Here is a 57,671-nt window from a genome sequence, read left to right as displayed (position 1 = left end):
GCATTACCCCAGCCCTGAACTTTTACCCACTTGCCTTTTTCCAGGTCTTTGTAGTTCTCGAAGAAATGCTTGATCTGTTCACGCAGCAATTCAGGTACATCGTTGATATCCTGAACGTCGTTATACAGCTGAGTCAGTTTCTCATGTGGTACTGCAACCAGCTTCGCATCTTCACCTGCTTCGTCTTCCATGTTCAGCACGCCAACAGGGCGGGCACGGATTACAGAACCTGGCTGCACTGGGTATGGAGTTACAACCAGCACATCTAATGGATCGCCATCGTCAGCCAGAGTGTCATTAATGTAGCCGTAGTTCGCTGGGTAGAACATTGGAGTGGCCATAAAACGGTCAACCATCAGGCAGTCCATGTCTTTGTCGATCTCGTATTTGATCGGAGAGTGGTTTGCAGGGATCTCAATAACAACATAAACGTCGTTAGGCAGATCTTTACCAGCTGAAATCGCGTTGTAGCTCATAATAAATTCCGGTTAATGATTCGGTTAATGAATGGAATGGCCGGATTATAGCGGCTAGACGCTTGCTCTTACAGCCTGCCAACAGTATAAATATCAGCCGATAGTTGTAGGTGAGGGTATTCCTTTTACTAAAGTGCCGTATATGCCTAGACTCAATGGAGCCCCCGCGCCCAGACAATTTTTTATGACTTGTAAAATGATCTGTAAAAGCAAGCTGACTAGCAAACTTATGACACGGCATGGACTTGCATTACCATTGCTGCTGTTAACTGCGATAAAAGCCAATGCAATCGAAGAGTTCGAGCTGGATTCACCCTTTATTCTCGAAGACGATATTCCCGTTGTATTAACCGCCGCGCGTCTGAAACAACCGCGCGCGGAAGTGCCTGCCAGTGTCACCGTGATCACCGCTGAGCAGATTCAGGCTTGGGGTGTGCGCACCATTCCGGAATTGATGCGTTTTGTGCCGGGCATGTTTATTGGTCATGGCGATGACGAAAACAATGCATCCGTTATCTACCACGCCTCGACGCCTAATATCATGCGCCGATTACAGGTTTTAATTGATGGACGATCGGTATTCAAAGCGGCAATCGCTTCAGTCGTCTGGGATGATATTCCCCTTGCACTTGAAGATATTGCGCGGATTGAAGTAACTCGTGGACCCAATGCGGCCACTTACGGTGCCAATTCGTTTTTGGGCGTTATAAACATCATCAGTAAACATCCGGCAGACACGCTCGGAACTCGAGTGCGCTACCGTAACGGTAACCAGGGGTACGATGATTCATTTGTAAGCTACTCCGGAGCCGAGGATCAATTAAGTTACCGGGTTAGTGCCCAGATTAATGCCGATGACGGTTTTGATGGCAGTGGTGCGACCAATAAAGACGAGTATCGCAACAGCCGGCGGCATGGTTTTGTTTCCGCCTATGTCAGTCGACAACTTGATGCCTATTCACACTTGGATGTTCAGGGCTCTTATAAAAAAGGACACACTGATATTCGTAAGGAAGAAGCTTACGATACAACGTTCCCCGATCAGAAAACTGAGCAGGGGCATTTATGGGTGAAATGGAATAACGAGTTCAGCAGTCGTCATTTTTCTCATTTGCAGGCTTACTGGCAAATCGATAGCCGCACGCAAAAGGCTGACGCTTGCGTGCCTACTGCGGGGATAGATCCGGATTTGTTTAAGCTTTATCAAATCAACCCCGGGTTGGCGAATGCCTTGTTTCGCAATGGATTTCCTGCTGAGTTAATCGCGACCGCTAATGAAGACGAGTTAGCGTTGATTACCAAAACAGCTGGTCGGGCTCTAGTGCCAGGGGTAAACCCTTACCAGGAAGTTTGCGGATATACTGACCGCAGCGTTCAGGAGCAGCGATTTGACATTGAATGGCAGGATACCGTGCAATGGAGCCCGCAGTTCCGCACAGTTTCAGGTGTGAGTTTGCGTCGCGATGACGTGAGTTCGAAAACGTTATTCGATGGTAATGCTCACAACGATACCTATCGCTTGTTTGCGAATGCTGAGTGGCGAGTCACCGACTGGCTGATCTTTAACGGTGGTGGTATGTACGAAATCGAAGATCAGAATGACGATGCTTTCTCGCCGCGTTTTGCCGTGAATTTTTTGCTGGCGCCACAACATAGCATCCGTGCTGTTTTCTCTCAGGCTGTGCGTTCGCCCGATCTGGTTGAACAATCGCCCGATTACAGTATCCGCATTAATGACTTGAGTGACAATTACCTGAATCTGGATTCTGGCAGCATTTTTGTTAACCAAGCCGATATAAAACGTGACCTGGACCACGAAAAAATCACCAGTGTTGAACTGGGATATTATGGCAAAACCGGTGATTTTGAGTGGGACCTCAAACTTTATCGGGATGAGCTAACCCAGTTAATCTCAAATCCCATTGCCTTAAAAACCACGGTTATTAGCTCTGATAATGAAATGACAATTGACGGTGCAGAGCTGCAATTTACCTGGAATGTTACTAAACGAGACTGGCTGCGTATTGCTACCGCATACGTTAATACCAACTTTGAACTGGGCAGCACTGCCGGCCTTGATGACCAGGAAATTAAAAACCTGAATCGCGTAGAAACCCGCGCCACCGCAAAAGACAGCATAGTAGCCAGCTGGCATCATGCGGGCAATGGCTGGAATGCAACGGCTTCACATTTCTGGTATGACGCATATGAGAACAACCCGTCACGCCGTTATCGTCGATACGAGGTTAATGTCAGAAAAGAATGGCAAATAAATGGTTACACACCATGGATCGGAGTGTTCTGGCATCATATCATTGACGACAACCCTCTTGTCTACGGTAATCAGGACTATGCCACTGATGACTTGTATTACTTGCAGGTTGGTCTGAACTTCTAATCATGGGCTTCGCAGGCAAGGATGCAATGCACACGATAATCAAACTTCTGCTGCTTCTGACTGTAATCAGTCGGGCAGAAGCTGCTGATATTGCTGTTTTAAGTCACAAAAAAATGGGATCGGTGACACAGCTGGCGCAGTTGCTCTCTGAGCAGCTGCAGCAAGATGTCGATGTTGGTCTGATTACCGATGACTTTCCTGTTGATTCTTATAAAGCCGTTGTTCTTGCTGGCCCCCAGGCTGTGTCTGGCTGGCGGGGCAAGCAGCTGGCTGTTGCTGTGTTTACCAGTCGGAAAGTAGTGCAGCAGTATAAAAGTAAGCTCGCTTCAGCGATTTTTATTGAACCCCCTCTGACACGCCAGATCCGCCTGGCAACAACGATTCTGGGTGATGATAAACCCTTTGGTATTTTAGTCGCTGACCTTACGCCCTGGCATCAAACAGTAAAGGCCGTAAAGGAGATCGCCAATGTGCGTTGGTATGCAGTCTCTGAGTATCAGAATCTTAATCGGGCTTTGGTGGAATTACTGCGTAACAATGAAGCCTTAATCGGTGTTTATGATCCCAAGCTATATAGCTCAGCGAATATTAAGAACATTCTGATTACGGCGTATCGCCAGAATAAACCTTTGATTGGCCCTTCCAGCGCTTATATTAAAGCCGGTGCATTAGCGACGACCTACAGCGATATTCCGGATGTGGCTAAGCGTTTATCAGAAATACTACAACAGGGGCTTGAAACAGGGTCTTGGCCAGAGCCGGACTTTAATCATTATTTTAACGTCCGCTACAACGAGCAAGTAGGGCGTTCACTTAACTTGCTGCTCCCGCCGGAACATAAACTGCAAGAAGCCATTTCTCAGCAGGAGGCGAAATAAATGAAGTTTCGCCAGTGGTCGTTGCGTCGTCGGATCTTATTGGTTGCTGCATTTCCGACCTGTGCTGCCGTCCTGATCCTGACGGCATTCCATATGCTACAGCGTTGGGACGATGTGCGTGCAGAACAGAACAGTATCGCTTTGCTGATTCTTGAAGATCTTGCGGCAGCGGTAGAGTACCCGCTTATTTCTGGTAACTACGATCTGATTGATCCCTTGGTAAAGCCTGCGTTGCAGCAGCCAGGGGTCGTCGCGATTGAGTTTCAGGATCCTGCTGGCGCGCAATTATTAAACTTCAAGCATGAACAGTACGATTCCGTTGCAGTCGAAGATATCCATATCCTGAGCTTTCAGGTGAACATGAAGCTGGAACCGCTGGATGAGTTCTCTGAATACGATGAGGTCGAAGCGGGTTCTCCGCAGTTTCAGTTGTTGGCGACGATCAACCTCAGTATGACCGACGCCTTCACGCGTGAGCGCGAAATTACCATTATGTGGCAGTCGGCAATCGCCGGACTGATTGTGGTACTCATTGCTGCATTCGTCAGCCATCTGACGTCTTACGATATTATTGCTTCCCTCGAGAAGCTGTCGGAGTTTTTCTCACGATTGGCGAGAGGGGAAAACAGCGCGCGAATATCAGTGGAAAACGGGGCTGAAGTTGGCCGACTTCAGGTAAGCGCCAATCAGCTTGCTTATTCGCTTCAACAGGCGGAAGAAGATCAAAAAGTGTACACCGAGCGGTTGATGGAGGAGCAGGTCAAAACTCAGCAAGCCAGCCGTGCGAAAAGTGAATTTCTGGCGATGATGAGCCACGAATTCCGTACCCCGCTTAACGGTGCCATTGGTATGCTGCAACTGATGGAGCAAGGGCAGTCAGCGGCGGAATTTGATGATTATAAGGCCATGGCTGAGCAATCATTGACCCATCTGACACAGCTGTTGGAGGATGTTCTGGTTGTTGTTGATACTGAGAAAAATAAACTTCAGGTTTTGTTTTCGGATCATAAAGTTGAGGAGATTCTGGCCAACTTAATGGATGCGTTTACCGCATCTGCCATGAATAAAGGCATTTCCTTAGTGGTTGACTACGACCGTTGCCTGAAAAACAAAGCCATCCGTACGGATCCTTCGCTGGTCAGGCAAATCGTCCGCCACCTTCTTGATAATGCGCTGAAATTTACCGAAGAGGGGATGGTGATTGTTGAATTGGGCATTCATGAGCGCGGTGGTCAGAGCTACCTTTGGATTCAGGTGTCCGACAGTGGTATTGGTATCCCTGATCAGAAAAAACGTGAGGTTCTGGAAGCATTCAAGCAAGCCAGCTCATCCTTCAGCCGGCGCTACGACGGTGTTGGATTGGGTCTGACAATTACCAATCACATCAGTCAGATTCTGGGCGGTCATCTGGTTCTGCGTGACAATGCCAGTGGCGGTACTCAGGTTGAGGTTCAGTTTCCGGTCGAGGTTGTTGCGCGTCGCGATGGTTTTGGGAATGTCCAGGCTGATAGTCAACGCCAGGTTCTGATCGTTGAGGATAATCTGGTTAATATGAAGGTTGCTGAAAAGATGTTACTTAAGAGTTTCAGTAACATGAATGTCGATACTGTGGAATCCGGTGAACGCTGTTTAGACGTGGTAATAAACAATCGCTACGACCTGATTCTTATGGACTGCCAGATGCCCGGCCTGGATGGTTTTGAAACCAGCAGGCAACTGCGTGAATTTGGTTTTCATCAACCGATTGTTGCCTGCACTGCTAATACGACAGATCAGATTTATGAACGCTGTATCGATTCCGGTATGAATGATTACATTGCTAAACCACTGAAGGTCGAGACCATTCGCAAGGCACTTGAGCGCTGGTTATAAATCATGCCAGCACTCTCAGTGGCTATGATCAGGCAACTCAGCTAAAGAAAGTGCTTACAGAGTTGCTGTAGGTTTGCTGCAATACTTGCTCGACCGATATTGCTTTCACATCGGCGATTTTTTCGGCAATGAACGGCAAATACTTCGGTGCGTTTTCATTGCCACGATAAGGCACTGGCGTTAGATACGGCGCATCCGTTTCCAGTAGCAGGTTTTCCAATGGCGTTTGTGCTACCACTTCGCGAACATTGTCGGCTTTATTGAAGGTAACAATGCCATTAATTCCAAGGCAAAAGCCTAAGTCCACTGCAATTTTTGCCAGCTCCAGCCCTGAAGTAAAGCTGTGTACTACGCCCTTTTTTGGCATCTGGGGGGCGTATTCCTGCAGAATTTCGATGGTGTCTTCGTCTGCTTCGCGGGTGTGAATGACGACGGGGAGTTCACAATCAATGGCCAGTTGTAACTGCCGTTTAAACACTTTTCTTTGTACATCCCGGTCACAGTGATCGTAGAAATAATCGAGGCCGATTTCCCCAACAGCAACAATTTTTGGGTTCGTTGCATGTGTCTGAATGTAGTTGTCCGCAGCCTCATCAAATGAAGCGGCCTCATGGGGATGAACCCCTAATGTTGCATAAACATCTTCATGACGTTCAGCCAAACCAAGTGCTGTAGGCATATTGTCGGGTTGCACGGCAATCGTCATAAAGCGTTCCACCCCAATGGCACGACCGGCAGCCAGGATTTCTTCTGGTTCTCCTTCTTTCAGGTAATCCAGATGGAAGTGGGTTTCGATAATAGGTAACTGATAATGCGGAATATCGCGGCGCTTTTTCTTGCTCATGACGACAATAAAACTGTGTGGTAACTCGGTCGGGCAGTTTAACACAGACCAGAATGCATCGTTGGCCTGTGTCGGTAATGACTGCTATCAGTTGGCGTGATATTGGTCTTCTTTTCTGCCGCTGATCGCAGCGTAAATGCCTTTAATTTCTTCCATGTCGGTTTCGATATCTCCGGTAGTGGTATAGGTACCTTTAATGCCACCGCGCTTATTTTTGTAATCCAGAAACCCCATCAGGATAGGAACATCCGCACCGTGTGCAATGTGGTAGAAACCTGTTTTCCAGTACGTTACTTTCGAACGAGTACCCTCTGGTGGCACTATCAAAAACAGTTGATCATTTTCATTGATCGCGTCAATGGATGCCTGAACCATATTGTTGGCTTTGGAGCGATCAACAGGAACGCCACCCATCCACATCATCAGGCTTTTAAAAGGAGGCTTGAATATTTGCTCTTTACCCATCCAGTAAATTTTCGCTCGGAGTTTAAACGCGATAAACAGCATAAAAGGCAGATCCCAGTTGCTGGTGTGCGGCGCCGCAATCATGACGCACTTTTTCAGATCCTTTGGAATTTCCCCTTCGGCTTTCCAGCCAGCCAGTTTCAACGCAAGGATGGATATCCAGCGCAGAAGGGTCTTCAGGATCGGGGTGTCAAACATGGTGGTATGCATACGTTGTCTCTGATCGTATCGTAAAGGCGCGCGGATCATACTCTGCTTATCCCGTTAGCTGAATAGGCAAATTGATCGCGCAGGCTGTCATATTAGGCCAATTCTCAATTTAATTCCGTGTCAGAGTGCATTGATTACTCAAAACTACCGGTCAGGCGTAATAATCAGGGTAAGCTATCGAATCTTGCCTCGTAGCAAGGGTCATTCAGTTGTAATTGGAGTAACAAATGCCGGTATTGCATGCTCGCACCCCAGGAAAAATAACTCAGCGAGAAGGACCTGTTTGCCTGGTTGTCGCGTCCCCGTTGGGTGATATCGTGATCCGAGGAGAGAGGGATGTGATCCGTAGTATTCGTTTTCAGCCGGGGCAGGCGAATCAGAATACCGATATTGCTGACTGGGTTGATCGCTGTCGTCAGCAAGTCACTGCGTATTGTTGCGGCGAACTGCAGACGTTTGATCTGCCGGTCAAGCCATTAGGTACTGATTTCCAGCAACAAGTCTGGTTGGCGCTGCAGCAAATTCCTTATGGAGAGTTACGCAGTTATCAGCAGTTAGCTGAAGCGATCAACAACCCGGGTTCCGTCCGAGCGGTGGCCAGTGCTAATGCCAGAAATCCCGTCAGTCTGGTCGTCCCCTGTCACCGTGTTATTGGCTCTGATAACGCGTTACGTGGCTACGCTGGCGGCATTGAGACCAAGGCAAAGCTGTTGGAGTTGGAAGGCCATCAGATTCAAACGGGCGAAATTACCCTCACTTCTAAGGTGTTGGATCACCGTCAAACGGAGTTTGAATTGCGTTGAACATGGCAGGAAAAAGGTAAAAGCCATCAATGACAGTTAAAAAGCAGGTTGCAATCTGATTCAGGATCATTAGTATCAAGCTCATGAATATTTCGAATACACGTAGCGCAAACATCATCGCTGAGCATCAATCAGCGAATTCAGTACAGGCTAAGAATGGTCTGGTCGCTGCTGCTCCTGTGTATTTTTGGTGGTATGGCTTTGGCTATTTTAGTCAGAAGTCGGGTATCGCCAGCTAAAATGTAAAGTTGGCAGTCCCGGCGAAACGCCAGACTGCCTCCAGGGAACAAGAAAACCCCGATTGGTAGTCAGCCAGTCGGGGTTTTTTATTGGTCGTCGTTTTTCACAAAAGCAAAAAGCGACACACTGAAGAGAGCAATGAGATGGAAACACTCTGCATTCAGAAGATTTTAATTTCTCAACCTGTTGACGCCGGAGGCGTGAGGGCAGCAGGTCGATTTAGCTTTGCTGGCTATTTTAGCCCGGGCTTAATGCGTCGTTGGTGATATTCGCCAACAGCCGTTAAGTCCGGGCTCGATAGAAAAAGATATGAACGTGTACAACATAAAACAGCAACATCCAGCAGATACAACAGCTAAATTAAGTGAGAAAAAGATGACAACTTCAGTGACAACCTTAGATCAAACAAACAATCTGCCAGCCGATGATCAGCAGTCTGAAAAACTGGCAGCGAATGATCCGGCAGTACGCAAGGTACGTACGCCACGCGATTTAAAGCAACAGCTGGCGTTAACCGATGAACTGGTTTTACAAATTGACCAGCAGCGCCAGCAAATTCGCGATGTACTCAATGGTGACGACGAGCGTTTATTAATTGTTACCGGCCCATGTTCTCTTCACGATGAAGCAGCAGCGTTGGATTATGGTAAGCGCCTGGCGGCATTAAATGAGCAGCTCAGCGATAAACTATTGATTGTGATGCGCGCTTACGTGGAAAAGCCACGTACTCATATTGGTTGGAAGGGTTTAGCATACGATCCGGAACGTGATGGTCGTGGCAATATGGAGCAGGGTGTCACCCGTTCCCGACAGTTAATGATTCAATTGGCAGAGCTTGGTCTGCCGTTGGCGACCGAGGCGCTGAATCCATTAACCATGCTGTACCTGGATGATCTGGTGAGCTGGACAGCTATTGGCGCCCGCACGGCTGAATCACAAACTCACCGTGAAATGGTGAGTCATTTGCCGATGCCGGTTGGCATTAAAAATGGTACTGATGGCTCGGCAACCACCGCAGTCAATGCCATGATTTCAGCGCGGCATAGTCACCATACGCTGGGTCTGGATGTCGATGGGCAGATTGCCATGTTAGACACTCCAGGAAACCCGGATACACATCTGGTATTGCGTGGTGGTAAGAATATTCAGGGTCAAACCATCACGAATTATGATGCCGATAGTATTGCCGCTTCATTAACTACGCTGGCGGCGGGCGGGGTAAACGCCAAGGTGATGGTCGATTGCAGTCACGACAACGCTGAGAAACAACACTTGCGTCAGATTGATATCGCTAAAGCAGTGGTTTCTCAGCGAGCTGGTCTCGAAAACAAACAACGTAATAAAGCAATTATTGGCTTAATGCTGGAGAGCTTCCTGGAAGAAGGTAAGCAAGGCATGAATGGCGAAAGTGGCGATGGCCAGCTAACTTACGGTAAGTCGATTACCGATCCTTGTATTAGCTGGGGGCAGACAGCAGAGCTGCTAGCTGATCTGTATAATTTGCTTTGAAGTAATATAGACAGGTGCTGTTTTTTGCACCTGTTTTGAAAACGAACTGGAAAAGTATGGAAATAGAGGAAGACACTTTATTAGTCAGGCAGTTGGTTGATTTTAATGAAATTATTCTGCCACTGGAGAGCACAAATCGTTATGAAATCAGGAATAAAGCCGGCGATGGGTCCTACTTTGCTTTTGAGATAGGAGGACGCCGCTGGTTCTCTCTATTGGTGAGATCCGTGCTTTCAGGGCATAGGCCATTCACTCTCAGAATAGTGAATGATGATAACAGAGATGTATTAACCGCTTATCGCCCATTTCGTTTTTATTTTCACCGATTGGATGTATTTGAGGATGGCCAATGGATTGGAGCGGTTCAAAGGAAGTTCAGTCCAGTGAATAAGCTGTTCGAAGTTCTCGATTGCGATGGAAACTTACTTTGTGAAATTAAGGGACCATTATGGAAACCGTGGACATTTGATATTGTCCAAAATCAGAAAGTGTATGGAATTATTCGAAAATCATGGCGAGGGTGGGCCGAGGAGTTTCTCACGGATGCTGATACCTTTGGTATTCAATTTCCAGACGGAGCAACTTCGAAGGAAAAGAAAGTTCTGTTAGCCGCCGTTTTTCTCATCGACTTTATTTATTTTGAGGGTAATGAAGGTCAAAATTACATATCAAATTACAAAATCTGAGTGTTCAGCAGTGATCATTAAATTGAAATAGACAACGGCAATTCAAAAACCACTATGCTGATACTGTTTAAAATCCTCCCGCTGTGGAGGATTTTTTTCGACCTCAAGAATCGCCTGATCTAACTTATCAAAAAACACCGCTTTATCCCGCTCACGTTTTACCTGCTGGAATACCGCAGAAATCTCCGGCGATTGCATGGTGAAATAATGCAGCCATTGCTTTAAGCGATCGGTGAGCTGTTTGTCGTTGAGATGCTGCAGGTCGTCTGCCAGCTTGCGGAACAGTTGCAAGTGCTGTTGCCAGCCCTGTGGCTGATAATCTGAGCCCGAATGTTGCGCCTTGATACGTAAGCCAAGATCCGGCGTTGCTACTAAACCGCGACCAATCATCAGAATATCCGAACCACTTTCCTGGATACATTGTTGCGCGTTATCCGGAGTCCAGATCTCGCCATTGGCCAGAACCGGTATTGAAAGTCGATCCTTTATTCGTGAAATCCATTCCCAGTATGCCGGTGGTTTATACCCCTCGATTTTCGTGCGGGCATGTACGGTCAACCATTGGATACCCGCCGATGCCAACGCCTCGGCATTTTCCAGCGCCAGAGTTTTGTCTTTAAAACCCAGGCGCATCTTGGCAGACACAGGGATATCGTCCGGAACGGCCTTGCGCACGGCGGCAGCAATTTCGTGAATCAATCCTGGCCATTGTAATAACACAGCCCCGCCTTGGCTTTTATTCACGGTTTTTGCCGGGCAACCAAAATTGAGGTCGATGGCGGGGGCGCCCATGCGAGCTACTTTGGCTGCGTTTTCCGCCATCAGTTGCGGGTCGCTTCCCAGCAGCTGAACGTGAACCGGTGTTCCGGCTCGGGTTTTTCCGCGGTGTTCACCGGAGTAGGCCAGTTCCGGGCTAAACCGTTTGAACACTCGTTCCGGATAAACCTGCTGAGTAATTCGCACAAACTCGGTAACGCAGTGATCAATACCGCCAACGGCGGTTAACAATTCGCGGAAATGGCCATCCATTAACCCTTCCATTGGCGCCAGGGCAATATAAGGAGATTGGCAATCAGAGAAGGGGAGAGAACCGGTAAACATAAGATGACAGCTGAGAAACGCACAATGGGAACCGATTATACGCTGGAGTGATTGAGCACTCTAGTGGTATAAGTTTTGTGAATGACGAATAACACTGGTCATTATATCCTACGATTCACCTTACTACTGGCGCATTTTACGTGACAGCTGGTTATTAATTAACCTAATGGCAACCAGTTTAAGTTGCGCCAGTCAGACCTTTTAAGTACTCTACGGCGGCTTACTATCCCCATAACTGTGCGTTTCGTAAGGGTAATTCCTCAAGAAAGTTGAGTGAAAGGGGTGGGAGCTTCGACACAAAAAACAGAGGACGCCTGACATGACTGAGCCAAGTCTCGTCTCTCAAGGTTTAGACCTGATGGTATTCGGTATGGGAGTCGTATTTGTATTCCTGACCATGTTGGTATTCGTAACCAGCGCCATGTCTAAACTGGTGAACAAAATCGCGCCGGAAGAAGAAGTAGTTGCTACACCAGCACCTGCCGCTCCGACCCAGGGCGTGGACCCACTGCTGCTAAAAGTATTGTCTGCGGCAGTTAAAGAGCATCGCGCGCGCCAAAAATAACGAAACAACGTTATTAATAGCTACCAAAAGTAGTAGCCCGCGAATTTGGATTACCCAAACGTTTACAACGTTAACGGATTGAAAAGGCCATCACCCATGACCGATTCTAAAAAACCTTTAGGTATCACCGACGTCGTTCTGCGCGACGCACACCAGTCCATCCTGGCGACTCGTATGCGCATTGACGACATGCTTCCCATTGCTGAAAAGCTGGATCAAGTAGGCTACTGGTCTCTTGAATCCTGGGGCGGCGCAACATTTGATTCTTGCATCCGCTTCCTGGGCGAAGACCCATGGGATCGCATTCGCGAATTCAAGAAAGCCATGCCAAAAACCCCGCATCAAATGCTGTTGCGCGGTCAGAACCTGCTTGGCTACCGTCATTATGCTGACGACGTAGTTGATAAATTCGTAGAGCGCGCTGCTACCAACGGTGTAGACGTTTTCCGTGTATTCGACGCGATGAACGACCCGCGTAACCTGGAAACTGCATTAAAAGCAGTTAAGAAACAGGGTAAACACGCACAGGGAACACTGTCGTTTACAACTTCTCCAGTTCACACCATGGATGCATGGGTTGATCTGGCGAAACAGATTGAAGATATGGGCGCAGACTCTATCGCCATTAAAGACATGGCCGGTATTCTGACCCCGTATGACGCGTTTGATCTGGTTACTAAGCTGAAAGCGCAGACTGACCTGGAAGTGCAACTGCATGCACACGCAACCGCTGGCATGTCCGACATGACCATCCTGAAAGCGGTAGAAGCAGGCATTGATCGCGTTGATACAGCCATCTCCTCTATGTCCATGACCTATGGTCACACCGCAACCGAATCTGTGGTTGCGGCGCTGGCAGGTACCGAACGCGATACTGGCATCGACCTGTTATTGCTGGAAGAAATTGCAGCTTATTTCCGCGATGTTCGTAAGAAATACGCGAAGTATGAAGGCGCTCTGCGTGGTACCGATTCCCGTATTCTGGTTGCTCAGGTTCCGGGTGGCATGTTGACCAACATGGAAAACCAGCTGCGAGAGCAGGGTGCTTCTGACAAATTCGATGAAGTATTAAAAGAAATCCCACGCGTTCGTGAAGATCTGGGTCATATCCCTCTGGTAACTCCGACTTCTCAGATCGTTGGTACTCAGGCGGTACTGAATGTACTGACTGGCGAGCGTTACAAGTCTATTTCGAAAGAAACCCAGGGCATTCTGAAAGGCGAATACGGTGCTGCACCGGCACCTATGAATGCTGAGCTGCAAGCGCGCGTTCTGGATGGTGCTGAAGCAATTACTTGTCGTCCGGCTGACTTGCTGGAAAACGAGATGGACAAGATCATCGCAGACGTTGACGCACTGGCTGCCGATAAAGGTATCAAGCTGGCCACTGACAAAATCGACGACGCTCTGACTTATGCTCTGTTCCCACAGATTGCTCCTAAGTTCCTGGAAAACCGTGGTAACCCGGATGCCTTCGAACCAGCTCCTAAAGGCGCTGATGAAGACACTTTCACCGTAAATGTTGATGGCAACGAATACGTAGTGAAAGTGGATGAAGGCGGCGACGTTAAAGAACTGGCTCCTGTAAACGGTGCTCCAATCAGCTTGGGCGGCGCAGCGCCAGCGGCTGGTGCTGCTCCTGCTGCAGCCGTAGGTGGTGGTGATCCAATCGCTGCGCCTTTGGCTGGTAACGTGTGGAAAGTTCTGGTTCAGCCGGGTCAGCAAGTTGCTGAAGGCGACGTGGTTCTGATCCTGGAAGCCATGAAGATGGAAACCGAAGTTCGTGCACCGCGCGCTGGCACCATCGGCAGCATTGCTGCGGCTGAAGGTTCTGCAGTTAAGGTTGGCGACACTCTGTACACGCTGGCTTAATGGGGGCTGACTGATGGATAGCTTACTCCGTCTCTGGAATGACACTGGTATCGCCCACATTGAGGGTGGTCAGGCGTTCATGATGTTGGTGGCCTTCGGTATGTTGTACCTGGCCATCAAAAAAGGCTTTGAGCCACTGCTGCTGTTACCAATCGCTGTTGGTACTCTGATGGTTAACATCCCGAGTGCTGGCATGGGCTGGTCTGCAGCTGAAGCTGCGATTCGTTCTGCGGACCCAAAAGTACTGACTGAATTTGCCGAACTATTTGGCATCGCAGCTAACTCGACGATGGATCAGGTGTTTGCCGCTTACAAAGAAGCGTACGAAACTCAGGGTCTGATGTACAAGAAAGCCGTTGCACTGGGTTCTACACTGGGCTTCGATAATGGCATGTTGTACGTGTTCTACAGCATGACAATCGCCAGTGGTGTTGCACCGCTGCTGATTTTCATGGGTGTTGGCGCGATGACTGACTTCGGTCCACTGCTGGCTAACCCGAAAACTCTGTTGTTAGGTGCGGCGGCTCAGTTCGGTATCTTTGGTACTGTTGCTGGTGCGGTTCTGTTGACTGACGCAGGCCTGATGGACTTCACCGTTCAGCAAGCCGCTGCGATTGGTATCATTGGCGGTGCTGATGGCCCGACTTCGATCTTTATTGCATCGAAACTGGCGCCTGAACTGCTGGGTGCAATTGCGGTAGCAGCCTACTCATACATGGCTCTGGTTCCTCTGATCCAGCCACCGATTATGAAAGCACTGACTTCAGAATCTGAGCGCCAGATTGCGATGAGTCAGCTGCGCACTGTAACCAAGGGCGAGAAGATCGTATTCCCGATTGCGGTATTGGTGCTGGTTGCGATTCTGCTGCCATCGGCTGCTCCGCTGCTGGGTATGTTCTGCTTCGGTAACCTGATGAAAGAATCCGGTGTGGTTGAGCGTCTGAGCGACACTGCACAAAATGCTCTGATCAACGTTGTGACCATCTTCCTGGGTCTGTCTGTTGGTTATAAGATGAGCTCGGATGCTTTCCTGAATGGCAGTACTCTGGCCATTATTATCCTGGGTCTGGTTGCCTTTATGGTAGGTACTGCTGCTGGTGTCATCATGGCTAAGATCATGAACAAGCTGAGCAAAGACCCTATCAACCCGCTGATCGGTTCTGCAGGTGTATCTGCTGTGCCTATGGCGGCTCGTGTATCCAACAAAGTAGGTCTGGAAGCCAACAGCCAGAATTTCCTGTTGATGCATGCGATGGGTCCAAACGTTGCGGGTGTAATCGGTTCTGCGGTAGCAGCCGGTGTGATGATTTCCTTCTTTGGTTAATCGTTAAGCATTTCGTAAGACGTAAAAAGCCGCTCTGGAGACAGAGCGGCTTTTTTATTTTTGGAGCTTCCGTAATTAGCTGCTTTGGGATCGAATCTGATGATCTACGGAATAATAAACCCAAACGCAATAAAGCCGACCCAGCTGACTACCAGTAACACCCAGGGAAGAAAGGTCTGTGGCATAGCCTGCGTTTCTTCGCACTGCTCCATTTCGGTCTCTTTCAGTTTTGCTTTCAGTTCCTGTTTCCGCTGTTTATCACGCTCGCGGGATTTCTGCTTCTCGCGCTTTTTATACTCGGCGATGCCTTTTTCGATCCCCTGGGCGATCAGCTTGGTCTGCTCTTTGGTCTGGCCCGGTTTTTGAGTGCCTTTGGCAATTTTCATTGCCTCAGTTTTGGTTGTGTCGGAAATCTCTGCCTTGGAATGCTTCTTTGCCATAGTGTGTATCGATTGTGTGGGAGACGGTTGGCGAGTGTGCCATTAGCCCGCGAATGTCGCTACAATGGTCGACTGTTTTTTAGTTGAAGTAGCCTCTAATGTCCCAGAATTTCGTCCATCTTCGTGTTCACTCAGAGTTCTCGCTGTACGACAGTACTGTGCGGGTGAAGAAGCTGATTGGTGCGGTTTCTGAAATGGGCATGCCGGCTGTTGCTTTGACCGACCAGGCCAATATGTACGCGCTGGTTAAGTTCTATAAAGGCGCTCTTGGGGCAGGTATTAAGCCCATTCTTGGTGCTGATCTGTGGTTGGAGAATGACGAAGATATTCATGCCCCGTTTCGTGTAACGGCCTTATGTCAGACCCCAGGAGGCTACCTCAGTTTGCGGGAACTGATTTCCCAGGGCTTTGTTGATAATCAGCATTTCGATCGCGCTATGATCAAAAAGCAATGGTTATTTGAGCATCAGCAGGGGTTAATTGTGCTGTCAGGTGCGCGCGATGGAGATATCGGTCAGCGCGTGGTGAAGGGGGACTTAGAGGGTGCAGAGATACTTGCCAGGGAATACCAACACGTTCTTGGTGACCGTTTTTATTATGAAGTTCAGCGTACTGGCCGCGAAGGTGACGAAGTCGTAGTTAAGGCGGGTATCGCATTGGGCGGCAAGTTAGGAATCCCGTTGGTGGCGACCAACGATGTACGCTTCCTGAAGGCTCAAGACTTTGAAGCCCACGAAACCCGGGTTTCGATTGGTCAGGGATATGCCCTTGAAGATAAGCGCCGTCCGCGCGAATACAGCGAGCAGCAGTATTTCCGTTCGGCGGAAGAAATGGCTGAGCTGTTCAAAGATATTCCATCTGCGATTGAAAATACCGTCGAAATTGCTAAGCGTTGCTCGGTCGAAGTGTTATTGGGTAAGTACTTTCTGCCCGATTACCCGATCCCGGAGGGTCTGAGTGAGGACGACTTCTTCCGTAAAATTTCCGAAGTGGGTTTGCAGGAGCGTCTGGAGTTTATTTATTCCGACCTCGATCCAAATTCCGCTGAGTTCCAGGACAAACGTAAGCCCTATGATGAGCGTTTAAAGTTCGAGCTGGATATTATTATCCAAATGGGGTTCCCGGGCTATTTCCTGATCGTAATGGACTTTATCCAGTGGGCTAAAGACCACAACATTCCTGTTGGCCCGGGGCGGGGTTCCGGTGCTGGCTCCCTTGTTGCTTATGCGCAAAAAATTACTGACCTGGATCCACTTGAATACGACTTGCTGTTCGAACGATTCCTGAACCCGGAACGGGTATCCATGCCCGACTTTGATATCGACTTCTGCATGGAAGATCGGGAAAAAGTGATTTCCTATGTGGCGGACAACTATGGTCGTCAGGCGGTATCCCAGATTGTGACCTTCGGCACCATGGCGGCAAAAGCTGTGGTCCGTGACGTGGCCCGTGCTCAGGGCAAGTCATTTGGTTTAGCGGATAAGTTATCGAAATTAATTCCCGGTGATCCGGGTATGACGCTGGAAAAAGCGTTAAATACCGAACCGGCTCTGGGCGAATTTTTAAATGACGATGACGAGGCCCAGGAAATCTGGGATATGGCGTTACGGTTGGAAGGTATTGCCCGTCAGACCGGTAAACATGCCGGTGGTGTTGTTATTGCTCCAACAAAATTAACCGACTTTTCCGCGACGGCTTGTGAGCCGGGCGGTGCTGGTCTGGTAACCCAGTTTGATAAAAATGATGTGGAGGAAGCCGGACTGGTTAAGTTCGACTTCCTGGGTCTGCGCACCCTGACCATCATTGATTGGGCATTAAAAACGATAAACCGCTTCCGTGAGCGCGAGGGTAAAGAACCAATTCGGGTGGAAGAAATTCCGCTGGATGATAAGCCGTCGATTGAATACCTGAAAACCGCCCAGACTACCGCGGTTTTCCAGCTCGAATCCCGGGGGATGAAAGACCTGGTTCGCCGTCTGCAGCCGGATAATCTGGAAGATATGATTGCACTGGTGGCACTGTTCCGTCCGGGGCCATTGGAGTCCGGCATGGTTGATGACTTTATTAACCGGAAACACGGCCGCGCTGAAGTGGCTTATCCCCACCCGGATTTCCAGCATGAAAGTTTAAAGCCCATTCTGGAGCCAACTTACGGCGTTATTGTTTATCAGGAACAGGTAATGCAGATTGCCCAGACGCTGGCGGGTTACACCCTTGGCGGTGCCGATATGTTGCGTCGGGCGATGGGTAAGAAAAAACCGGAAGAAATGGCCAAGCAGCGTGAGACGTTCCGTGAAGGTGCCATTTCAGTTGGTGTCGATCCTGACCTGGCGATGAAAATTTTCGACCTGGTAGAAAAGTTCGCGGGCTATGGTTTTAACAAATCGCACTCCGCGGCCTATGCGGTCGTTTCCTATCATACCCTGTGGCTGAAAAAACATTATCCGGCGCCGTTTATGGCGGCGGTAATGACCTCAGATATGCAGAACACCGACAAGGTGGTTGGCTTTATCGAAGAATGTCGAGAGATGGAGCTGGCGCTGGTTTTACCCGATGTGAATCAGTCGGAATTTGGTTTTACCGTCAATGATGACGGTGCCATCGTATATGGTTTGGGCGCTGTGAAAGGTGCCGGTGAAGGTCCGGTTGAAGCCATCACAGAAGCCCGTGCCGAGGGTGGAACATTTAAAGATTTGTTCGACTTCTGTGAACGCTGTGATTCCAAGCGTATTAACAAACGAGTACTGGAAGCCCTGGTTCGTTGTGGCGCTTTCGACTGCTTTGGCGAGGACCGTTCAATTTTGATGGCAAGTATTGAGGATGCGGTAAAAGCGGCCGGACAAAGCGCCGCTAATGAAGCGGCGGGTATGATCGATTTATTCGGTGAAGTCGAAGCTGAGGTTGCTGACGAGACCGACCCGTATGAACGACATCGTCATTTGCGTAAATGGACTTTGAAAGAACGGTTGCAGGGTGAAAAAGATACCTTGGGTTTATACGTCACCGGCCATCCGTTTGATGAATATGAAAAAGAAGTACGTCAGCTGGTGCCAACCAAGCTTTCTCATATCCAGGAAAATAAAGGCACGCAAAAACTCACTGGCCTGGTTGTTGATATGCGGGTGATGAAAAATAAGCGTGGTGACAATATGTGCTTTGTGACTTTGGATGATCGCTCTGGGCGAATGGAAGTTGCTTTGTTCGCAGATGTGTATGAGGAAGTTCGTGAGGTTGTGGCGAAAGACAAAGTGCTGGTTGTCGAAGCCCAGGTGAGTCATGACGATTATTCCGGTGGTTTAAAAGCTACCGGCCGCAGCGCGATGGAGATCAGTCAGGCACGATTAAATTTCGCTAAGTCCTTACGGATCCGTGTTGATGCTGAACGGGCAGGTGAACATTTACCCAAGCAACTGCAACAAAAATTACTGCCAATGGAAAATGGTTGTCCGGTTGTACTCGATTTTCGTAACGAAGTGGCTCAGTGTGATATTCAACTGGGTGACCAATACCGCATCAATCCTACTGATGATCAGCTACTGCAACTGAAATATGAATTTGGCGAGGAAGCTGTTGAGCTGTTATTTAACTGAAGTTGTTGAGCGCCAGCTCGATAAACAGCTTGCGACAGAAGAAACGACAATCTGGATCGCGTTAAGTGGCGGGCTTGATTCCGTTGTGCTGCTGAACCTTCTGGCCAATAGCAAACGTTACCTTAAACGCCTGAAAGCTATTCATGTTCATCATGGTTTGTCTGAAAATGCAGATGAGTGGCAGCTGTTTTGTCAGCAGCTTTGTGCGCAGTTAAATGTCCCGTTAACCGTAAAAAAAGTAACAGTGATTTCCCGTAATCAGGGATTGGAGCAAGCCGCTCGCAAAGCACGTTATAACGCCTTTTCAGAAGAATTAAAGGCGGGTGAGTATTTAATAACGGCGCATCATGGCGATGATCAGATCGAAACGTTTTTTCAGCGTTTGATGCGTGGTGCCGGTATTCAGGGACTGAGCGCTATGGCAGACGCACGCAATGAAAAGCACTATGTTCTATTGCGACCGCTGTTGTCCTGTCAGCGCAGTCAGCTTGTCGATTATGCCAACACCAAACGATTAAACTGGATTGAAGATGAATCCAATCACGACCAGCGATTTGATCGTAATTGGTGGCGTCATAAGGTATTGCCGATGTTGTGGGCACGTTATCCCGGACGTCAGGCAAGTGTGTTGCGCAGCATCGAACAACTGCGTCGTGATCACGAGGTTTTACAAGAATTACTGCAACCTAAGCTCGAAATTTGCCTGACTGATAGTGTATGGCCAGGCACGGTCAGTCAAAAAATACAGCTGAGCCAATTAAGCAAGCACAGTCAGCCGGTTCAGGCCTGTATATTACGCACCTGGTTCAGGCTCAATGGCATTAACTCGCCGTCTGCCATACAACTGCAATGTGTATTTAGTGAAATTATCGCCGCTCAAGCGGATAAACAGCCTGAACTTTTGCTGGACGGCCATGTTTTAAGACGATTCGATAATGCGCTGTTCTTGTGCCACGCAGAGCGTGGCACGCATGCCCAGAACATGTCGGTTAGACTCCCGGAATCTGATGACGGAAACGAGAAGTCATTTGCTGCCATCAACTGGCAATCGGGTAAGCTACAGGTGAAAGCAAATTCACGAAACGGTGATGCTGAACCATTATTGCCCGGTAACTACACACTGATGGCTGCTAAAAGAATTTCGGCCGGTTTGATAAGGCCGCAAGGTCGCCCGGCAAAAAAGCTCAAACATATCTGGCAAGAGCATAAAATTCCACCGTGGTTAAGGTCTCAATGGCCTTGCCTGGTTGCGGATAACGGAGACCTGGTGAGTGTTATAAACCTGGTTGTGGATTCTCAATACATTGCAGAGAGCGGCTATACATTAAGCTGGGGTCGTCAGGAAAAGCATAATGAAAAATAAGATGTTGGGTTTGTTTGTACTTGTAATGAGCCTTTTCGTAATAACGGCCGAGGCGTTGTCGGTATATCAGGTTAACGCCATTATGACCTATGGTGGACAGCTGAAAACGGATAGCGCATTTGTCATTCTTGAGAATGACACCAGTCGCTTTGAAGAACACGGCGCGGGTGGCTATAGTTTAGTGTTGAGTGTGAATCAGAACGCTGGCGGCAGTTATACCGTTGAGACTGAAATTTATGCAGATCTTGGTAAAGGTCAGAAACTACTGGGTACACCAGCAGTTACCTTGGAGAAGGGCAAGCCGGGCAGTGTTGCTTTTGATGCCGAGTTGGTAGGACCGGTGGAGTTGCAGTTAACGTTAGTGAAACACGTGAATGTTGACGAAAATGAATTACAAGAATGCAAATATGTAGAGTGCGAGTAGGTTTACGATGTCTCCTGTTACTCAGTGCAGGTACCTGGCTTTGCGCTTGTAATGATGCAGAAAATCCGATCCTGCGGGGTGTTAAGCATGAGAGCAGCAAGCCCGCGAAAGACACCAGCGTATCGGCAATACCCGACGATCAAGATACGACTTTGGATCATGGCTTTGACGGGCATGTTGTTGATGCTGAAGAGTCAGCCAGTCAGCCACAGGGGACTGACCAGCAAAATACAAGTGTCGCAAGGCGAATTCTTGATCTGAACCTTCCCCACGATATAAAACACGGTGATATTGACATCAACCGAGAATCGCCATGGCGTCAACATACTCCTGCGGCAGAATCCCAAACACTGCCGAATTTCTTTGAGCGCGACGCGGAAACAAGCGAGACATCATCAGTGGTCGATTTTTCCGGCAAAGTTCACTGGGAGGAGTCAGCGGAGGAACAAACGATCCCACCGCTCAATACCATTGAGGGTCTTGAGTTGGAGATATCGGTAAAAACGCAATAGCTTTTTACGGGAAGTTATTAACGGGCCTTAGCCAGAGCAATACTCCAGCCAGGCGATCAGTAAGTCTTTAAAGTCATCAAGGCCACAACCTGCAATATCTTCACTGTCGTAGAAACTGAGTCCGTCTGCGCTCATCTGTTCTTGGCTGTCATCGTCAAAGTTTCCAGCGATGCTATTGGCTTTGACTTCTACCTCATCGCGATTCAGCGACAACATAAATTCTTTGCCATCAATATCCAGCGCTTCGAAAATACCTTCCTGAATTTGTTCAATATTATGCAATAAACCAGAGACGCGGTCGGTATCGTTACCAATTTCGTCGCTCAGCCAGCGGCCAATCGCAGCTTGTTCCATCGACAATTCTGCAACCGGGCCTCTGTTTCCCTGATAAAATTGATACTCCAACTTATTCTTCCTCTTCGATCGCGTGGCCGAGATCTAATGGCCATCCACCCAGGTCTTTATAGCGATTAACAATAAAGCAGAATAATTCGGCTGTTTTAAACGTATCGTACTCAGCGCTGTGAGCCGAGCTGTTGTCAAAATCGATGCCGGCTGTTTTACAGGATTTCGCCAATACCGTTTGTCCGAGTGCGATTGCCGCAATGGACGCGGTATCAAATGAGGAAAACGGATGAAATGGATCGCGCTTGATATCGTTACGGTCAACCGCTTCGCGCAGAAAGCTATGGTCAAAATGCGCGTTGTGACCCACTAACACGGCCCGATTACAACCGTAGTTTTTTATCTCGCGGCGAATTGTCTGGAACATTTCGCTTAACACGTCGATTTCAAACTCGGCATCGCGCTCCGGGTCAAACGGATCAATTCCGGTGAAATCCAGTGCCTCTTTTTCCAGGTTGGCGCCATCAAATGGATGAATATTGGCTGACAGTGTTTCATGCGGGTGCAAATAGCCGTCGTCATCCATACGCAGTGTTACCATGGCGATTTCCAGCAGGGCATCGGTCCGTGCGTTAAATCCGCCGGTTTCAACGTCGACAACCACCGGTAGAAAACCGCGGAAGCGTTGCGCCATTAAGGATTTAGGCTGCTTATCGTCACTCATTGTTCGTCCTTAATCCTGTTTGTTAATAGTCCAGTTTCCAGCGCAGGGTTTCACCGGCGCGTAAGGGTACGATGATATCATCGCCAAAAGGCATTTCCGTCGGTGCTTGCCAGTTTTGTTTGATCAGTGTGATTTCATCTGAATTACGCGGCAAGCCATAAAAATCCGGGCCAAAGTGGCTGGCAAAACCCTCAAGTTTATCCAGCGCGCCCAGATCTTCAAAAATTTCAGCGTAGAGCTCAATAGCGGCGTAGGCCGTGAAACAGCCCGCGCAGCCACAGGCACTTTCTTTCGCGCCCTTTGCGTGGGGAGCTGAGTCGGTACCGAGGAAGAATTTAGGACTGCCACTGACCGCCGCTTCCTGTAATGCTTGCTGGTGGATATTGCGCTTTAGGATGGGGAGGCAGTAAAAATGAGGTTTTATACCACCAACCAGCATGTGATTTCGGTTATAGGCCAGGTGTTGCACGGTAATAGTGGCCGCGACGTTATCTCCCTGACTTTCTACAAACTCAGCAGCATCTTTTGTGGTGATGTGTTCCACCACCATTTTCAGACTAGGGTGTCTGCTGGCCAATGGCACCAGAATTTCATCGAGGAAGCGTTTCTCGCGGTCAAAAATATCAACATCGGAATGCGTGACTTCACCGTGAACCAGTAACTTGATGTCGTGTTCGGCCAGCGCAGCAGCGAGTTCGTCCAGCTTGCTCAGGTCGGTAACGCCCGAATCGGAGTTAGTGGTTGCACCGGCGGGATACAACTTGACTGCCACGATGTGACCGGCTTCTTTTGCCTCGCGGATCATTTCTGGCGTCGTATTGTCGGTAAGGTAGAGCACCATTAATGGGTTGAAGTTCAGTCCCTGTGGTACTTTTGACAGGATGCGGCCGCGATAATCCAGAGCCTGTTCTGCCGTCATGACTGGTGGCTGAAGGTTTGGCATAATAATCGAACGCCCCATGACACGGGCTGTGGCTGGCACGGTATGTTGCAACACGGCGCCATCGCGCAGGTGCAAGTGCCAGTCGTCAGGACGGGTAATGGTTAAACGCTCAGTCATCTCTGCAAACCTCGACTAATCTTATTGGTGTAATTGGCGCGTATTCTACCGAATTAGCAAGCCGATTTCTTAATTATCTCGGTGACTGGCCGATAACTAAATTAACCTGCATTCAGAGTTTACATAAAGCCCATGCCCAATCTGTTCCGCCTGGCGATATTAATGTTGTCTTCACTGCCACTGCAGGCTGCTGAGCCGCTGCAGTTTGGTGGCAGCCTGGACAGAGCTGAGTGGTCGTTGAGCGGTTCGGTGTTTGAATGTCGTTTCGCTCAGAAAATCCCGGAATACGGTAATGCAGTGTTTTATCATCAGGCCGGTGAGGATGTGTACTTTCAGCTCGAGACCATTCGCAATCTGATGGACTACAGCCAGGCGCAGGTGAGTATTTTGCCACCATACTGGCAGCCCAGCGGCAAAACAGAGAACCTCGGCAGCGCTAAGATTGTTAAGGGAAAGCCCAATCTTAATCTTGATCATGAGCGTACCAATCAGTTTTTACATGCCTTAATGGAGGGCCAGTGGCCAACCATCAGCCACAAAACCTATTATGACGACCAGCGTTTTATTCGTGTTCAGATCTCGGCCTCGGCGTTTGATGAATTTTATCTCGATTACCTTGAGTGCGTAAAACAACTGTTACCCGTTAACTTCGATCAAGTGGCCCGCTCAAAAGTATTTTTTGGCAGCAATGAAAAAGCGACTGATAAAACCGATACCGATATTCTCGACCGCATTATTTTTTACATGAAAAACGATCCGCGGGTATTTGCGGTATATCTGGATGGCCATTCCGACAACCAGGGGCGTCGTTACGATCAGCGTCAGATATCCAAGGCCCGCGTGGAAGATGTTGAGCGCTACTTTATCAAGCAAGGGATCAACCCGGAGATGATTACCACTCGGTTCCACGGCGGGCGTTATCCGGTTGCTTCCAATAAAACCGCCAAAGGTCGGGCAGAGAACCGTCGGGTAACCATCCGCATAGAACAACGTGAGGATATGCCGATTCCTGATGATCTGTTGTTTAAACTGCCACCCCGTGCGGACCGCCGCTAGTTCGGGTAAATACGGTGTTCGTCACATCTAAAAGTGACCAGAGTCCCTATTCTTTGAATATCCTTGTTGGTTGTCTGGTGCGCAGGTTAGGTGGCGTATGCAGATGGCTGTATCTGATTGACCGACTTTCAATAGCCAGGCACTGAGTCGGGTTAGCAGTGTCTGCTTCTGACAGGCTTGGCTAGTCGCCGCTCAACCAGTACACTACGCCCCCTTAAATTTTCTATTGCCTGAACTGATGATCGGTTCAGGCTTAATCATCCTGGAGAAATCCCATGTCAGACATCAAAAAAGTGGTGTTGGCCTATTCCGGTGGTTTAGACACCTCGGTAATTGCTAAGTGGCTGCAAGAAGAATATCAGTGCGAAGTGGTGACGTTTACTGCTGACCTGGGTCAGGGTGAAGAAGTTGAACCAGCGCGTGCCAAAGCTGAAGCGCTGGGTATCAAAGAAATCTATATCGACGACCTGCGTGAAGAATTCGCCCGTGACTTCGTATTCCCGATGTTCCGTGCAAACACCATTTACGAAGGTGAGTACTTGTTGGGTACTTCGATTGCTCGTCCACTGATCGCTAAGCGTCTGATTGAGATTGCCAACGAAACCGGAGCTGATGCGATTGCTCACGGTGCAACCGGTAAAGGTAACGACCAGGTTCGTTTTGAATTAGGTGCGTACGCACTGAAGCCTGGCGTTAAAGTGATTGCTCCATGGCGTGACTGGGATCTGACGTCCCGTGAAACGTTGATGGCCTATTGTGATGAGCACGGCATTGAAGTTGAGAAGAAGGCCGGCAAGAAGTCGCCTTATTCTATGGATGCTAACCTGCTGCATATTTCTTACGAAGGTGACATTCTGGAAAATCCTTGGAATGAACCTGAAGAAGATATGTGGTTGTGGACCAAGGCACCAGAGCAGGCCAAAGATGAGCCAACCTATCTAACCATCAGTTTCAAAAACGGTGATCCGGTAGCGATCGACGGTGTTGAAAAATCACCAGCAACCATTATGGAAGAGCTGAATAAAACGGCGGGTGAAAACGGCGTCGGTCGTGTTGATATCGTAGAAAACCGTTACGTTGGTATGAAAGCCCGTGGTTGTTACGAAACCCCAGCCGGTACTGTATTGCTCAAAGCACACCGTGCCATTGAGTCGATTACTCTGGACCGTGAAGCGATGCACCTGAAAGATGAACTGATGCCGAAATACGCTAAGTTGATTTATAACGGTTACTGGTGGTCTCCTGAGCGTGCGATGCTTCAAGCTGCAATTGATGAAACTCAGAAAGTGGTAAACGGTGATGTTCGTCTGAAGCTTTATAAAGGCAATGTCATTGTTGTTGGACGTCAGTCTGAAGACACATTGTTCGATGAAGCCATCGCTACTTTCGAAGACGATGCGGGCGCTTACGATCAGGCAGATGCTGCAGGTTTCATTAAACTGAATGCGCTGCGTTTACGCACTGCAGCGAAAAAGGGTCGTAGCCCGCTGTAATCAGTGACCGCTTAAATACGCTTAAAACCGCAGGTATGAAAATGCCTGCGGTTTTTTTGTGTCTGTTTGCTGCTCCAGATCTTGTTGGTCGCTTTTGGTATGTTGACACTCTAATAGTTCGATGTGATGGTGAAGTTCCTTACATGACGGAGTGTTGAAATGTCCGAGCTGGATGGTTTGTTACGCGATAAAGTACGTTTGTTGGGTAATGTGTTGGGACAAGCAATTGCTGCCCAACACAGCGAAGAGATGCTGAAGAGAATTGAAGACATTCGTCAGCAAGCAAAAACAGCGCGCGCTGGCGATGATACGGATCGTGACCGATTGTTAGCTTTGTTAAAAACCATGCCGGATGGCGCACTGGTTCCTGTCGTGCGCGGTTTTAACCAGTTTTTGAATCTCGCAAATATCGCCGAACAGCAACACTCAGCCAGTTGGCGACGTGGTGATTTTTTACGGGATGACGTCGATTTACTGTTTAATGGTTTGCTGGACCGTCTTCAGGAAAAAGGCATCCGTGGTCTGGATCTCAGCCAACAAGTGGCCGATGTGAATATTGAGCTGGTTTTAACTGCTCACCCCACCGAAGTTACCCGCCGAACTCTCATTCAGAAATACGATTTAATTGCTCAGCTATTGCAGCAGCGAGATGATTTACGCGATGGTCATCCTCAGCTGGATGATATTGAAAAGCGCATTGCCTCGCTGGTAGAGGAAATTTGGCAAACCGATGAAATTCGTCAGACAAGACCGTCTCCGGTTGATGAAGCCAAGTGGGGTTTTGCTGTTGTCGAAAATTCCTTATGGCAGGCAGTACCGCAACTTTTGCGTCAGTTAGATAACGAATTGCGCTCTCGCGGTGCCGATGCCTTGCCACTGACTGCCGCACCGGTGAGGTTTTCGTCATGGATGGGTGGAGATCGTGACGGAAACCCAAATGTGACGGCAGCGATTACCCGAGAAGTCTTGTACTTAGCCCGCTGGATGGCAGCAGATTTATATCTCCGTGATATTGAAAAGCTTGGTATGCAGCTATCAATGACAGCGGCATCGGCTGAAATGCGTCAGGCATACCCGGTGCATGAACCTTATCGCGCCTGTATTCATGATTTACGCGACAAATTAGAAGCAACTCGTGTCTGGGCTGCTGCTAAAGCGAAAGGAAAAGAATGCGAAGTTCGTCCACTGTCGTCACACAATGAATTATTACAACCGCTGATGCTCTGTTACAACAGCCTCATCGACCAGGGAATGGGCACCGTTGCCAATGGTTTATTGTTAGATACCTTGCGCCGTGTTGCCTGTTTTGGTTTGTCTATGGTTCGCCTGGATGTTCGTCAGGAATCCACGCGTCACGCCAACGTGATTCAGGCATTGTGTGAATTTTATGGCTGGGGTGATTATCAAGACTGGCCGGAATCACAGAAACAGGCATTCCTGCTGAAAGAATTAAAATCGAAACGGCCGATCATTCCAACCCGATGGCAGCCGGATGCTGAAGTGCAGGAAGTATTGGATACCATGAGGGTCATTGCTTCCGATGTTGGCGAGGGTGTGTCTTGCTACATTATTTCGATGGCGAGTGAGCCATCCGATATTCTTGCGGTGGCGTTATTGCTGCAAGCGTGTGACGTGCGTGATCATCTGCCAATTGTGCCGCTCTTTGAAACGCTGGATGATCTAGAGCAATCAGCACCGCGAATGGAAAAACTGTGGTCCGTCGATTGGTATCAGGCGTATTGCCAGGGTCACCAGCAAGTGATGATTGGTTATTCCGATTCATCAAAAGACGCCGGACAATTAGCGGCAGTATGGGCCCAATACCGAGCTCAGGAACGACTCTCTGCGGTTGCAAACGAAAAAAATATTCGTCTGCGCCTGTTCCATGGCCGAGGTGGTACGGTGGGTCGTGGTGGTGGTCCTGCTCATGGCGCTATTCTGGCACAGCCACCGGGTTCTGTTGAAGGCGGTCTGCGGGTTACGGAACAAGGCGAAATGATCCGTTTTAAATATGGCATGCCAACCCTGGCAGTGCGTAATTTGAAAATATATGTTTCGTCTGTTCTGGAAGCGAATTTATTGCCGCCGGAAAGTGCGAAACCTGAATGGCGAGAGGTAATGGAGTCACTGGCGCATTCGGGGGTCAACTCTTATCGCTCTATGGTGCGTGATACATCGGATTTTGTTCGATACTTTCGGGCGGCTACGCCTGAGCAGGAGCTGGGGAAGCTGGCCTTGGGTAGTCGTCCGGCGCGGAGAAAATCCGGGGGTGGAATTGAAACACTGAGAGCAATTCCGTGGATTTTTGCCTGGACACAAATGCGCTTAATGTTGCCAGCCTGGTTGGGTGCCGACGAATCTCTGCAGCAGCATATCAAAGATGGCAAGTTACCGTTGCTGCAGCAGATGTATCGACAATGGCCATTCTTTCGAACGTATATCGAAATGCTGGAGATGGTGGTTTCGAAAGCCGACAGCGGTTTGGCACAATATTATGAGCGCCGGCTGGTTGAACAGGAATTACAGCCTTTAGGCAGTGTTTTAAGGGCACGTCTTGAAGACATGCGTAATTTGGTGCTTGCGATTAAAGAGCAACAGATTTTACTGGAAAATAACCGGTTGTTGGATCACTCCATGAGTATCCGTAATCCATACACCGACCCTCTGCATTATTTACAGGCCGAGCTGCTGTATCGTGACCGAGAATCCGGTGAATGCTCAAACACTCAGGTTGAACAGGCTCTTAAAGTCACCATGGCGGGGATTGCAGCTGGCATGCGCAATACCGGCTAAATATTCAGGGCGGCACCTGAGCAGGAACAAGTCTGGCGACTAAAGTCGGGGGAGTGCTTCCCGGCTTTTTTTTCACAATGACTTGAGCAAGAACCTTGCTAGGGGTAAGGTTATGCCAATTTTTCTCTGTATCTGGCCGAATTTTGAACAAGTTGTGCCAGATATCCCAGTTTTTTAATTAACCATGAAGGAGTTTGCGCATGCGCGTAATTCTGTTGGGAGCGCCCGGTGCTGGTAAAGGTACACAGGCACAGTTCATTTGTGAAAAGTTTGAAATCCCGCAGATTTCAACCGGCGATATGCTGCGCGCTGCTGTAAAAGCAGGCAGCGAATTAGGTCTGAAAGTAAAAGAAATCATGGAAACCGGCGGTTTGGTGTCGGATGAAATTATTATCGACCTGGTAAAAGAGCGTATTCAACAGGATGACTGTGGCAATGGTTTCCTGTTCGACGGTTTTCCTCGCACTATTCCGCAAGCTCAGGCATTGCTGGATGCTGGGGTTGATATCGACGCCGTACTGGAAATTGATGTAGCTGACGAAGAAATTGTTAAGCGTTTGGGTGGTCGTCGTGTTCATCCAGGCTCCGGCCGTGTTTATCATGTCGTTTACAACCCACCCAAAGTGGAAGGCAAAGATGACGAAACCGGCGAAGAGCTGATTCAGCGCGATGACGATCAGGAAGAAACGATTCGTAAACGCCTGTCTATTTATCACGAACAAACAGCACCGTTGGTTAGCTTCTACAAAGACCTGCAAGCTGAAAAAGGTGATGCAGCACCTAACTACAGCCATGTACCGGGTGTTGGTTCACTGGAAGAAATCACCGCATCAGTGATGTCAGCATTAAGCTAAATTCATACGGTTGTTTAAAAAAGGGCCTCATTGGCCCTTTTTTTTGCTTCAGATTTTTTGTTCATTGGTAGTTATAAGCCAATTCTTATTCGTCATCTGCTAGGCCGATCATTCGACGAACTAATAATATGTAAAAGATTTCATAGAGATATCGATACTTCATCACAAGGGTGTTGGGGCATAGTGACAATATAAAAATCAATATTGTGATTATAAAATGATGCTTGAGATAATATTCGGGCGTGATTAGGGGATAGAGAGTTCGCAGGAGTAATTGCTAAATCAGTGTTTAGTATGATGGAATTATCGGTCTAACCCAATCGTTCTGAGGAGTATCATTAATAATATATCGTCGAACTATTTAATCCATGAGCTGCTGTTATTGGTATTGATTTCAATTACGACAACTCATAGCAATCCCGAAAATATTGTTTTTTTGCGCCATATCATCGTCGGCTTCATCAGGTATTTATGGAAATGAGGCCATATTTCTATAAAAACGAGCAAAATATGGATTTTTCATGCATATTTTTTTGGTTTTTCAAAATAAAAATACTATTATTGCTTCGAATAGTTATTGTACAGCTGATTACTGTACCTACTACGATTTCTGATCAGGCAAAATAAATCGAGGACTAACCATGGCACGACCAAAGAAAGCTCCTGCGAAACGCGGACGTAAGCCAGCTGCAAAAAAAGCTGAAGTACCAGCTCTGCCAAAAGCAGTTGTAGCGGCCACTAAGGCTGTTGAAAAAGCAACTAAAGCAGTTGCGACTCAACAAACTAAAGTCGAAGCGGCTGAAAAGAAAGCTGCTGCAGCGAAAACCAAAGCAACTGCTGCTAAAGCAACTGCTGCGGCAAAACGCGCAGCAACTTCTGCAAATGCAAAAGTAAAAGCTGAAAAAGCAAAACTGCAAACTGTTAAAGCTGCACTGCGTGAAGCGAACACTGCGCTGAAAGTTGCTGAAATTGAAGCAAAAGCTGAAGCGACAGCAGTAGCTGCAAAAGAAGCGGCTGCTGCATTTGAAGCGTCTCTGGCTGCTAAAGCGGATGCCGATCTTGCTAAAGCTGTTGCGGATTTCGAGAAGAAATGGCGTAAAGCACGTGCTAAGCAAGATGCAGCAAAAGTAAAAGCTCGCGCTAAGAAAGAAGATGCAAAAGCTAAAACAGCCGCCAAAAAGCTGAAAGCCAAAGCGGTAGCAGCAGAAAAAGCAGCTAAGCCAAAAGCAAAGCCAGGCCGCCCAGCGAAAGCTAAGCCAGCTGCTGCAAAAGAGGCAGCTCCTAAGCGCCGTGGTCGTCCACCAAAAGCAGTGGCTGCGGCTCCTGCAAAAGACGCGGCTCCTAAGCGTCGCGGTCGCCCACCTAAGGCTGCTGAAGCTGCACCGGCAAAAGATGCAGCTCCAAAGCGTCGCGGTCGTCCAGCTAAAGCGAAGGCAGCAGCTCCTGCAAAAGATGCGGCTCCTAAGCGTCGCGGTCGTCCACCAAAGGCTGCTGCAGCGGCACCAGCAAAAGACGCAGCTCCAAAGCGCCGTGGTCGTCCACCAAAAGCGGCAGCTAAGTAATAGCTCTCGTTAGAAAAGCCCGGTTCGCCGGGTTTTTTTATGCCTGTCTGTTAACAACTTGTTGTGAACGCAGATGAGTCGCTATGGTATACTCGCGCCGCTTTTTACTCCTGAGATTGTCCAAGTTATGGCAAATATTCTGATTCTGGATGCCTCTTCCAGCTTATGTTCGGTATCTTTGTTAAGTTCCGGGAAAGCCTATCACTTATGCGAAGAACAGCCGCGCAGACACGCTCAGCGTCTCTTACCTATGGTTGATGAAATTCTTAATATCGCCGGGGTAAAGAAATCCGAACTCAATGGTATTGCGTACGGCCGTGGCCCAGGTTCTTTTACCGGTATACGTATTGCGGCGTCCGTTATGCAAGGCATCGCACTGGCATTAAATCTGCCCCTATATGGCGTTTCGTCACTCCAGGCAATTGCCCAACAGCTGGCTCAGCAGCAAGGATTTACTTCGGGACAAGAAATTACAGCCATCATGGATGCTCATATGGGCGAAGTGTTTTGGGCTATTTTCCGGTTGCAGGAAAATGGCCTGGTAGAACTTCAGGGGCAGGAGCATGTGTCTACTCCTGAGTCTTGCATCGAGCAACTGGCTGAATTTAATGGAGTATTTGCCGGTGATGGACTCACACTTGAGTCATTACGCGGACAGTTTAAGAAAGAAATATGTTTTGCCGATGTTTTACCAAAGACGGAATATATGACGTCGCTGGTGGGTGATGCCTGGGACAATGATAAGTTTGGTAATGAAGAACAGCATGCCCCGGTTTACTTACGCGATTCTGTTGCCTGGAAGAAACTCGACGAACAACCAAGTTTATTAAAACGTTAAGGGCATATGCCTGTTAGGGAACAACTGTGGATCTGATTGAAATTATCGTTCTGGCACTATTGCAGGGACTCACCGAATTCTTACCTATTTCCAGCTCTGCTCACCTGATTTTGCCGTCGCGCCTGTTCGGTTGGGATGATCAGGGATTGGCATTTGATGTTGCTGTTCATGTGGGAACGTTGGCGGCGGTTATTTTGTATTTTCGCCGTGATATTGGCGTACTGGCTTTGAACTGGATGAAAACCGGATTCACGCCAACCCCGAATACCGAAGCAAAACTGGCTTGGTACGTTGTGGTGGCAACCATTCCCGCGGGGCTGGCCGGGTTACTGCTGGATGACTGGATTGAAGCTAACCTGCGTTCAACGGCAGTGATTGCTGCCGCTACTATTGGTTTTGGTTTATTACTGGGTTTTGCTGATAAAAGTCGCAAAGATGGGATCACTTTGACTCATATGACGTTGATGATGGCGGTAATCATTGGCCTGGCTCAAGCGTTGGCGCTGATTCCCGGTACCTCTCGTTCCGGTATTACCATTACTGCCGCTCTGCTGGTTGGCTTACACCGGGTTGAAGCCGCACGTTTTTCTTTTTTATTGTCGATCCCATTGATTCTCGCAGCAGGTGGGTTAAAAACACTGGATCTGGTAAATTCATCAGCGCCGGTAGACTGGACATCTCTTGCTTTGGGAGCGGGTCTTTCTGCCATCAGTGCCTGGATTTGTATTTATTATTTCCTCGCGTTTATTAACAAAATTGGCATGATGCCATTCGTGATTTATCGCCTCATTCTGGGCGGCATTCTCGTCCTTTTCTTTATTTAATCGTTCTCTATGGCTGAACTGATCTGTCTGGACAATGCGTTAAAAGATGAAGCGCTGGCCATATGCCAGCGTTTTGCTTTGACTCTGGCTCCGAAAACGCTATTGCAAACCGATGGCTTTCATTTGTGTCTGGATTTCACTGGTTTGAGTTTACAGCAGGGCGGCGTCAAGCCAGGGAAAAAACGAACTCAGGTGCAAGTCGATTTTTCTCAGGGTGCGGCCGCGCATCGGCGAAAATTTGGTGGCGGTCAGGGGCAGGACATTGCCAAAGCGATTGGTGTGACAGCTTATAAGCCGAGCGTTATTGATGCTACGGCGGGCCTTGGCCGTGACAGCTTTGTTCTCGCAACCCTGGGTTGTCAGGTGACCGCGTTTGAGCGCCAGCCGGTAATTGCAGCGCTTCTGTCGGATGGACTAAGCCGGGGCGCCAGTGATGTTGAAATCAGCGATATCATTGCGCGGATATCTCTGCATCTTGGTTCCAGTCACGAGCTACTTAAACCGGCTACAGAGGTTGCTGACTGTGCCGATGTTGTTTATCTGGACCCTATGTTTGAGCATGATGAGAAGAATAAAGCGCAAGTTAAAAAAGATATGCAGGCATTTCGTCAGGTGGTGGGTCAGGATACAGATGCTGATGATTTGTTAAGCCGTGCGATGGCGTGCGCACGCTGTCGAGTTGTTGTTAAACGTGCCCGAAAAGCCAGGCCACTAGCCGATGTTGAGCCGACTTATGCGTTGGTGGGGAAAGCCAATCGCTTTGATGTATACGTCAAAGCTAAAGTGGCGCCGCCTGAATAACTATAAAGCACGTAAAAAAGCCCGCAGTATTTTAATACCGCGGGCTTTTTTGGTTGATGATCGATAAGTCAGTCAGGCGTGTCTTGCTCATCGGTTTCAAGATCCGCTTCAAGACTGCGTAAAATACTCTGGCGGAGCTCGCCATCAAGAATAGCCTGCAGTGACTGAGTCAGACTATCCATAGAGTCATCAAAACACAGGCTGCCATTATCATCCTTGGTAAGAAGATTTTTTTGCAGCAATTGCTGAATCAGGGTGCGGAATAGTGCCTTGTCGAAGAATTCAGGAGCATTAATACCATATAGCAGGCTGATGCGTTGTGCCAGCAGTGTGCTTTGTTCTTCCGCTTCTTTAGCGTTGAGCTGTCCCGATCCCCGTCGGTTGAGCAAGCTCAGTGTCAGGAAGTAACGCTCCAGAGTTTGCATCACGTTATCAGCCAGACCACGCAGCATGGCAAACTCATTACTGCTGGCCGGTGTTGCATGGAAACCTGCTTCATTTTCGTAGAGGTAACCCTTATTCACCAGAGCATCCAACCAGTTATTCACTTCGCTATCCAGCTCGTTAATATCCCAATGTAAAAATAACTCTGCTTGCAGGAATGGGTAGGTTTGTTTAGCCATTTGCACAACCTGATCGCGGGTATAGCGTTGGTTGTTAACAAACAAACAGGCAATCAGAGATGGCAGTGCAAAGAGGTGCAGTACGTTATTGCGGTAATACGTCAGGGTAACGGCCTGGCGATCATCAGTTTGAATAAGGTCTCCCATCGGATGCTTACTGCGCGAGAACACACCCAGCGCTTCCGCGTAGGCCAACCAGTCTTTACCGGTTCCGGGAGGCAGTGCCGTTAACGTGCTGTATGGCGTTTGTTCAATCAGATCACGGTAAGATTCCATCTGACGCACCAGTAATTGCTCATCCATTGCCTGGCGCGGTGCTGACAGAATACTCAGGGCAATGAGGTTAATAGGGTTAATCGATGTCGCGCGATTAATCTCAGTAACAACCTGATTTGCCAGAGTATTCACCACTGCAGGCGCCCATTCAGGACGATAATCGCAGCTGCTGAAGTCCTGTTGCTGCCAGCCCGGCTGCTGCTCATTAAGAAATTCAGTCAGGTAAATCGGTTTGCCAAACGTAACATGTACCTTACCGAAGGAATTTTTAAACGACTTGAGGGTACCAAAGACGCCCAGTAAGCTTTCCTTCTTTTTTTTCTTACCGCGCAATTCGCCAAGGTAGCTGCTTGCTTCAAATACTTTTTCATAACCGGTATAAACCGGCATAAATATAATCGGCTTCTTAGAATCTCGCAGGTAACTGCGTAAGGTCATTGCCAGCATGCCAGCTTTAGGGCTCAGGGTGCGGCCGGTGCGACTTCTGCCACCTTCAACAAAATACTCTGCTGAATATCCGTGGGTAAATACGGAATGCAGATATTCATCAAATACTGCAGCGTAGAGTTTGTTATCGCGGAACGTGCGACGCATAAAGAACGCCCCACCACGGCGCAGAATCGGACCAATAACCGGCATATTCAGGTTAATACCCGCTGCAATTTGTGGCAGTTGTAAGCCGTTGTGATACAGCACATAAGACAACAGCAGATAATCAATGTGGCTGCGATGACAGGGCACATAGATGATTTCATTGTCTTTGCTGATTTCTTTCAGGTGCTCGATATTATGCAGGTTCACACCGTTATAAATCTTGTTCCATACCCAGGTTAAAACCAGATCCAGGAAACGCACGTTGGTGTAAGAAATATTGGAAGCAATCTCATCAGCATACTTCGACGCTTGCTGCTGCGCTTTGGCTTTACTGGTGCCTTTATCGTTCACTTCCTCCTGAATGGCTTTCAGCACCATCGGCTTACGCGGAATCTGATGCACCAGAGTCCGGCGGTGAGATAAATCAGGGCCAAGAACAGAAGCAGAGACCTGACGATTATGGACTCTCAGAATACGGGATACTTTACGCGCCAAAACTTCCGGAGTTTTGTCAGCTTCATACAGCTCACGCAATGACATTGGCTTGGAGAAATGAACAAAGGTGTTGCGGCCATTCAGTAGGATGGCCATCAGCGTCACCAGCCGACCGCCGAGCGCGCCACTGTTTTGTAGCCAGATGCGCAGGAAAGAGCCTTCTTTATCGGGTGCGCGGCCCCACATCACACGAACCGGAACAATCTGAATATCACGCTGTTCATCTTCAGCAAGCCATTCCGCCTGGCTGATCAATTGTTTCGCCACAATCGGTGAGCCCTGGCGACGGAAGACCCCTGTGCGTTTGTAAATATGGAAAAAGGGTTTGGCGGGGAGTCGGCGATTCAACCGATCTTCATACGGACTGCTCCAGCCAAACTGACTGGCTTCGCGATCAATTACCAGTTGCTCAGCATGGGACGGAGACCACAGGGCGTAAACCACCGGCTTGTCCGGATCGAGATTAAACTCTTTGACATCCGGGCCAATGATATGGGTTTTGATAACCCCGTAGAGCAATTTCTGCTGCCAGCGATATAAGGTGCGGCGCAGGGCTTTAATAAACTTCATAGGTAACACTCTTAAGATGACACTTTATGAACCGGCAAAAGGCCGGGTCGGCCGCTAGTTTACCTTGGTGGCTGTGTTGATCAAAACGCTATCCTGAGTCAAGTCCCCGGTTAAAAATTGCCACGGGGCAATCAGGTTCGGATTTCTGCCGCTGGCGGCTGTTGCAGCGAATATGTCGAAAAATGTCAATCCTCACCAATAAGGGCTTTCTTTATGGTAGACATAGCCGTGACAGGGCGATGGCCGGCGTGATCCCCGGTGCATCGCAGGTGAAGCAAGGAATAAAACACATGATAAAAGCAGATCAGTTAACCAAACAGTTTGGCGATTTTTGTGCTGTTGATCAGTTGTCATTTGAGGTCAGTCCGGGAGAGGTATTGGGGTTTTTGGGCCCCAATGGAGCCGGTAAGTCGACCACCATGAAGATGATAACCGGGTTTTTGCGGCCGACTTCCGGATCGGTATCCATTTTTGGTCATGATATTGGAAGGCAGCCAATTAAGGCGAAGTCGCTGATGGGGTATTTGCCCGAAGGTGCACCAGCTTACGGTGATATGACGGTACTGGCATTTTTAAGGTTTATCGCTGAAATTCGTGGTTTCAGCGGTGCGGAGTTAAAGCGTCGTATCGCCAGCGTTGTGAACCAATTGGATTTGAAAGATGCGGTGGCACAACCTATCCATACGTTGTCCAAAGGGTATAAGCGTCGCGTTGGCCTGGCACAAACCCTGTTGCATGACCCACGCATTCTGATTCTCGATGAACCAACTGATGGTCTGGACCCAAACCAGAAGCAACAGGTACGTCAGTTGATTCAAAATTTGTCCGACGACAAGATTGTTATTGTCTCTACTCACATTCTCGAAGAGGTTACCTCTGTATGCTCTCGGGCGATGATCATCGCCCAGGGTCGGAAGGTTATTGATGGCACCCCCGCAGAGCTGGAGGCACGTTCACGTTATCACCAGGCTATCTCGATACGTTTTCAGCAGCCGGTTATTGATGCAGTAGCCCGTTTTTCGGCTTTGGATGATGTTATCGAAGTCGATGAGCAGCAACAGGGGCTGAGTTATTTGTTACTCCCGAAAAAGAACGTCCAGCTGTATCCCGAGATTTCAGCACTCATTGAGCAGCAGAATTGGCCGCTTGAATCATTAACGATTGAGCGCGGACGACTGGATGATGTCTTCCGTTCTTTGACTCAACCTGATCTGAAAACACAGCTATAAGGAGGCAAAGATGAATACCTGGATTATTTGTAAGCGTGAATTGGCGGCGTATTTTTCCACGCCGGTAGCCTATGTTTTTATTTTTATTTTTCTGGTGATGTCGGGTGCATTCACTTTCTACCTGGGTAATTTCTATCTCAGGGGCCAGGCTGATTTGGTGCCTTTCTTTGGTTTTCATCCGTGGTTATTTCTGTTCTTCATGCCCGCCATTGCAATGAGTTTATGGTCGCAGGAGCGTCAGCTTGGTTCAATTGAGTTACTAATGACTTTGCCGATTACCTTGTGGCAAGCCGTTACCGGTAAATTCATGGCAGCCTGGTTATTTGCTGGTATGGCGCTGATATTTACGTTTCCGTTATGGATCACCGTTAATTACCTTGGCTCCCCTGATAATGGCGTTATTCTCACCAGCTATTTAGGCAGTTGGTTGATGGCCGGCGCTTTTATCGCAGTAGGCTCTTGTATGTCGGCGCTCAGTCGTAATCAGATTGTGGCTTTTATTCTGGCAGTATTGGTGTGTTTTCTGTTGATGTTGAGTGGCTTGCCTATGGTGCTTGATGTATTTCGAAGTTTTGGTTCATCTGCTGTGACTGACTTCGTTGCCAGTCTGAGTTTTATGACACACTTTGAAGCGCTGTCCCGTGGTGTTGTGGATTTGCGAGATGTGTTGTTTTTCCTGCTGACTATTATCGTGTGGCTATTCGCTACGACTCAGATTCTGACTATTAAAAAGGCGCAATAAGGAAGCATCATGAAATTAAAATCCTCATTTTTCATTTTGTTATTCGCTGCTTTTTTATTAGCGGCGGGTGCCATCAACCAATTAGGTACCAGCACCCGGCTGGATCTGACGGAGCAGGGGCTGTTTACTCTGTCGCCAGGCAGCAAGGCGATTCTTGCGAAGATCGAAAAGCCGCTTGAAATACAGCTGTTTTTCTCGCAAAAAGCGAGTGAAGAGCTGACATCTCTGCGCGCTTATGCACAACAGGTTCGGGAGTTATTAGCGGAATATGTTTTACATTCTAATGGCCAGTTACGTTTGTCGCTGATTGATCCTGAACCTTTTTCTGAACAGGAAGACCAGGCCACAGAAATGGGGCTTCAGGCTGTGCCGGTATCGGGTTTTGGTGATGAATTATATTTTGGTCTGGCAATCATTGCGCAAGATGGGAGTCGTGCGGTATTGCCATTTCTTCAGCCGGATAAAGAGGCCTTTCTCGAGTACGAAGTGACTCAGTTGATATATCAGTTACAGCAATCCAGTGCGCCGGTCATTGCACTGTTATCTGGTCTGGATGTGCGTGGCGGCTTTGATCCCCGCAGTGGTCGTCCTTCTCCTCCGTGGATGGCGATTGAGCAGCTGGATCAGCAGTATGAGGTCCGGTCAATAACTGCAGACATTGAATCGATTGCGGATGATGTCGATTTATTGTTGTTAATCCAGCCTCCAGAGTTAGATTCTCAGGCGTTGTACGCGATCGATCAGTTCGCCTTGAGAGGTGGACGCATTTTAGCGTTCCTCGATCCGGTTGTTGAGTCGACAGTTCCTGGGCAGATGGCGGTTGCTGATAGTGGTTCAGCGACGACGTTGAACGCTTTACTGGAGAATTGGGGAGTTGATTGGAATGCTGATCAGGTGGTGCTGGATGCAGCCAATGCGTTGGTTGTGAATCAGGGGAATAACCGGCCTCCGATTCGTCATTTTGGATTGTTGTCTTTGGGGGCTGAAAGTACCGACACCAGCAACGTTGCTACGGCAGAGTTAGAGAGTTTGAATCTGAGCAGTGCCGGTGCTTTTACCGCGACAGCAGATGCAACCACGGAATTCACTCCCTGGTTGTTCTCATCAACCGATGCACAGCTAATCGAAGCTGATCGGTTGCGCTCTGGTATTGATCTGATTGAGTTACAGCGCGGCTTTATGTCAGCAAATCAGAAGTTCAACCTTGCAATACAGGTTACTGGCTCGGCCAGTAGTGCGTATCCCGACGGCGTGGATGGTGTGCTAGCGGATAACCACATACAACAAGGCGACCAGCTGGCCGTTACTCTGGTGGCGGACTCCGATGTACTGACCGATCGTTTGTGGGTTCAGGTGCAGAATTTCTTCGGCCAGCGGATTGCCTCTCCCTGGGCCGACAATGGCAATATGACGATCAACCTGGTGGATCAGCTCTCCGGCAGTCCTGAGCTGATCAGCTTGAGAGCGCGCGGTCAATACACACGACCATTTGAAAAAGTTGAAGCACTTCGTGTTCAGGCCGAAGCGCGTTTTCTTGTCAGCGAACAGCGTTTGCAGCAACGCTTGCAGGAGACTGAAGCGCAGTTGGAGCAATTGCAGCAACAAAAAGACGGTACTAATCAGGTGCTGACGCTATCCACTGAACAGCAGTTGGCTTTGGCAGATTTTCAGCGTCAGAAAGTGGAAATTCGTCAGGAGTTACGTGCGGTTCAGCATGAGCTGGATAAGGATATAGAAGCACTCGGTACTCAACTCAAAGCACTCAACATTTTTATTATGCCTGCGGTGTTCACACTTCTATGCTTGGCTGTGAGTGTGCTGATGCGTAATCGTCAGGTGTTATAAGCTTTTGCCTGCTCAGTAATATCAGGATGCCGCAAACGGATATTGCGGCAAAATTCTGCGCTGAAATCGATGGCTTTGGGTGGCTTCTGATCGCTAATAGTGCGGTGGTGGCGGCTCGTCAGCCGGATTGTTGAATACATCCGAATCGCCACTCACTTGCTCCAGTTTTTTATGCATCATTTGCAGCGCATTTTTTGCCAGTGCGAACTGTTGTGAGAATTCAGCCATTTCTGAATTCAGGCTCTCAATCGTATCTTCGAGATACAGAATCCGGGTTTCCAACTCAGTGATTCGCTGATCCTGGATATGTGCTGTATCAGTTTCTTGGTTTGACACTTTACAACCTTATTCTATCGTGTTGATTTTTTTGATGAATTGGGCTTTCATAGCCGACTTGTTATAGAACTCACCGGCTTGTTTCGCACTAAATTACGGCGAATTACTGTTGCTACTGAATCTGTTAAACAGGTCGAGATAAACGATAATAACGATTGATACGAGAGAAAACATGGGTAAATTGATTGTTCGTAAAATTATTGTGGCTTTGGTCTTTGCTGCTTTGTTGCCAGCATTGATGCTGACAGCATACCCTCTGACGTTTAATAGTCAGACAGATGTGCTGGTGGCTCTGGCGGTTGCTGTTTTTGTCATCAGCCTGGTATCAGCACAGTTGGTTCCGGCGCGTCGTCGTCGTTACCGCGGCAGTGGCACCATTGTGGAAAATGACGTGGAAGATGGTCGTGAGCGCGGTGTGGTTAAATGGTTTAACGTCAAAAAAGGTTTTGGTTTTATCACCTGGGATGAAGGTGAAGATGTGTTCGTTCACTTTCGTTCGATCCGTGGCCAGGGCCATCGATCGTTAACCGAAGGTCAGCGCGTTAAATTTACCGTGGTTCGTGGTCAGAAAGGCCCACAAGCAGAAGACGTGTCAGCGATTCGTTGATTCCCACACGCTAAAATAAAAAAGCCGCATCACGTCAGGTGATGCGGCTTTTTTGTATGTGAGATTCTGCAACTAGTGCTGATCTTTGTGAAGTTCCAGTTCATCACAGCCCTGAGGCTCCGCGTACCATTGCATGATCAATGTCAGTTGTTGCCATATCAGCATTGTGATGCTCTCCCTTTCCGGTAATCAACTCAGTATAGTTCTGTTCACCGGAATGGAAGGGATACATCACATTATTTGTGTAGCGCTGTGTGACGGAGTGTTACTTCAGTGCAACCAGTGCCTTTAGCAGGCGCGGGTTACTAACAACCAAATTGGCGGGTGCTTTCAGCTGTGGCTGACCGCTGGCATCTGCCAGCAGGCAGCCCGCTTCTGACGCAATCAGGCTGCCAGCGGTCAACGCAAACTCGTCAACATTGCTCAGTAAAGCACCCTGAAAGCGGTCCGCAGCGACATAAGCCAGCGACAGAGCGTTGGAGCCGATATTGCGCAGGTCATAACTTTTCACCATCAGGTTTTGCAGGCGCTGGCGTTGCTCGAATGCTTCTTCATTATTGCTGCGTGGTTGGGTGTAGCCGATGATACTGTCTTCCAGCGTGCTCACATTACTGGCGCGAATACGACGGTTGTTCAGTTGGGTGCCGCGGCCACGTGACGCAGTGAATTCATCGCCATTCATTGGGTTGACCATGATGGCATGTTCCGTTTTGCCGCTTTGCAGGCAGCTGATGGTAATCGCAAAAGACGGAATTCCCACGCGGAAGTTAGAGACCTCATCAATAACACAGACTTGCCAGGTCGGCTGCTTTTCATCGGTAATATTGTCACCGGTTTCACGGCCGTGGAAATTGTGTTCCGGTAAGGATTTTTTCAGCTCGAAAATAATGCCTTTCTCCAGACCGATAGTGCAGTCTGCAATGAACTTGGCTTTTTCCTGATCGCTGCTTTGCGAAGCATCAAAACGATCGAGGCGGCGAACTAAATCCTGACCAGCATTACGCGCGGCGCGCAACGCCAGGTTAACCATGGGCTGCATAGGAATTGCTATCTCTTAAAGAACAGGGAACCGGCGATTATATCACCAGCCGGAGCTTTTGCGCTACACTGTCGCCCTTTGTTGTGTTTTCACCCTTTAATCACCGGAGATCAGACCCCGTTATGCTCGACAATATTGAGATTGTTATGGTCAATACCACTCATTCCGGCAATATCGGCGCAGCTGCCCGGGCAATGAAAAATATGGGGCTCAGCCAGTTGGTGTTGGTCGATCCCAAGGCAGCTATCGATGAGGAAGCGATTCAGCGATCGTCACGTGCAGAAGATATTCTGCAGCGAGCGCGCATTGTGAACACGTTGGAGGAGGCCATTGCTGACTGTGGCTTGGTTGTGGGTACCAGTGCACGCAGTCGTTACATTCCCTGGCCATTGATGACCCCCCGTGAATGCGCTACCAAGGCTGCCGGTGCGGCGGTCAATGGTAATAACATTGCATTGGTATTCGGACGCGAATCGAGTGGTCTAACCAACGACGAACTGCACCTGTGCCATGCGCATGTGCATATTCCGACGGATGAAGACTTTTCTTCTTTGAACGTCGCCCAGGCCATTCAGGTGATGTGCTATGAAATGCGCCTGGCAGCGATCTCCGAGCCCGAAAAAGTTCCGGCCGAATCGGCTTGGGGGGTCGAATGGGATTATGAACTGGCGAATCATGAACAGCTCAACGGTATGTTGCATCATTTGGAGCGAGTGATGGTTGATATTGGCTTTCTGGACCCCAATACACCTAAGCAGACCATGTCGCGCTTGCGTCGTTTGTTCCAGCGAGCGGGTGTCGACAAAATGGAAGTTAATATTTTACGCGGCATATTCAGTGCCGTTCAGCGTCAGCAAAAAGTACAGACTGTACATCAGGACGCAGTAAGGACCGGAGACTCCGATTGAGTATCAGAAATATTCGTGAAGATATCGCCTGCGTTTTTGAACGTGATCCGGCGGCACGTAACACCTTTGAGGTGATCACGACCTATCCAGGTGTGCATGCGATTGTACATTACAGAATGGCCAACTGGCTGTGGCGCAACAATTTTAAGTGGTTGTCACGTTTTCTGTCCACCTTCAGCCGCTGGATGACAGGTATCGAGATTCATCCCGGTGCAACTATTGGCCGGCGGTTTTTTATTGATCACGGTATGGGGGTTGTTATCGGCGAAACCGCCGAGATTGGCAATGACTGTACCCTCTATCATGGTGTGACCTTAGGTGGTACCAGCTGGAACAAAGGCAAGCGTCATCCGACGCTGAAAAACGGTGTTGTCGTCGGGGCGGGTGCCAAAGTACTTGGCCCTATTGTGGTTGGCGAAAATGCGCGGATCGGTTCCAATGCGGTTGTTACTAAAGAAGTACCGGAAGCGGTAACCGTTGTCGGAATTCCAGGGCGTATTGTGCGTAAGGCGACAGACGAACAAGCCAGTCGTCGTAAGGAAATAGCAGAAAAAATGGGTTTCGATGCTTATGGTATTGCTGATGAAATGCCCGATCCAATCGCTCGTTCGATCCACAATATGATGGATCATATGCATGCGGTAGATCGTAAGATTGATAGCATGTGCAAGGCGTTAAGCGACCTCGGCGATAATACTTGCAATGAGGCTTTGCCTGAGCTGGAGCAAGAAACGTTTGTTGCGTTGGGTGAGGAAACGGAGGCCCTCAGTGAAGGCGCCAGTGCGGACGTTGGCGATGTGCAAAACTCTGCTCAAAAATAGTTGACTAAAATAGTCGGGTATCAGCATAATGCCACCGTGATTAGATCAGAGGTGGCGTTATGCGCTTAACAACAAAAGGCCGCTATGCGGTAACTGCCATGTTGGACCTGGCAATTCATGCCCAAAGTGGACCTGTGAGTCTGAGTGATATCTCCGGTCGCCAGGGAATCTCCCTTTCTTATCTTGAACAGTTATTTTCAAAACTCCGACGTAATGGGCTGGTAGCCAGTGTCCGCGGTCCGGGCGGTGGTTATCGTCTGAGTCGCAATGACGACGAGATTCACGTCGCGGAAATCATCGATGCTGTTAACGAGTCCATGGATGCGACAAAATGCAACCGCAAGGGTGACTGCCAGAACGGTGATTCGTGTTTGACCCATCATTTATGGATCGATCTGAGTGATCAGATTCATGCTTTCCTGCGCAGCATTACGCTTAAAAGTCTGATTGAACGTGAGGAAGTTCGGCAGGTCGCTGATCGTCAGGAAGAAAACAACGCCAAGCGTATTGATGCCATTCTGAACGAGGAAGTTGCACTGGCCTGATTGGGTCAGAAACGCTTCTTTAGTGGTCTGGGCTTGACGTGCCGGACCGCTTGTCGACAATGGGCCATTTTCCTGACAGACATAGACGGCTCTCCATGAAACCCATTTATCTCGATTACGCTGCTACCACTCCTGTAGACCCCCGAGTCGCTGAGATAATGGCGCAATGTCTGACGCTGGATGGCAATTTTGCCAACCCGGCGTCCCGATCCCATAAATTTGGTTGGCAGGCCGAGCAGGCCGTGGAAAACGCACGCCGTCAGGTGGCGGATCTGTTAGCTGCCGATCCACGTGAGATTGTATGGACATCCGGTGCAACGGAGAGCAATAACCTGGCGTTGAAAGGCGTGATTGAGCAACGATGGTCTGAAGACCCTGATCAACCACTGCACATCATTACCTCCGCGATTGAACATAAAGCAATCCTGGACGCCTGCGAATATCTTCAAAGTAAAGGGGTGGAGGTCAGTTATCTGACTCCGGACGCTGATGGCCTTATCCGTGCTGATCAGGTTGCCGCGGCGCTGACAGAGCACACCTGCTTAGTATCTTTGATGGCGGTGAATAATGAACTTGGTACCAAAACTGATATCGCCGCCGTTAGCGCGCAATTGAAAGGCCATAAAGCGCTGCTGCATGTCGATGCTGCACAGGCAATGGCCAAACAGAAAGTGGATGTTAATGCCTGGGGCGTTGACTTAATGTCTGTTTCTGCCCACAAAATGTATGGCCCGAAAGGCGTTGGTGCTTTGTATGTAAGACGAAACCCTCAGGTTAAGTTGATGGCTCAGATTCACGGCGGTGGCCATGAGCGGGGCATGCGGTCGGGTACCTTGGCAACGCATCAATTGGTCGGATTTGGTGAGGCGGCGAGCATTGCAAATGAAGAGCTGCAAGAGGATGAACGACGCATTTGCGGTCTGCGTGATCGTTTATGGCAGGGGCTGGAAGCGTTGGGTGAGGTTTATCTCAACGGCGATCTTCAGCAGCGCAGTGCTGGTCATCTGAATGCCAGTTTTGCTGGGGTAGATGGCGAGATTCTCTTGGCATCGCTGGCGAAGGTTGCGGTGTCATCGGGTTCTGCCTGCAATTCAGCCAGTGTCGCGCCATCCTATGTGCTTAAGGCAATTGGTCGCAGCGATGAGCTGGCTCACGCTGGTTTACGTTTCTCGGTCGGGCGCTTTACCACTGAAGAAGATATCGACAATACCATCGCAGAGGTTGGCCGAGTCATTAGCTTGTTGCGCAGGTCATAATTTTTACCCGGAATCCACTGAATACGCGTACAATTTTCATCAAAAGGTGCGTATAATCCGCGGGTTTTATTTTTCGTAAACACTTTTAACCATTAATTGACTATTTAGGAGCTTATAATGGCTGTAGAACGCACCCTGTCTATCGTTAAACCAGACGCAGTTGGCAAAAACGTAATCGGTGAAATCCTGGCTCGTTTCGAGAAAGCTGGCCTGCAAATCGTTGCGGCTAAAATGCTGCAACTGGACGACGAAAAAGCTGGCGGTTTCTACGCTGAGCATGCTGAGCGTCCTTTCTTCAAAGATCTGGTTGGTTTCATGACTTCTGGTCCTGTGGTTGTACAGGTTCTGGAAGGTGAAGGCGCAATCGCTAAAAACCGTGAGCTGATGGGTGCAACTAACCCACAAGAAGCTGACGCTGGCACCATCCGCGCTGACTTCGCTCAGAGCATTGATGCGAACGCTGTACACGGTTCTGACTCTGCTGAGTCTGCTGCTCGCGAAATTGATTACTTCTTCGCTGCTGAAGAAATCTGCCCTCGCTAAGCACTTGTTGCCGGAGGACTCGGTTCTCCGGCAAATGTTCGGAAGGCGTCGGACGCCTTCCGTTGCCCGTCAGGAAGCACCTTGTTTGTCAGTTCGCTGACAGTATCTCCAGGTAACCAATTCGATGTCTGATACTGCTGAAAAAATTAATTTACTGGGATTATCCCCGCAGAAGATGGAAGCTTTTTTTGCCGATATGGGTGAAAAGAAATTCCGTGCGCAACAGATGTTGAAATGGATTCACCAATACGGTGAAGCTGACTTCGACAAGATGACCAACATGAGCAAAGGCCTGCGTGCCAAGCTGGCGGCCATTAGCGAAGTGAAACTGCCGGAAGTGATCTATGACGAAACTTCCAAAGACGGTACCCGCAAATGGGTAATGCGTATGGAAGGTGGTAGCTCGGTTGAAACTGTTTACATTCCCGAGAAAGAACGCGGCACCTTGTGTGTCAGCTCGCAGATTGGCTGTTCGCTGGACTGTTCGTTCTGCTCTACGGGTAAGCAGGGTTTTAACCGCGATTTAAGTGCCGCCGAAATCATTGGCCAGGTATATGTTGCCGCAATGGCATTCCATGAGCCGGGCGAACGCCGTGAGCGTAAAATCACCAATGTGGTGATGATGGGCATGGGAGAACCGCTGCTGAATTTTGATAACGTTGTTGATGCCATGGCATTGATGATGGAAGACAACGCTTATGGCTTGTCGAAACGCCGTGTAACCCTGAGTACCTCAGGTGTGGTGCCGAAGATTGATAAGCTGGGTGAAATTACCGATGTATCGCTGGCAATTTCGTTGCACGCGCCCAATGATGAATTGCGCAATCAGTTAGTGCCACTGAATAAAAAGTACCCTATCAAAGAATTGATTGCTTCGGTCAATCGTTACCTCGATAAATTACCAGACCGTCGCAAAGCCACCATTGAGTACACCTTGATCGATGGTGTGAATGATGAGCTGGAACACGCAGAACAATTAGCGCAACTGATGAAGCAGGTGCCGTGTAAAATTAACCTCATACCTTTTAATCCGTTTCCGAATTCCGGTTATAAGCGTCCCAGTAACAACCGTACCTATCGTTTCCGTGATCATCTGATTAACGCTGGTCATATTGTCACTATCCGTTCCACGCGTGGCGACGACATTGATGCCGCTTGTGGCCAGCTGGTTGGTCGGGTACAAGACAGAACTCGTCGTAGCGCGAAATACATTAATGCGGTACAACTGGATGAATCTGAAGTTCAATCTGAGGCTCGTCATTAATGTCGAAGGGAAATCGCTGGACCAAATACCTGGCTGCAGCCATGCTGACATTGTTACTTAGTGCTTGTGTCACTGTCGTTGAAAGTCCGTTTAACAAGAAGGCGTCCCCGGATAAGGCGGTTGAGAATTACACCCAGCTGGGGTTGGCGTATATCAAGAATGGTCGTTTTGACTGGGCGCGTCAGCGCTTAAACCGGGCGCTGGATATCAATCCTGACTTTGCTCCGGCGCACGATGCAATGGGATTGTTATGGCAAGCTGAGGGTGAGTTGGATCTGGCGGAAGAGTCGTTCAAAACAGCCATCAGTCTTGATGAGCAGTTCAGCCAAGCCAAACACCATCTAGGGCGAATCTACACCCGAACCAAGCGCTTCGAAGAAGCCAACGATGAGTTAACCGTCGTCGCTGGGAACCGGTATTACGAGAACCGTGTGGCGGCCCATAATGATCTTGCGATCAATGCCTATCGTTGGGGGAAACCGGACCTTGCAGTAAAGTCGTATCGTGAATCCCTGCGAATCATGCCCTACAACGTCGATGCCCTTGGGAATATCTCAACTTTGCTGTTTGAAGCACAAAACTACAGCGAATCGCAAAAATACTTTGATCGTCTGGATCGTTTGGCTAAGCGCCAGCAAACGCAGCACAATGCCCATAGCCTGTGGCTCGGGATTAAATTGGCTGCCATCAGTCAGAACACTGATCGTGCGATTCAATTTGCGTCTGAGCTGAAGCAGAATTTCCCGGACTCAAAAGAATACAAGCAATATCAGCAATCGCTGTCGGCAGTTAGCGGGAATGAATTATGAGCGGCCTGTTTGAAAATCCGATAAAACGTCGTAAAACTCGCCAGATTATGGTGGGGAATGTGCCGGTTGGCGGCGGTGCCCCGATTGCCATCCAAACCATGACCAATACCGAAACTACGGATATTGATGCCACCGTTGCACAGATTATGCGTGCCCAGGATGCTGGTGCTGATATTGTCCGTGTGTCCGTTCCAACCATGGAAGCGGCGGAAGCGTTTGGCGAAATTCGTAAACAAGTCAGTATTCCTCTGGTGTCGGATATTCATTTTGACTACCGCATTGCCCTGCGTGTTGCACAGCTTGGTGTTGATTGTCTGCGGATTAACCCCGGTAATATTGGACGTGAAGATCGAGTGCGAGCGGTGGTTGATGCCGCCCGCGAGCGCAACATTCCGATTCGAATCGGTGTTAATGCCGGCTCTTTGGAAAAAGACCTGCAGAAAAAATACGGCGAACCCACTCCCGATGCATTAGTTGAATCGGCCATGCGCCACATCGATATCCTCGATCAACTGGACTTTCTGGATTACAAACTGAGCCTTAAAGCATCCGATATTTTTATGACGGTGGCGGCTTACAAAAAGATTTCAGAGCAGATTGACCAACCATTACATCTGGGTATTACCGAAGCGGGCGGTCTGCGTGGCGGTACGGTGAAATCGTCGATTGGCCTGGGTTTGCTCTTGTGGGAAGGCATTGGTGACACGATTCGTGTGTCTCTGGCAGCTGATCCGGTTGAAGAAGTGAAAGTGGGTTGGGACATGCTCAAGTCGTTAAAGCTGCGTTCCCGGGGTATCAACTTTATTGCTTGTCCAAGCTGTTCTCGCCAGAACTTTGATGTGATCAAAACCATGAACGAGCTGGAAATGCGGGTTGAAGACATCCGAACCTCAATGGACGTTTCGGTGATTGGTTGTGTAGTGAATGGTCCTGGCGAAGCTAAGGAGACCGATGTTGGTCTCGCTGGTGGTCAGCCAAACCTGGTCTACATCGACGGTAAGCCGCAGCAAAAAGTGAACAACGACAATCTGGTGGATGATCTTGAGCGTTTGATCCGTGAGCGCGCTGCTGAGTTGGAAGAACAACGCAAAGATATGATTGTTACTGATGCCTGATGTTGTGTCGGGCAGCAGATGATTAACGAGTAAAAAACGATTATGAGTAAAAAAATTCAGGCCATTCGTGGCATGAACGATATCAAGCCAAATGAGACTCCGGTTTGGCAATATCTGGAAGGCACAGTAAAAGAGCTGTTGGCTGGTTATGGATACGGCGAAATCCGCATGCCAATTGTTGAGCAGACCAATCTGTTTAAACGCTCTATTGGTGAAGTGACGGATATCGTCGAAAAAGAAATGTACACCTTCGATGATCGTAACGGCGATAGTTTGACTCTGCGACCGGAAGGCACCGCCAGCTGTGTTCGTGCGTGTGAGGAACACGGCTTATTGTACAATCAGACTCAGCGCCTTTGGTACACTGGCCCAATGTTTCGACATGAACGCCCGCAAAAAGGTCGCTATCGTCAGTTCCACCAGATAGGTGTAGAGACGTTTGGTATCGCAACGGCCGATATCGACGCGGAAGTGATCCTGCTGACGGCGCGGCTTTGGAAAATGCTTGGCCTGACCAACGCAGTAACACTGCAACTGAATACACTGGGCAGCAATGAAGCCCGTGGACAATATAAAGAGGCGTTGGTTGCTTATCTTTCGGAACGTAAAGATCAGTTAGATGAAGACAGTTTACGTCGTCTTGAATCGAATCCGCTGCGCATTCTTGACAGTAAAAACGAGCAAACTCAGGCATTATTAGCCGATGCACCAACGCTGCATGACCATCTCGATGACGAGAGTCGCGAACATTTCGATAAGCTGTGCAGCGTTTTGGATGCAGCCGGTGTGAAATACGAAATTAATCAGCGCTTGGTACGTGGTCTGGATTATTACTGTAAAACCGTATTTGAATGGGTGACCGACAAGTTGGGTGCTCAGGGAACGGTTTGTGCCGGTGGTCGATATGACGGTCTGGTTGAACAGTTGGGCGGTAAGCCAACACCTGCGGTTGGTTTTGCCATGGGTGTTGAGCGTCTTATTCTTATGCTAGAAACTCTGGATCTGGTTCCGGATGCTGTACTGAATACGCTTGATGTTTATGTTTGTGCGCTGGGCGACGGTGCCGATAAAGCGGCACTGTTGTTGTCTGATCGGATTCGCACCGAACATGATTGGCTCCGTATCCAGACACATTGTGGTGGCGGCAGTTTCAAGAGCCAGATGAAAAAGGCTGATAAAAGTGGCGCCCGTTTTGCCATTCTGCTCGGTGAGAGTGAAATTGCTGAGCAACAGGCGACGGTAAAAGATTTATCCGGTGAACTGGATCAGCAAACTATGCCTCAGGCAGAAGTTGCGGCCTGGATTGCTCAACAGATTAATTAATTTTGAATAACAACAGCCGGTAATTTGTAACCGGGGTAGAGGATTTGGAATGAACGAATTTAAAACGGAAGAAGAACAGGTCGAAGCACTAAAGAAATGGTGGTCTGAAAATGGCACCAGCCTGATTTTATCTGTTGTTGTCGTTGCCGGCGGCTGGTTAGGTTGGAATACCTATCAGGACAACGTTCGTGCAACCGGAGAGGCGGCGTCGGCCGTATATTCTCAACTGGTGGACAAAGCGGCTCAGCCATCAGCCGAGCAGACCGACGCGGTTAAAGCTGAAATGATCTCGCTTGCTGAACAGCTGAAAAAAGATTTCAGCTCTACGGTATACAGCCAGTTCGGTGGTTTATTCCTGGCTCGTTTTGCTGCTGACAATGGCGACTTCGAAACCGCGGTTAACGAGTTAAAGTCTGTTATTGCTGCAGCCGATGAAGGCCCTGTCAAGCTGACGGCACAGGTTCGACTGGCCAACATTCTGGTGCAACTGGATAAAAACGACGAGGCGTTGGCGTTAATTCCTGCGCAACCTGATGCAGCTTACGCTGCACAGTTTCAGGAAGTAAAAGGTGATGCACTGTACCGTAAAGGTGACATGAGTGAGGCTCGCAGTGCCTACGTTGCTGCCAAAGCCGCGGCTCAGGAGGCCGGTATAAGCACCCAGGTGTTACAGCGTAAAATCGATAACCTGACCAGTGTTGAACTGGTTGCTGAGGAGTCTTAATTCTCGTGCGTTTTTCCTGGTTATCAGCGGCTGTGATGGCCTTTGCTTTATCTGCTTGTTCCAGTACGCCTGAAAAGGAAGCGGAAGAAGCGCAAGGATTGTTACCTGAGTTCGAAGCCAAGACTGAGCTATCGGTCAGCTGGCGACAAACACTGGGCAAAGGTCCGGGCAGTGCTTATGCGAGATTGCGCGCCGTCGTTGTCGGAGATCAGGTTTTTGCAGCGGACAGTTCCGGGCGTTTGTATTCACTTGAGCTGGAAGATGGTTCGCAGAACTGGCAGGTTGATCTGGATCAGACAATCACTGGCGGTGTTGTTGTCGATTCCGGGCAGGTATTTGTAGCCACCCGTGATGGCATACTGCATTGCCTGAGCACCGAAGGTGAACCTCTGTGGCAAGCGGTTCTCAGCAGTGAATCGATCTCTCCGGCGGGCTTTGACGAGCGTCGGGTATTTGTCCACACCGTTGATGGACGCATAAGCGCTTTCGAACGTCTGGATGGTAAACAAGCCTGGTCTTATGAACACGCGATGCCAGTATTAACGGTGCGTGGTACCAGCACACCGTTGGTTCTGGATGATTTTGTTGTAACCGGTTTTGCTACAGGCAAAGTAGTTGCTTTGGATAAGACACTGGGTATTCCTCGTTGGGATAAGCGTCTGGCCATCCCGGATGGTCGTTCTGAACTGGAACGTCTGGTGGATGTTGATGCCAGTCCGATCTGGGAAGATGGCCGTATCTACGCCACCAGTTACCACGGTAAATTAGCCGCGTTGTCGTTAACCGGAGAAACCGATTGGGAAGAAGAGGGTTCTTCTTACACCAGTCCGGCATTGGCATTGGGTTCTTTGTACCTGACTCTGGACGACGGTAGTATCCAGGCTTACGATCAGCGAAATGGTGCCAGCCAGTGGTTGCAGAGTGCCTTAACGAAGCGTGAGCTGGGCAAGGTAATCGCTTATGGCAGTTATCTCGTGGTTGCCGATGGTGAAGGCTATGTTCACTTGCTGCGTCAGGTGGATGGTGAGCTTGTCGGCCGTTTGCACATGCGTCCCAAGCCGTTGCACATCAGCTATCCGGCTCAGGGCGAAGCAACCAATTGGCGCATGTTGCGCGGTCGCGATTTTGGAATTCGCAGTCCTATGGTTGCCACAGATCAGGGTGTACTGATTTATACCAACGCAGGTGAGCTGGCGTTGGTCACAATTGAGTCTGCTTCAGACTCAGAATGACAAGGATCAGCAGCACGTTATTTTCTTGACACTAACCCTGGGCATGTCTTCATGCCCGGTTTAGCCTGCAACATTCGGTTGCTGCGACAAAAAGTAACGAATTACTGATTCTCCCTGTTACTGATGATTTATCAGAAGTATTTTCAAGGTTGGCCGATGCCAGCCTTTTCGTTTTTTAAAGGCAGTTAACTTATGGTTCCTGTAATCGCCCTGGTTGGTCGTCCCAACGTTGGCAAATCCACATTGTTCAATCGTTTAACCAAAAGCCGCGATGCTTTGGTGGCAGAAATTGCAGGCTTAACCCGTGACCGTAAGTATGGCGAAGGTAAAGTTGGTGATCGGCCATTCATTGTCATCGATACCGGTGGGATAAGTGGTCAGGAAGAAGGCATTGATGAAGCAATGGCGAGTCAGAGCTTTCAGGCCATGCAGGAAGCTGACATTGTTTTCTTTATGGTAGATGCCAACGCCGGTATTACTGCTGGCGATCGAATGATTTCTGAATATCTGCGTCGTAACAATAAAGAAGCATATTTGGTTGTTAACAAAATAGATGGCCGTAATCCGGATCTGGTGCTGGGCGAGTTTTATGAATTGGCGATGGGTGAGCCACTGGCCATTGCCGCTGCGCATAACCGTGGTATCAGCGCATTAATCGATTATGTATTAGACGAGCTGCCGGAAGAAAAAGAGAAGAAAGCGGCTGAATTAGCCGCAGCTCAGAATCGTGAACTGGAGTACGTTTACGACGAAGAGGAAGAAGAAACCGAACAGCCGGTGCAGTACGAAGCGTTAAACGTTAAAGGCGTAAAAATAGCCGTTGTTGGTCGTCCGAATGTCGGCAAATCGACTTTGGTCAATCGCTTTCTGGGGGAGGAGCGGGTGGTAGTATATGACCAGGCCGGTACTACCCGCGACAGTGTGTATATCCCGTATGAGCGACACGGCCAGGACTACACGCTTATTGATACCGCAGGCGTTCGCCGTCGTAAAAACATTCATGAGGCGGCTGAAAAATTCTCCATCATTAAGACTTTGCAAGCGATTCAGGATTGCCATGTTTGTATTCTTGTTCTGGATGCCCGTGACGGTATTGTAGAGCAGGATCTGCACATGTTGAGCTTTGTATTGAACTCGGGTCGTGCACTGGTCATTGCCATCAATAAATGGGATGGCATGGACGCTTATGAAAAACAGCGCGTTAAAGATGAGATTGATCGGCGTTTCGACTTCCTGACATTTGCTGAAATGCATTTTATTTCGGCATTACACGGAACGGGTGTTGGTCATTTATACGAGTCTGTTGATCAGGCTTATCGTTCGGCAATGGCTAAGTGGCAAACCAATATGCTGACGCGAATTATGGAAGATGCCGTTTCCAGCCATCAGCCACCAATGATTCGCAGTCGTCGTCCGAAATTACGTTACGCACACCAGGGTGGTTCGAACCCGCCGCGAATTATTGTTCACGGCAACATGGTTGAAGATTTACCGGAAGACTATAAGCGCTACCTGGCTAATACGTTCCGCCGCGTTTTGGACATTAAAGGTACGCCGATCCGTTTCGAATTCCGTCAGGGGTCAAACCCGTTCTCTGATAAAGAGAAAGAAGTGAAACACCGCAGTAAGCGCCGTCGCGATTCTGTGGTGAAAACCGCCTCTATTCGTCAGGCCAAGCATGACAAAATGCGTAAGCAGCGGAAAAAGCAAGGGCGTTAATACTTTGTTTTCCGGAAATAAAAAAGCGCGTTAATTAACGCGCTTTTTTATGATTTGATGTGATCAGAAGTTCCAGAAAATCGTACCGTTAATTGCGTGGGCATAAAACGTATTGTCCGGTAACTGAACGGTTTGAGCATCGTTCAATTTCTCCTCGATGCCATCTGTCCAACTGGCATTTGTTTCAAATAACAGCAGTGCGCCAATCTCTGGTCGGAATTGATAGCCAATTCCTGCGGTCAAGCGCAGATCAATGCCCCCGCCAAAACTGCGGGTAAGGGACCGATCCTCGCCGCTGTTCAGTACATTCTCGTAAACATTGAAACCAATGTGGCTGCCTAACAGGTAGCGTATACCTAATGACTGATTAACAAAATAACTGTCATGTTCGATACCCGCAGTGATACTAAAGGAGCTGGCATCTTCAAATACCACTGGCTGCGTTTTTTCCGGATCAAAACGTGTGGCAGTGAAATAGTCTTCAACCGTTGTAATAACGTTGCCTGCTTTGTCCTTCGGCACAATAACCCGACCGCTGCTGTTCGTCAGCTCTCCATTTACCAGGCGAGTGATACGATCAAGCTGTTCTGGGTCATTTCGGATTTTGTCCTCAATACCCTGTGCGAAGGCTGTTGTTGACGTAGATCCCTTCCAACCAAAACGAGAAAAGGAAATTTTCTGATAGTGAACTCCTGCCAGGGCATATGTGCCGTTACCAAAATGATAGGCGCCGGAGATATCCAACATCTGAAAGTTCATAGCTGCGGTGTCTTCCTGAACATTGCCAGACAGGCCCTTAGCACTCCATTCCTCAGTCTCTTCGTTGGCAATCAGTGTCGAGGCGGTTCGGATAAAGAACCCGAAGTTATCGTCAACAGCTGTATAGCCCCCAGAGCGTTGGTTAATATTGACGGCGCTATAATCCGACTCAATCTTAAAGCCACCAAAGTTCTTTACCTCCTCTTTATAACTGACGATTTCAGCACCGGCGCCGAAAAAACTATACGAGGTGTTAGAGAATTCGGCCATTGCACTGGCAGGGAAAATCAGAGAGGCAATTAAAAGGGGTTTGATGCTCATGAAGGCTTCCTGCTTGTAGATTTACTCAAACTATACAAGCAGATAGAAATAATTCCAGAGCTGAACAAAATTTATTCAGCCCTGATTCAGGTATGTTCTTGGTGGCTTTTCAGGGAAGGCTTTTACCACTTAGCATAGTGGTCTTCGCTGAAACCCCATTCACCGTCGAGTGTGATCACTTCATCAGGCAGGTGAATCTCGCCATAGTACTGACCAAAGTGTTGGGTAAAGTTGGACGCAGCCACGACCAAATTCATCTTTTCTTTGCGTTGACCCTTGGGCTCAAAATGTAACTGGATCATGCCGTCATTTGAGCGCATGGCCCAGGCATGATTCGGATGATAACGGTCAAACTGGAAGTCCACCATATCAATCTTATGCATCTTACCGTCGAGCCAAAGGGCATTTTCACTGGTACCAGTTTCATTAACACCAGCGGCCAGGTTAAACCCTAAGCGACGTCCATCTCTGAGTTTGCAAGACATGCTGCCCCAGTTCCAGAATGTTTCACGGCGCATAAAGCCACAACTCCAGTCCACAGATGCCAGCGCACCGATGGTTTCGAGATTGTAGTCTTTGCCAGCCCATTTCACGTTGCCATTGCAGACCAGAGCGTTACTTTTCTGGGTGAATACCCAGCCCTGGTAGCCAGCTCGGCTGCATACTGCGAGTGGGTTGTAGGACGTGCTTTCGTCGATGGTGGCATCAATTTCAATACCGCCAGCCAGTGACACCTGAACTTTGCGAACGCCAGGGCGCGATGACGCTTTGATCGATACTCTGTTTTTCCCCTTTTTAAAGCTGGCTTCACCATCGTTCGGGAAGGGTTCAATACCGGTATTTATTGCAAATGGCTGAATAAAGGAGAATTCTTCAAACTTATCGGTCTTTGGTTCGTAGAGGTAAATAAACGAATTACCACCCAATTTGAGATCAACAATTGCGATACCAACAATCAGTTCTGGGCTGATCAGGCCAATGAACTGAAACTGATTAAACTTAAAACGTTTCACCAGTGAACTCAGTTTACGATCCATTGGGGAGCGTAAATCAAAGTCCATATAGTTGATATGATCGACGCTATCAGGATAAACCCCGTAAGTCGGTTGGCCATTTGGATTGATGAGTTGTTGTTTGGCAGCCATGAGTAATCCTTAAAAATCAGGCGAGAATGGCTGCCATTGTCCTGTGGAAGGCAGAGGAGGTCAAATCTGCCATTTGTGACTTATTGGAATGCTGCTCGGAGTGTTTGCAGAGTTTCCTGATCTGCTTTGAAGCGCATCTTCAGGTAGACACCCTGGGCTGTAAAGTTTGCAGCTGAGAAGTCGTCATCTACAAAGCCGCTAAAGTTGTAACCAAGACCCAGCCAAACATTGGTCTTTGGTATCCAGCCAACTGATACGCCATACCCCTGTTGCGTCTGGTTCACCTGATAACCATGCAGGCGACGAGCATGTGCGCCGAGGTCCCAGCGATCGTTCAGATGATGACGCCATTCTGCAGCGATAAAATCGGTAGTGGCTGCGTAATCATTGCTATTGTATTGATCCAAAACACGTTTAATACCGTACTGCGCTGCCAGCTGATCACGAGCGGTAATTAACCAGTTAACGTGTGCGTTATTAATCAGGCGGCGACTGCGAGCAGGTGTCCCCTGGCCACCATCAGCTTCCTGGACCCAACGTGTCTGTAATAACAGCGCGTAAGGATCTTTGCGTGGACGAATGGCCAAATCGAACTTCGCATCCAGTTTTTTACTGTATTTGTCCTTATTCTCGCTATGGAAATAGTCGAGGCTACCGCCGGTTGCAATGGCATCGCTCAGTGGGTGATAAATACTGGTTCGGGCTGTCCATTTATCGGTGTTGTTACCATCACGGAATTCCAGCCGGTTATTCCATTGCCAGATGGAAGTTCGCAACGCGGAGCCCGCATAAACAGCATAGAAGTCTTCGCTGTTTTGCCCGACTTCGGACGGCGCATTAGTTTCCAGATTCCTAGCTTGATCAAAACCAGCGCTCAAACTCAACACATCAGTAATCGGAAATTCCTGG

The 57,671-nt window shown here is 48.8% G+C and carries 52 protein-coding genes (2 of these 52 running past the window's edge); 38 read left to right on the top strand and 14 right to left on the bottom strand.

Annotated elements, in window-relative coordinates:
• Positions 1 to 476 carry the 5' portion of an inorganic diphosphatase gene (gene ppa / locus MK185_08915; protein ID MCH2040742.1) on the bottom strand. 58 nt of this gene lie to the left of the window's left edge, so the window shows 476 of its 534 coding nt (coding positions 1–476); it begins with the start codon at positions 474 to 476; the stop codon falls past the left edge of the window.
• 229 nt (positions 477 to 705) lie between these two features.
• On the opposite strand from ppa, the gene MK185_08910 reads away from it, so the two are divergent.
• Genes MK185_08910 through MK185_08900 form a run of 3 tightly spaced genes read left to right on the top strand, consistent with a single transcriptional unit; the run spans position 706 to position 5,624 of the window.
• Positions 706 to 2,874, top strand: coding sequence for a TonB-dependent receptor (locus MK185_08910; GenBank protein ID MCH2040741.1), 2,169 nt, complete (start codon positions 706 to 708; stop codon positions 2,872 to 2,874).
• A 26-nt stretch (positions 2,875 to 2,900) separates the two neighbouring features.
• Complete coding sequence (locus tag MK185_08905; GenBank protein MCH2040740.1) at positions 2,901 to 3,752, top strand: hypothetical protein; 852 nt, start codon at positions 2,901 to 2,903, stop codon at positions 3,750 to 3,752.
• Positions 3,753 to 5,624 (top strand): response regulator, encoded by a 1,872-nt coding sequence (locus MK185_08900; GenBank protein ID MCH2040739.1) that lies wholly within the window; start codon positions 3,753 to 3,755, stop codon positions 5,622 to 5,624.
• Between the two features lie 37 nt (positions 5,625 to 5,661).
• On the opposite strand, the gene MK185_08895 is transcribed toward MK185_08900, so the two are convergent.
• Together MK185_08895 and MK185_08890 are read right to left on the bottom strand one after the other, a co-directional pair.
• Positions 5,662 to 6,513, bottom strand: a complete 852-nt coding sequence (locus MK185_08895; GenBank protein ID MCH2040738.1) for a TatD family hydrolase — start codon at positions 6,511 to 6,513, stop codon at positions 5,662 to 5,664.
• Positions 6,514 to 6,555: 42 nt separating this feature from the next.
• Positions 6,556 to 7,143 (bottom strand): lysophospholipid acyltransferase family protein, encoded by a 588-nt coding sequence (locus MK185_08890; GenBank protein ID MCH2040737.1) that lies wholly within the window; start codon positions 7,141 to 7,143, stop codon positions 6,556 to 6,558.
• 338 nt (positions 7,144 to 7,481) lie between these two features.
• On the opposite strand from MK185_08890, the gene MK185_08885 reads away from it, so the two are divergent.
• The 4 genes from MK185_08885 to MK185_08870 all read left to right on the top strand — a co-directional run bounded on the left by MK185_08885 (position 7,482) and on the right by MK185_08870 (position 10,381).
• Entirely contained in the window at positions 7,482 to 7,946 is a 465-nt protein-coding gene (locus MK185_08885; GenBank protein MCH2040736.1) for a methylated-DNA--[protein]-cysteine S-methyltransferase, read from the top strand.
• 83 nt (positions 7,947 to 8,029) lie between these two features.
• Positions 8,030 to 8,185: a hypothetical protein gene (locus MK185_08880; GenBank protein ID MCH2040735.1), complete on the top strand. Its 156-nt coding sequence runs from the start codon at positions 8,030 to 8,032 to the stop codon at positions 8,183 to 8,185.
• A 310-nt stretch (positions 8,186 to 8,495) separates the two neighbouring features.
• The gene (locus MK185_08875; protein MCH2040734.1) at positions 8,496 to 9,695 is read left to right on the top strand and encodes a 3-deoxy-7-phosphoheptulonate synthase; all 1,200 of its coding nucleotides are present in this window, start codon (positions 8,496 to 8,498) and stop codon (positions 9,693 to 9,695) included.
• A gap of 56 nt (positions 9,696 to 9,751) precedes the next feature.
• The gene (locus MK185_08870; GenBank protein MCH2040733.1) at positions 9,752 to 10,381 is read left to right on the top strand and encodes a scramblase; all 630 of its coding nucleotides are present in this window, start codon (positions 9,752 to 9,754) and stop codon (positions 10,379 to 10,381) included.
• 42 nt (positions 10,382 to 10,423) lie between these two features.
• Here the strand turns inward: MK185_08870 and MK185_08865 are convergent, their stop codons facing one another.
• A complete protein-coding gene (locus tag MK185_08865; protein ID MCH2040732.1) occupies positions 10,424 to 11,482 on the bottom strand; it encodes a tRNA-dihydrouridine synthase family protein in 1,059 nt (352 codons plus the stop codon).
• A 319-nt stretch (positions 11,483 to 11,801) separates the two neighbouring features.
• On the opposite strand from MK185_08865, the gene MK185_08860 reads away from it, so the two are divergent.
• From MK185_08860 to MK185_08850, 3 genes are all read left to right on the top strand, one after another.
• A complete protein-coding gene (locus MK185_08860) occupies positions 11,802 to 12,047 on the top strand; it encodes an OadG family protein (protein MCH2040731.1) in 246 nt (81 codons plus the stop codon).
• Between the two features lie 96 nt (positions 12,048 to 12,143).
• Positions 12,144 to 13,919 (top strand): sodium-extruding oxaloacetate decarboxylase subunit alpha, encoded by a 1,776-nt coding sequence (gene oadA, locus MK185_08855; GenBank protein MCH2040730.1) that lies wholly within the window; start codon positions 12,144 to 12,146, stop codon positions 13,917 to 13,919.
• A 13-nt stretch (positions 13,920 to 13,932) separates the two neighbouring features.
• The gene (locus tag MK185_08850; GenBank protein MCH2040729.1) at positions 13,933 to 15,243 is read left to right on the top strand and encodes a sodium ion-translocating decarboxylase subunit beta; all 1,311 of its coding nucleotides are present in this window, start codon (positions 13,933 to 13,935) and stop codon (positions 15,241 to 15,243) included.
• A 104-nt stretch (positions 15,244 to 15,347) separates the two neighbouring features.
• Here the strand turns inward: MK185_08850 and MK185_08845 are convergent, their stop codons facing one another.
• Complete coding sequence (locus MK185_08845) at positions 15,348 to 15,683, bottom strand: DUF2956 domain-containing protein (protein MCH2040728.1); 336 nt, start codon at positions 15,681 to 15,683, stop codon at positions 15,348 to 15,350.
• Positions 15,684 to 15,781: 98 nt separating this feature from the next.
• Between MK185_08845 and dnaE the strand changes: the two genes are divergently transcribed.
• From dnaE to MK185_08825, 4 genes are read left to right on the top strand one after another with little or no spacing between them, the layout of a single operon-like run.
• Positions 15,782 to 19,273 carry a DNA polymerase III subunit alpha gene (gene dnaE / locus MK185_08840; GenBank protein MCH2040727.1) on the top strand — a complete coding sequence of 1,164 codons (3,492 nt, stop codon included), beginning with the start codon at positions 15,782 to 15,784 and terminating at the stop codon, positions 19,271 to 19,273.
• The gene (gene tilS, locus MK185_08835) at positions 19,254 to 20,636 is read left to right on the top strand and encodes a tRNA lysidine(34) synthetase TilS (GenBank protein ID MCH2040726.1); all 1,383 of its coding nucleotides are present in this window, start codon (positions 19,254 to 19,256) and stop codon (positions 20,634 to 20,636) included. The genes dnaE and tilS overlap by 20 nt, the downstream gene beginning before the upstream one ends.
• Positions 20,626 to 21,060, top strand: a complete 435-nt coding sequence (locus MK185_08830) for a hypothetical protein (protein ID MCH2040725.1) — start codon at positions 20,626 to 20,628, stop codon at positions 21,058 to 21,060. Before tilS ends, MK185_08830 begins: the two co-directional genes overlap by 11 nt.
• A complete protein-coding gene (locus tag MK185_08825; GenBank protein MCH2040724.1) occupies positions 21,051 to 21,572 on the top strand; it encodes a hypothetical protein in 522 nt (173 codons plus the stop codon). Before MK185_08830 ends, MK185_08825 begins: the two co-directional genes overlap by 10 nt.
• 27 nt (positions 21,573 to 21,599) lie before the next feature.
• Here the strand turns inward: MK185_08825 and MK185_08820 are convergent, their stop codons facing one another.
• Genes MK185_08820 through pyrC form a run of 3 tightly spaced genes read right to left on the bottom strand, consistent with a single transcriptional unit; the run spans position 21,600 to position 23,701 of the window.
• A complete protein-coding gene (locus tag MK185_08820; protein ID MCH2040723.1) occupies positions 21,600 to 21,977 on the bottom strand; it encodes a YacL family protein in 378 nt (125 codons plus the stop codon).
• A 1-nt stretch (position 21,978) separates the two neighbouring features.
• On the bottom strand, positions 21,979 to 22,641 hold the full coding sequence (rnt, locus tag MK185_08815; GenBank protein MCH2040722.1) for a ribonuclease T: 663 nt from the start codon (positions 22,639 to 22,641) through the stop codon (positions 21,979 to 21,981).
• Between the two features lie 22 nt (positions 22,642 to 22,663).
• Positions 22,664 to 23,701, bottom strand: coding sequence for a dihydroorotase (gene pyrC / locus MK185_08810; GenBank protein MCH2040721.1), 1,038 nt, complete (start codon positions 23,699 to 23,701; stop codon positions 22,664 to 22,666).
• A gap of 162 nt (positions 23,702 to 23,863) precedes the next feature.
• On the opposite strand from pyrC, the gene MK185_08805 reads away from it, so the two are divergent.
• From MK185_08805 to MK185_08770, 8 genes are all read left to right on the top strand, one after another.
• On the top strand, positions 23,864 to 24,757 hold the full coding sequence (locus MK185_08805) for an OmpA family protein (protein MCH2040720.1): 894 nt from the start codon (positions 23,864 to 23,866) through the stop codon (positions 24,755 to 24,757).
• Positions 24,758 to 25,032: 275 nt separating this feature from the next.
• Positions 25,033 to 26,250 (top strand): argininosuccinate synthase, encoded by a 1,218-nt coding sequence (locus MK185_08800; protein MCH2040719.1) that lies wholly within the window; start codon positions 25,033 to 25,035, stop codon positions 26,248 to 26,250.
• 159 nt (positions 26,251 to 26,409) lie between these two features.
• A complete protein-coding gene (ppc, locus tag MK185_08795) occupies positions 26,410 to 29,043 on the top strand; it encodes a phosphoenolpyruvate carboxylase (GenBank protein MCH2040718.1) in 2,634 nt (877 codons plus the stop codon).
• A gap of 200 nt (positions 29,044 to 29,243) precedes the next feature.
• Entirely contained in the window at positions 29,244 to 29,897 is a 654-nt protein-coding gene (gene adk / locus MK185_08790) for an adenylate kinase (GenBank protein MCH2040717.1), read from the top strand.
• Positions 29,898 to 30,538: 641 nt separating this feature from the next.
• The gene (locus tag MK185_08785; protein MCH2040716.1) at positions 30,539 to 31,459 is read left to right on the top strand and encodes a hypothetical protein; all 921 of its coding nucleotides are present in this window, start codon (positions 30,539 to 30,541) and stop codon (positions 31,457 to 31,459) included.
• Between the two features lie 127 nt (positions 31,460 to 31,586).
• Complete coding sequence (tsaB, locus tag MK185_08780; GenBank protein MCH2040715.1) at positions 31,587 to 32,297, top strand: tRNA (adenosine(37)-N6)-threonylcarbamoyltransferase complex dimerization subunit type 1 TsaB; 711 nt, start codon at positions 31,587 to 31,589, stop codon at positions 32,295 to 32,297.
• 26 nt (positions 32,298 to 32,323) lie between these two features.
• Positions 32,324 to 33,121, top strand: coding sequence for an undecaprenyl-diphosphate phosphatase (locus MK185_08775; GenBank protein MCH2040714.1), 798 nt, complete (start codon positions 32,324 to 32,326; stop codon positions 33,119 to 33,121).
• Between the two features lie 9 nt (positions 33,122 to 33,130).
• Positions 33,131 to 33,922 (top strand): class I SAM-dependent methyltransferase, encoded by a 792-nt coding sequence (locus MK185_08770; protein ID MCH2040713.1) that lies wholly within the window; start codon positions 33,131 to 33,133, stop codon positions 33,920 to 33,922.
• Between the two features lie 68 nt (positions 33,923 to 33,990).
• Here MK185_08770 and plsB read toward each other — a convergent pair whose 3' ends face one another.
• Complete coding sequence (gene plsB, locus MK185_08765; protein MCH2040712.1) at positions 33,991 to 36,480, bottom strand: glycerol-3-phosphate 1-O-acyltransferase PlsB; 2,490 nt, start codon at positions 36,478 to 36,480, stop codon at positions 33,991 to 33,993.
• Positions 36,481 to 36,770: 290 nt separating this feature from the next.
• On the opposite strand from plsB, the gene MK185_08760 reads away from it, so the two are divergent.
• Genes MK185_08760 through MK185_08750 form a run of 3 tightly spaced genes read left to right on the top strand, consistent with a single transcriptional unit; the run spans position 36,771 to position 40,296 of the window.
• Entirely contained in the window at positions 36,771 to 37,709 is a 939-nt protein-coding gene (locus tag MK185_08760; GenBank protein ID MCH2040711.1) for an ABC transporter ATP-binding protein, read from the top strand.
• Positions 37,710 to 37,719: 10 nt separating this feature from the next.
• Entirely contained in the window at positions 37,720 to 38,451 is a 732-nt protein-coding gene (locus tag MK185_08755) for an ABC transporter permease (GenBank protein ID MCH2040710.1), read from the top strand.
• Positions 38,452 to 38,460: 9 nt separating this feature from the next.
• Entirely contained in the window at positions 38,461 to 40,296 is a 1,836-nt protein-coding gene (locus tag MK185_08750; GenBank protein ID MCH2040709.1) for a GldG family protein, read from the top strand.
• 93 nt (positions 40,297 to 40,389) lie between these two features.
• On the opposite strand, the gene MK185_08745 is transcribed toward MK185_08750, so the two are convergent.
• Positions 40,390 to 40,632, bottom strand: a complete 243-nt coding sequence (locus MK185_08745; protein MCH2040708.1) for a SlyX family protein — start codon at positions 40,630 to 40,632, stop codon at positions 40,390 to 40,392.
• A gap of 391 nt (positions 40,633 to 41,023) precedes the next feature.
• Here MK185_08745 and MK185_08740 point away from each other — a divergent pair, with 391 nt between their 5' ends.
• Positions 41,024 to 41,239, top strand: coding sequence for a cold shock domain-containing protein (locus MK185_08740; protein ID MCH2040707.1), 216 nt, complete (start codon positions 41,024 to 41,026; stop codon positions 41,237 to 41,239).
• 265 nt (positions 41,240 to 41,504) lie between these two features.
• On the opposite strand, the gene MK185_08735 is transcribed toward MK185_08740, so the two are convergent.
• On the bottom strand, positions 41,505 to 42,278 hold the full coding sequence (locus tag MK185_08735) for an inositol monophosphatase (protein ID MCH2040706.1): 774 nt from the start codon (positions 42,276 to 42,278) through the stop codon (positions 41,505 to 41,507).
• A gap of 122 nt (positions 42,279 to 42,400) precedes the next feature.
• On the opposite strand from MK185_08735, the gene MK185_08730 reads away from it, so the two are divergent.
• The 12 genes from MK185_08730 (at position 42,401) to der (ending at position 54,537) form a co-directional block, all read left to right on the top strand.
• Entirely contained in the window at positions 42,401 to 43,186 is a 786-nt protein-coding gene (locus MK185_08730; GenBank protein ID MCH2040705.1) for an RNA methyltransferase, read from the top strand.
• Entirely contained in the window at positions 43,183 to 44,007 is an 825-nt protein-coding gene (cysE, locus tag MK185_08725; GenBank protein MCH2040704.1) for a serine O-acetyltransferase, read from the top strand. Before MK185_08730 ends, cysE begins: the two co-directional genes overlap by 4 nt.
• A 59-nt stretch (positions 44,008 to 44,066) precedes the next feature.
• A complete protein-coding gene (gene iscR, locus MK185_08720; GenBank protein ID MCH2040703.1) occupies positions 44,067 to 44,552 on the top strand; it encodes a Fe-S cluster assembly transcriptional regulator IscR in 486 nt (161 codons plus the stop codon).
• A 95-nt stretch (positions 44,553 to 44,647) separates the two neighbouring features.
• The gene (locus MK185_08715) at positions 44,648 to 45,808 is read left to right on the top strand and encodes an IscS subfamily cysteine desulfurase (GenBank protein MCH2040702.1); all 1,161 of its coding nucleotides are present in this window, start codon (positions 44,648 to 44,650) and stop codon (positions 45,806 to 45,808) included.
• A 117-nt stretch (positions 45,809 to 45,925) separates the two neighbouring features.
• Positions 45,926 to 46,351, top strand: a complete 426-nt coding sequence (gene ndk, locus MK185_08710; protein ID MCH2040701.1) for a nucleoside-diphosphate kinase — start codon at positions 45,926 to 45,928, stop codon at positions 46,349 to 46,351.
• A 124-nt stretch (positions 46,352 to 46,475) separates the two neighbouring features.
• Positions 46,476 to 47,615 (top strand): 23S rRNA (adenine(2503)-C(2))-methyltransferase RlmN, encoded by a 1,140-nt coding sequence (gene rlmN / locus MK185_08705; GenBank protein ID MCH2040700.1) that lies wholly within the window; start codon positions 46,476 to 46,478, stop codon positions 47,613 to 47,615.
• Complete coding sequence (locus MK185_08700) at positions 47,615 to 48,424, top strand: tetratricopeptide repeat protein (GenBank protein MCH2040699.1); 810 nt, start codon at positions 47,615 to 47,617, stop codon at positions 48,422 to 48,424. The genes rlmN and MK185_08700 overlap by 1 nt, the downstream gene beginning before the upstream one ends.
• Positions 48,421 to 49,539 carry a flavodoxin-dependent (E)-4-hydroxy-3-methylbut-2-enyl-diphosphate synthase gene (gene ispG / locus MK185_08695; protein MCH2040698.1) on the top strand — a complete coding sequence of 373 codons (1,119 nt, stop codon included), beginning with the start codon at positions 48,421 to 48,423 and terminating at the stop codon, positions 49,537 to 49,539. The genes MK185_08700 and ispG overlap by 4 nt, the downstream gene beginning before the upstream one ends.
• A gap of 42 nt (positions 49,540 to 49,581) precedes the next feature.
• The gene (gene hisS / locus MK185_08690) at positions 49,582 to 50,862 is read left to right on the top strand and encodes a histidine--tRNA ligase (GenBank protein ID MCH2040697.1); all 1,281 of its coding nucleotides are present in this window, start codon (positions 49,582 to 49,584) and stop codon (positions 50,860 to 50,862) included.
• Positions 50,863 to 50,911: 49 nt separating this feature from the next.
• Positions 50,912 to 51,586 (top strand): tetratricopeptide repeat protein, encoded by a 675-nt coding sequence (locus MK185_08685; GenBank protein MCH2040696.1) that lies wholly within the window; start codon positions 50,912 to 50,914, stop codon positions 51,584 to 51,586.
• A gap of 5 nt (positions 51,587 to 51,591) precedes the next feature.
• Complete coding sequence (bamB, locus tag MK185_08680) at positions 51,592 to 52,818, top strand: outer membrane protein assembly factor BamB (protein ID MCH2040695.1); 1,227 nt, start codon at positions 51,592 to 51,594, stop codon at positions 52,816 to 52,818.
• A gap of 192 nt (positions 52,819 to 53,010) precedes the next feature.
• Positions 53,011 to 54,537 carry a ribosome biogenesis GTPase Der gene (gene der, locus MK185_08675; protein MCH2040694.1) on the top strand — a complete coding sequence of 509 codons (1,527 nt, stop codon included), beginning with the start codon at positions 53,011 to 53,013 and terminating at the stop codon, positions 54,535 to 54,537.
• 63 nt (positions 54,538 to 54,600) lie between these two features.
• On the opposite strand, the gene MK185_08670 is transcribed toward der, so the two are convergent.
• The 3 genes from MK185_08670 to MK185_08660 form a co-directional block, all read right to left on the bottom strand.
• Positions 54,601 to 55,617 (bottom strand): hypothetical protein, encoded by a 1,017-nt coding sequence (locus MK185_08670; protein ID MCH2040693.1) that lies wholly within the window; start codon positions 55,615 to 55,617, stop codon positions 54,601 to 54,603.
• 122 nt (positions 55,618 to 55,739) lie between these two features.
• Complete coding sequence (locus MK185_08665) at positions 55,740 to 56,762, bottom strand: DUF2804 domain-containing protein (GenBank protein ID MCH2040692.1); 1,023 nt, start codon at positions 56,760 to 56,762, stop codon at positions 55,740 to 55,742.
• Positions 56,763 to 56,842: 80 nt separating this feature from the next.
• Positions 56,843 to 57,671: the final stretch of an OmpA family protein gene (locus tag MK185_08660; protein MCH2040691.1), read on the bottom strand. The gene runs 5,075 nt beyond the window's last position; 829 of the gene's 5,904 nt are visible here — the last part of the coding sequence; its start codon lies off the right edge, out of view; the stop codon is at positions 56,843 to 56,845.

It is taken from the genome of Saccharospirillaceae bacterium, from assembly GCA_022448365.1.
GTDB lineage: Bacteria > Pseudomonadota > Gammaproteobacteria > Pseudomonadales > Oceanobacteraceae > Bacterioplanoides.
Note: the sequence above shows the minus strand (reverse complement) of the source record. Positions and strands in the feature narration are given on the sequence as shown.

Bases quoted from the DNA above. Each gene is read 5' to 3' on its own strand.
- rlmN (MCH2040700.1), top strand. From the start codon at position 46,476: ATGTCTGATACTGCTGAAAAAATTAATTTACTGGGATTATCCCCGCAG.
- MK185_08665 (MCH2040692.1), bottom strand. From the start codon at position 56,762: ATGGCTGCCAAACAACAACTCATCAATCCAAATGGCCAACCGACTTAC.
- pyrC (MCH2040721.1), bottom strand. From the start codon at position 23,701: ATGACTGAGCGTTTAACCATTACCCGTCCTGACGACTGGCACTTGCAC.
- MK185_08900 (MCH2040739.1), top strand. From the start codon at position 3,753: ATGAAGTTTCGCCAGTGGTCGTTGCGTCGTCGGATCTTATTGGTTGCT.
- der (MCH2040694.1), top strand. From the start codon at position 53,011: ATGGTTCCTGTAATCGCCCTGGTTGGTCGTCCCAACGTTGGCAAATCC.
- MK185_08670 (MCH2040693.1), bottom strand. From the start codon at position 55,617: ATGAGCATCAAACCCCTTTTAATTGCCTCTCTGATTTTCCCTGCCAGT.
- MK185_08700 (MCH2040699.1), top strand. From the start codon at position 47,615: ATGTCGAAGGGAAATCGCTGGACCAAATACCTGGCTGCAGCCATGCTG.
- ndk (MCH2040701.1), top strand. From the start codon at position 45,926: ATGGCTGTAGAACGCACCCTGTCTATCGTTAAACCAGACGCAGTTGGC.
- tsaB (MCH2040715.1), top strand. From the start codon at position 31,587: ATGGCAAATATTCTGATTCTGGATGCCTCTTCCAGCTTATGTTCGGTA.
- MK185_08750 (MCH2040709.1), top strand. From the start codon at position 38,461: ATGAAATTAAAATCCTCATTTTTCATTTTGTTATTCGCTGCTTTTTTA.
- MK185_08875 (MCH2040734.1), top strand. From the start codon at position 8,496: ATGAACGTGTACAACATAAAACAGCAACATCCAGCAGATACAACAGCT.
- MK185_08760 (MCH2040711.1), top strand. From the start codon at position 36,771: ATGATAAAAGCAGATCAGTTAACCAAACAGTTTGGCGATTTTTGTGCT.
- plsB (MCH2040712.1), bottom strand. From the start codon at position 36,480: ATGAAGTTTATTAAAGCCCTGCGCCGCACCTTATATCGCTGGCAGCAG.
- MK185_08850 (MCH2040729.1), top strand. From the start codon at position 13,933: ATGGATAGCTTACTCCGTCTCTGGAATGACACTGGTATCGCCCACATT.
- MK185_08880 (MCH2040735.1), top strand. From the start codon at position 8,030: ATGAATATTTCGAATACACGTAGCGCAAACATCATCGCTGAGCATCAA.
- MK185_08685 (MCH2040696.1), top strand. From the start codon at position 50,912: ATGAACGAATTTAAAACGGAAGAAGAACAGGTCGAAGCACTAAAGAAA.
- MK185_08770 (MCH2040713.1), top strand. From the start codon at position 33,131: ATGGCTGAACTGATCTGTCTGGACAATGCGTTAAAAGATGAAGCGCTG.
- MK185_08845 (MCH2040728.1), bottom strand. From the start codon at position 15,683: ATGGCAAAGAAGCATTCCAAGGCAGAGATTTCCGACACAACCAAAACT.
- hisS (MCH2040697.1), top strand. From the start codon at position 49,582: ATGAGTAAAAAAATTCAGGCCATTCGTGGCATGAACGATATCAAGCCA.
- oadA (MCH2040730.1), top strand. From the start codon at position 12,144: ATGACCGATTCTAAAAAACCTTTAGGTATCACCGACGTCGTTCTGCGC.
- MK185_08730 (MCH2040705.1), top strand. From the start codon at position 42,401: ATGCTCGACAATATTGAGATTGTTATGGTCAATACCACTCATTCCGGC.
- MK185_08800 (MCH2040719.1), top strand. From the start codon at position 25,033: ATGTCAGACATCAAAAAAGTGGTGTTGGCCTATTCCGGTGGTTTAGAC.
- adk (MCH2040717.1), top strand. From the start codon at position 29,244: ATGCGCGTAATTCTGTTGGGAGCGCCCGGTGCTGGTAAAGGTACACAG.
- MK185_08910 (MCH2040741.1), top strand. From the start codon at position 706: ATGACACGGCATGGACTTGCATTACCATTGCTGCTGTTAACTGCGATA.
- MK185_08785 (MCH2040716.1), top strand. From the start codon at position 30,539: ATGGCACGACCAAAGAAAGCTCCTGCGAAACGCGGACGTAAGCCAGCT.
- iscR (MCH2040703.1), top strand. From the start codon at position 44,067: ATGCGCTTAACAACAAAAGGCCGCTATGCGGTAACTGCCATGTTGGAC.
- ispG (MCH2040698.1), top strand. From the start codon at position 48,421: ATGAGCGGCCTGTTTGAAAATCCGATAAAACGTCGTAAAACTCGCCAG.
- rnt (MCH2040722.1), bottom strand. From the start codon at position 22,641: ATGAGTGACGATAAGCAGCCTAAATCCTTAATGGCGCAACGCTTCCGC.
- MK185_08755 (MCH2040710.1), top strand. From the start codon at position 37,720: ATGAATACCTGGATTATTTGTAAGCGTGAATTGGCGGCGTATTTTTCC.
- MK185_08890 (MCH2040737.1), bottom strand. From the start codon at position 7,143: ATGCATACCACCATGTTTGACACCCCGATCCTGAAGACCCTTCTGCGC.
- dnaE (MCH2040727.1), top strand. From the start codon at position 15,782: ATGTCCCAGAATTTCGTCCATCTTCGTGTTCACTCAGAGTTCTCGCTG.
- MK185_08715 (MCH2040702.1), top strand. From the start codon at position 44,648: ATGAAACCCATTTATCTCGATTACGCTGCTACCACTCCTGTAGACCCC.
- MK185_08905 (MCH2040740.1), top strand. From the start codon at position 2,901: ATGCACACGATAATCAAACTTCTGCTGCTTCTGACTGTAATCAGTCGG.
- MK185_08830 (MCH2040725.1), top strand. From the start codon at position 20,626: ATGAAAAATAAGATGTTGGGTTTGTTTGTACTTGTAATGAGCCTTTTC.
- MK185_08735 (MCH2040706.1), bottom strand. From the start codon at position 42,278: ATGCAGCCCATGGTTAACCTGGCGTTGCGCGCCGCGCGTAATGCTGGT.
- MK185_08860 (MCH2040731.1), top strand. From the start codon at position 11,802: ATGACTGAGCCAAGTCTCGTCTCTCAAGGTTTAGACCTGATGGTATTC.
- MK185_08805 (MCH2040720.1), top strand. From the start codon at position 23,864: ATGTTGTCTTCACTGCCACTGCAGGCTGCTGAGCCGCTGCAGTTTGGT.
- MK185_08870 (MCH2040733.1), top strand. From the start codon at position 9,752: ATGGAAATAGAGGAAGACACTTTATTAGTCAGGCAGTTGGTTGATTTT.
- ppc (MCH2040718.1), top strand. From the start codon at position 26,410: ATGTCCGAGCTGGATGGTTTGTTACGCGATAAAGTACGTTTGTTGGGT.
- MK185_08865 (MCH2040732.1), bottom strand. From the start codon at position 11,482: ATGTTTACCGGTTCTCTCCCCTTCTCTGATTGCCAATCTCCTTATATT.